At 54.7% G+C, this 42,469-nt stretch carries 34 protein-coding genes and 1 tRNA gene; 23 read left to right on the forward strand and 12 right to left on the reverse strand.

The features are described from left to right. Window positions 1–122: 122 nt before the first annotated feature. Window positions 123–380, reverse strand: a complete 258-nt coding sequence (remA, locus tag JUK32_RS23825; RefSeq protein ID WP_204141370.1) for an extracellular matrix/biofilm regulator RemA — start codon at window positions 378–380, stop codon at window positions 123–125. A gap of 492 nt (window positions 381–872) precedes the next feature. On the opposite strand from remA, the gene JUK32_RS23830 reads away from it, so the two are divergent. Next, a complete protein-coding gene (locus JUK32_RS23830) occupies window positions 873–2,642 on the forward strand; it encodes an NFACT RNA binding domain-containing protein (protein WP_204141400.1) in 1,770 nt (589 codons plus the stop codon). A gap of 366 nt (window positions 2,643–3,008) precedes the next feature. On the opposite strand, the gene JUK32_RS23835 is transcribed toward JUK32_RS23830, so the two are convergent. Together JUK32_RS23835 and JUK32_RS23840 are read right to left on the reverse strand one after the other, a co-directional pair. Beyond that, complete coding sequence (locus JUK32_RS23835; RefSeq protein ID WP_204141371.1) at window positions 3,009–3,917, reverse strand: phosphorylase; 909 nt, start codon at window positions 3,915–3,917, stop codon at window positions 3,009–3,011. A gap of 260 nt (window positions 3,918–4,177) precedes the next feature. Continuing rightward, window positions 4,178–4,798: a DNA-3-methyladenine glycosylase gene (locus JUK32_RS23840; RefSeq protein WP_204141372.1), complete on the reverse strand. Its 621-nt coding sequence runs from the start codon at window positions 4,796–4,798 to the stop codon at window positions 4,178–4,180. A 150-nt stretch (window positions 4,799–4,948) separates the two neighbouring features. Here JUK32_RS23840 and JUK32_RS23845 point away from each other — a divergent pair, with 150 nt between their 5' ends. The 13 genes from JUK32_RS23845 to JUK32_RS23905 all read left to right on the forward strand — a co-directional run bounded on the left by JUK32_RS23845 (window position 4,949) and on the right by JUK32_RS23905 (window position 24,249). Then, a complete protein-coding gene (locus JUK32_RS23845; protein WP_204141373.1) occupies window positions 4,949–5,809 on the forward strand; it encodes a fructosamine kinase family protein in 861 nt (286 codons plus the stop codon). Window positions 5,810–5,927: 118 nt separating this feature from the next. Next, window positions 5,928–6,143 (forward strand): hypothetical protein, encoded by a 216-nt coding sequence (locus JUK32_RS23850; RefSeq protein WP_204141374.1) that lies wholly within the window; start codon window positions 5,928–5,930, stop codon window positions 6,141–6,143. 94 nt (window positions 6,144–6,237) lie between these two features. Next, window positions 6,238–6,690 (forward strand): PPC domain-containing protein, encoded by a 453-nt coding sequence (locus JUK32_RS23855; RefSeq protein ID WP_239113013.1) that lies wholly within the window; start codon window positions 6,238–6,240, stop codon window positions 6,688–6,690. Between the two features lie 159 nt (window positions 6,691–6,849). Further along, a tRNA-Phe gene (locus tag JUK32_RS23860) sits at window positions 6,850–6,922 on the forward strand. A 432-nt stretch (window positions 6,923–7,354) separates the two neighbouring features. After that, window positions 7,355–8,644 (forward strand): hypothetical protein, encoded by a 1,290-nt coding sequence (locus JUK32_RS23865; RefSeq protein WP_204141375.1) that lies wholly within the window; start codon window positions 7,355–7,357, stop codon window positions 8,642–8,644. Window positions 8,645–8,724: 80 nt separating this feature from the next. Continuing rightward, window positions 8,725–8,892: a hypothetical protein gene (locus tag JUK32_RS23870; protein WP_204141376.1), complete on the forward strand. Its 168-nt coding sequence runs from the start codon at window positions 8,725–8,727 to the stop codon at window positions 8,890–8,892. Between the two features lie 9 nt (window positions 8,893–8,901). Then, window positions 8,902–9,123: a hypothetical protein gene (locus tag JUK32_RS23875; RefSeq protein WP_204141377.1), complete on the forward strand. Its 222-nt coding sequence runs from the start codon at window positions 8,902–8,904 to the stop codon at window positions 9,121–9,123. Next, window positions 9,107–9,541, forward strand: a complete 435-nt coding sequence (locus JUK32_RS23880) for a PIN domain-containing protein (RefSeq protein WP_204141378.1) — start codon at window positions 9,107–9,109, stop codon at window positions 9,539–9,541. The genes JUK32_RS23875 and JUK32_RS23880 overlap by 17 nt, the downstream gene beginning before the upstream one ends. A 45-nt stretch (window positions 9,542–9,586) precedes the next feature. Continuing rightward, the gene (locus JUK32_RS23885) at window positions 9,587–12,262 is read left to right on the forward strand and encodes a phospholipase D-like domain-containing anti-phage protein (RefSeq protein WP_204141379.1); all 2,676 of its coding nucleotides are present in this window, start codon (window positions 9,587–9,589) and stop codon (window positions 12,260–12,262) included. Between the two features lie 100 nt (window positions 12,263–12,362). After that, window positions 12,363–13,829, forward strand: coding sequence for an ATP-binding protein (locus JUK32_RS23890; protein WP_204141380.1), 1,467 nt, complete (start codon window positions 12,363–12,365; stop codon window positions 13,827–13,829). Further along, window positions 13,820–15,259 (forward strand): hypothetical protein, encoded by a 1,440-nt coding sequence (locus JUK32_RS23895; protein ID WP_204141381.1) that lies wholly within the window; start codon window positions 13,820–13,822, stop codon window positions 15,257–15,259. Before JUK32_RS23890 ends, JUK32_RS23895 begins: the two co-directional genes overlap by 10 nt. A gap of 390 nt (window positions 15,260–15,649) precedes the next feature. Then, entirely contained in the window at window positions 15,650–16,852 is a 1,203-nt protein-coding gene (locus tag JUK32_RS23900; protein WP_204141382.1) for a glycosyltransferase family 4 protein, read from the forward strand. 62 nt (window positions 16,853–16,914) lie between these two features. Further along, window positions 16,915–24,249, forward strand: coding sequence for a calcium-binding protein (locus JUK32_RS23905; RefSeq protein ID WP_204141383.1), 7,335 nt, complete (start codon window positions 16,915–16,917; stop codon window positions 24,247–24,249). 885 nt (window positions 24,250–25,134) lie between these two features. Here the strand turns inward: JUK32_RS23905 and JUK32_RS23910 are convergent. Then, window positions 25,135–29,364, reverse strand: a complete 4,230-nt coding sequence (locus tag JUK32_RS23910) for a DEAD/DEAH box helicase (RefSeq protein WP_204141384.1) — start codon at window positions 29,362–29,364, stop codon at window positions 25,135–25,137. Window positions 29,365–29,886: 522 nt separating this feature from the next. Then, complete coding sequence (gene cbiT, locus JUK32_RS23915) at window positions 29,887–30,486, reverse strand: precorrin-6Y C5,15-methyltransferase subunit CbiT (RefSeq protein WP_204141385.1); 600 nt, start codon at window positions 30,484–30,486, stop codon at window positions 29,887–29,889. A gap of 394 nt (window positions 30,487–30,880) precedes the next feature. Between cbiT and nrtS the strand changes: the two genes are divergently transcribed. Further along, on the forward strand, window positions 30,881–31,063 hold the full coding sequence (gene nrtS / locus JUK32_RS23920; protein ID WP_204141386.1) for a nitrate/nitrite transporter NrtS: 183 nt from the start codon (window positions 30,881–30,883) through the stop codon (window positions 31,061–31,063). Window positions 31,064–31,090: 27 nt separating this feature from the next. Here the strand turns inward: nrtS and JUK32_RS23925 are convergent, their stop codons facing one another. After that, the gene (locus JUK32_RS23925) at window positions 31,091–31,483 is read right to left on the reverse strand and encodes a DUF4377 domain-containing protein (RefSeq protein ID WP_204141387.1); all 393 of its coding nucleotides are present in this window, start codon (window positions 31,481–31,483) and stop codon (window positions 31,091–31,093) included. A 183-nt stretch (window positions 31,484–31,666) separates the two neighbouring features. On the opposite strand from JUK32_RS23925, the gene JUK32_RS28870 reads away from it, so the two are divergent. Further along, a complete protein-coding gene (locus JUK32_RS28870; protein ID WP_204141402.1) occupies window positions 31,667–31,822 on the forward strand; it encodes a DUF2256 domain-containing protein in 156 nt (51 codons plus the stop codon). Between the two features lie 9 nt (window positions 31,823–31,831). Here JUK32_RS28870 and JUK32_RS23935 read toward each other — a convergent pair whose 3' ends face one another. The 3 genes from JUK32_RS23935 to JUK32_RS23945 form a co-directional block, all read right to left on the reverse strand. Next, a complete protein-coding gene (locus JUK32_RS23935) occupies window positions 31,832–33,484 on the reverse strand; it encodes a glycoside hydrolase family 3 N-terminal domain-containing protein (protein ID WP_204141388.1) in 1,653 nt (550 codons plus the stop codon). After that, window positions 33,481–33,930, reverse strand: a complete 450-nt coding sequence (gene rbfA, locus JUK32_RS23940; protein WP_204141389.1) for a 30S ribosome-binding factor RbfA — start codon at window positions 33,928–33,930, stop codon at window positions 33,481–33,483. Before rbfA ends, JUK32_RS23935 begins: the two co-directional genes overlap by 4 nt. Window positions 33,931–34,034: 104 nt before the next feature. Continuing rightward, complete coding sequence (locus JUK32_RS23945; RefSeq protein ID WP_204141390.1) at window positions 34,035–34,238, reverse strand: DUF751 family protein; 204 nt, start codon at window positions 34,236–34,238, stop codon at window positions 34,035–34,037. A gap of 219 nt (window positions 34,239–34,457) precedes the next feature. On the opposite strand from JUK32_RS23945, the gene JUK32_RS23950 reads away from it, so the two are divergent. Both JUK32_RS23950 and JUK32_RS23955 read left to right on the forward strand, forming a co-directional pair. Then, window positions 34,458–35,309, forward strand: a complete 852-nt coding sequence (locus tag JUK32_RS23950; RefSeq protein ID WP_204141391.1) for a DNA adenine methylase — start codon at window positions 34,458–34,460, stop codon at window positions 35,307–35,309. A 127-nt stretch (window positions 35,310–35,436) separates the two neighbouring features. Continuing rightward, window positions 35,437–35,946: a hypothetical protein gene (locus tag JUK32_RS23955; RefSeq protein ID WP_204141392.1), complete on the forward strand. Its 510-nt coding sequence runs from the start codon at window positions 35,437–35,439 to the stop codon at window positions 35,944–35,946. Here the strand turns inward: JUK32_RS23955 and JUK32_RS23960 are convergent. Then, window positions 35,943–36,533, reverse strand: a complete 591-nt coding sequence (locus JUK32_RS23960; RefSeq protein WP_204141393.1) for a late competence development ComFB family protein — start codon at window positions 36,531–36,533, stop codon at window positions 35,943–35,945. The genes JUK32_RS23955 and JUK32_RS23960 overlap by 4 nt on opposite strands. A gap of 245 nt (window positions 36,534–36,778) precedes the next feature. Beyond that, the gene (locus tag JUK32_RS23965) at window positions 36,779–37,267 is read right to left on the reverse strand and encodes a carboxypeptidase-like regulatory domain-containing protein (protein ID WP_204141394.1); all 489 of its coding nucleotides are present in this window, start codon (window positions 37,265–37,267) and stop codon (window positions 36,779–36,781) included. A gap of 185 nt (window positions 37,268–37,452) precedes the next feature. On the opposite strand from JUK32_RS23965, the gene JUK32_RS23970 reads away from it, so the two are divergent. The 5 genes from JUK32_RS23970 (at window position 37,453) to JUK32_RS23990 (ending at window position 41,619) form a co-directional block, all read left to right on the forward strand. Next, a complete protein-coding gene (locus JUK32_RS23970; RefSeq protein ID WP_204141403.1) occupies window positions 37,453–38,619 on the forward strand; it encodes a cysteine desulfurase family protein in 1,167 nt (388 codons plus the stop codon). A 12-nt stretch (window positions 38,620–38,631) separates the two neighbouring features. After that, window positions 38,632–39,363, forward strand: coding sequence for a DUF1995 family protein (locus JUK32_RS23975; RefSeq protein WP_204141395.1), 732 nt, complete (start codon window positions 38,632–38,634; stop codon window positions 39,361–39,363). A 198-nt stretch (window positions 39,364–39,561) separates the two neighbouring features. Further along, the gene (gene crcB / locus JUK32_RS23980; protein ID WP_204141396.1) at window positions 39,562–39,990 is read left to right on the forward strand and encodes a fluoride efflux transporter CrcB; all 429 of its coding nucleotides are present in this window, start codon (window positions 39,562–39,564) and stop codon (window positions 39,988–39,990) included. A 207-nt stretch (window positions 39,991–40,197) separates the two neighbouring features. Then, window positions 40,198–40,977 carry a hypothetical protein gene (locus JUK32_RS23985; protein WP_204141397.1) on the forward strand — a complete coding sequence of 260 codons (780 nt, stop codon included), beginning with the start codon at window positions 40,198–40,200 and terminating at the stop codon, window positions 40,975–40,977. 150 nt (window positions 40,978–41,127) lie between these two features. Next, window positions 41,128–41,619 carry a hypothetical protein gene (locus tag JUK32_RS23990; RefSeq protein WP_204141398.1) on the forward strand — a complete coding sequence of 164 codons (492 nt, stop codon included), beginning with the start codon at window positions 41,128–41,130 and terminating at the stop codon, window positions 41,617–41,619. A gap of 115 nt (window positions 41,620–41,734) precedes the next feature. Here the strand turns inward: JUK32_RS23990 and JUK32_RS23995 are convergent, their stop codons facing one another. Beyond that, window positions 41,735–42,145, reverse strand: coding sequence for a GNAT family N-acetyltransferase (locus JUK32_RS23995; protein ID WP_204141399.1), 411 nt, complete (start codon window positions 42,143–42,145; stop codon window positions 41,735–41,737). Between the last annotated feature and the right edge of the window lie 324 nt (window positions 42,146–42,469).

Here is a 42,469-nt window from a genome sequence, read left to right on the forward strand (position 1 = left end):
GGGAACTGCAACTAAATAAAGTACCCGTTCAATCCGGTTTCGACTTCGCTCAACCTGCCAGTATCGAGAGTTGAGCGCAGTCGAAACTCGGTTCATGGGGATCTTTTTTTCGCGCAAGTCTCTTAGGTTGCCGGGTCTTTGGGGGCGAGAAATCGCTGGGCGACGGTTTCCGGTTGAATAGCCGACAGAATGACGTGGCCGGAGTCCATAATCAGGACGGCGCGGGTGCGGCGACCATAGGTGGCATCCACCAGCTGCCCGCGATCGCGGGCCTCCGCAATGACTCGCTTAATCGGTGCTGACTCCGGACTCACGATCGCCACCACCCGATTGGCCGAGGCAATATTGCCAAATCCAATATTGATCAGCTTGATATCCATACATCATCCTGGCGAGCACCGACAAGCCGAATCATTCACTGAGTATCAGTCAATTGCTAGCAGTCTCTCAAGAGTCGCCATTCGACTATCCAACCCTAATCGCGATAGATAATTTGGCCGTTCACCCCGTCAAAACTCTCAAGCACCAACGGCTGATAATCAATCAAATTTTGCTGAAGCTTTGTCGCCTCATCCTAACGACAAAGCCAGCAAGCAGCAAGCACAGAAGTGGTTGCGGCGGTGACGACAAATCGCCACCGGCAAATATCGCTGGCGATTTGTACCATAATTATTGGGGAGCGCTGACCGAGAGGAAGCGACAAAGGGCACCGCCACCACCCACGCACAAGCTTGCTTCAGCACTATGCCCGACTCATTGTGGTCTTATTAGCGTTGGGAGAAGGGGCCACCCCTCAGGATAAATCGACCGTGAGCCACCGCCTGGAGCGTGTCGAGCTCGCGGCATCGCGTCAGTCAGCAGGAGAGTCAGCCATGCAACCAGTGGATTTCACAACTTTGATGGCCGCCTGTGCTGAGCTGCGGGATGAGTGGCTGCCCGCGCGGTGTGAGCAGGTAATTCAGCGGGATGCGATGACGTTAGCGATCGCTCTCCGCACCCTCAAGCAACGGGGTTGGTTAACGATTTCTTGGCATCCGCAGGCGGCCCGACTCCATATCGACACACCGCCCCCCCGAGTCCCCGACACCTTCACCTTTAGCCAACAGATCAAGCATCAGTTGGGGGGCTATGCCCTGGTCAGCATTACCCCCGTCGCCCCGTGGGAACGGGCGCTGGATCTGGCGTTTGCCCAGCGACCGGGCGATCCAGTCGAGTGGCACTTGTACGTTGAAATCATGGGCAAGTATAGCAACGTGATTTTGGTGAATGCCCGCAATCAAATTGTCACGGCAGCGCACCAGGTGTCTGAGCAGCAGTCCAGCGTGCGACCCATTGCCACCGGAGCGCAATATACTCCCCCCCCGGCGATTCCCGGCCCTTTCCCCAGGTTGGATGAACCCCAATCGCGGTGGCAAGAACGGGTGGCCCTGCTGCCAACCACTCTAAAACAAGCCTTGTTCAAAGCCTACAGCGGCTTAAGTTCTTCCCTGGTGCGCGATTTAGCAGCCCAAGCCGACTTGTCACTAGAGCAGCCGGTAGAGGCGTTGACCCCGCTTGAGTGGGAACGGCTGTTTGCCCAGTGGCAAGGGTGGCTCCAGCGGTTAGAGGGCGGCAATTTTTCACCGCATGTATTAGACGCGGGCTACTCGGTGTTAACCACAGCGGGCACAGCCCAGGCGAATGTGCAGACGCTACTGCGGGACTATTACCACGATGAGTTGAACCGTCAGGAATTTAATCGGCTGAAGAATCAACTCACCCAGCGGCTCAAGAACCTGTTGAAGAAGCTGCGTCAAAAGGAGGCGACCTTTGCACAGCGGTTAGCCCAGGCGGATCAAGCGGATGACTATCGACAACAGGCGGATCTACTGATGGCTTACAACTACCAGTGGCAGCCGGGGATGCGATCGATGGCGTTGGCCGACTTTGAAACCGGGGAAACGGTGACGATCGCCCTCAACCCGGAGAAAAATGCCATCCAAAATGCCCAGACAATTTATAAAAAACATCAAAAATTGAAGCGATCGCGCCAGGCGATCACCCCACTATTGCAGGCAGTGCGGGCCGAAATTGCTTATCTCGATCAGGTAGACGCAGCGGTGCAACGCCTGGAGCAATACGAGGCCGCCCCTGATTTAAGCGCCCTGCAAGAAATTCGCGATGAACTCATTCAGCAAGCCTATCTAGAAGACCCGACCTATCGACCGGGTTCGCCAACGAGCAAGGACACGCTCAACGTTCGCAAGTTTCAGACCCCCGGCAACTTGGAGGTCTGGGTGGGTCGCAACAACCGCCAAAATGATTTGCTGATTTCGAAAGCGGCCACTGATTATGATCTCTGGTTTCATACCCAAGAAATTCCCGGTAGCCACGTGCTGCTGCGCTTGGATGCGGGACAAGTACCCACGGATGAGGATCTCCAGTTCACCGCTGACGTGGCGGCTTATTACAGTCGCGCCCAGCAGGCTGACCAAGTGCCCGTCGTCTTTACTCAGCCGAGGCATGTGTATAAACCCAAGGGCGCACTGCCGGGCATGGTGACCTACACCCATGAAACCGTGCTGTGGGGACAGCCGACCAAGCTCAACGCTCAACTTTTGGAAAATTCAGCCGCGTCAGAGCCAACTTTAGTCGCCACCTGACGCGATCGCTGTCAGGGTTTCATGAGCATATATCAGATAAAACTACCAAAAAGCCATGATTGTCCCAAAAGCCCCTAAGACAATCTTACAAAAACCCTGAAGTTTTATGACAAAAAAACTGTGTGGCTTGATACAATGCTTTTTGGTGAGAGAGATGAATCGGGAAACACCGCTTCATGGACGTTTGGAGAGACGTCGTTTCCTCCCACTTGAGAGAGCAACTATTTTTTTTAGGCCGACTTTTAACGAAGTCGGCTTTTTATTGGCGAACCTCGTTCATTGTCAGCCCCGGCGACTCAAAAAACCGTTCATACAGAACCGTCAAAAAAGTTTGTTCTTTGATTGGCGGCCCAGATGGGGGCACCGCTAAGACTCGGGTACAGGGATGCCCACCTTGGTTAACAGGTTGAGGGGGCCAATCTGGCGGAGCTTTTCGAGTTCTGCCGGGGTCTTGACGAGTAACCAGCCGGCGTAGCCTAGACTATTGACGCCAATATCAGCATAACCGGGTCGCGATCGCGCCACCACCATCATCCAGTCACGGGTCAGCAATAAATTGTAGGGCTGCTCAGGGTGGGGCGTGGTCAGCGTCAAGCCAAGGGCAGCGAGTAAATGGCGATAGGTCAAGCGCAACTGTGCTCCCAGACTGTGGTGATCTTGTCGCCAGTCGAGATGGAGAGGCTGCCAGCGGTGCTGGAAGGGAAGGGAACTTAGGAATGCTGGCGTGCTCGCGGTGGACGGGGGCGGAAGGATTTGGGCCATGGGCAACGTCGCGGTCCCGTCATCATCGGCAAAGGGCACCAGTTGTAGATGCTTATGGTGTTGGCTCGCCCCGGAAATCGGCCCACTGTTGTAGAATCCCAGGCCATCAATCGCTTGGATGCAGCGCGCCCAGGCCGCAAAATCCTCTAGCGTGAGCCATGATTCTTGGGCCACGTAGTCGCGAGTAATGACGAGCAGGTGATGCTCAACGACGTTGAATTTGTTAAGCAAACAGACATGGGTGGGCGATAAATCCGCCACAAATAAAGCGGGTTCATACGGCAGAAATGGATTAGCGGGTTGGCGGGACGGGCGATCGCGCTGGGCCTTTTCATGGTGGGCTTTGCGGGCCAGACTATCCACCAGTCGCACCACAAACGGAATGCCGCCATCTGCCAGGGTGTGGGTGTGGGTGGCGATCGGCATTAATGCCCCACTGGCCAAAGCCTGAGTGGTCGTCTGCTGCACTAGCGGCCACAACCCTGCGGGCACGGCGGCGGAAAACTGAGTCATGAATTCAGACTGTCGTGAGGATTATTGCTAACCTACCGGGCGAGTGCAGCGCCCGTAAAGTAAGTCGTTGGGGATCTGCAACTAAAAAAGTACCCGTTCAATCCGGTTTCGACTTTGCTCAACCTACCAGTATCGAGAGTTGAGCGGAGTCGAAACTCGGTTCATGGGGATCTTTTTTATGCGCAAGCCCTTTGGTTACTTGATGACCGCTGCGCTCACTCACAAGTTGGCGGCTATTATCTTATCCTGCAAGGCCAGGGCTACCCCTTTTTCGAGACGGCGGGACAATCGGCCAGATACCAGCGCCAGGGAAAGTCGATTCCCTGAGTCAAGCCGATGCGGGTAGTTTGCACCAGTTGAGGGTGACCTGTGGCGAACTGCTGCGTCCACTGGGGCGATCGCGGCTCCAGCCAGAGCGGCTCGCCCCCCGTCAGGTGAATACCGTTGAGGGTGCGATCGATTTGCAGCACGCGGCACAGCTTGCCCGGCCCAGCGGCCACACGAGCGGGCTTTTGGCGTTGCTTTTCATCGACCCACGGGGGCAAGCGATCGAGGTCGAGGGCGCGAATAAGGACGGCACTTGGCACCGTGTCGGCGTCGGTCACCACATTGATGCAGTGATATATGCCGTAGATGAGATAAACGTAGCAGCTCCCCGGTGGCCCAAACATCACTTCATTACGGGCGGTGCGGCGGCGATAGGCATGACAAGCTGGGTCATCCGGGGCGTATGCTTCGGTTTCCACAATCAGGCCGCGATATTGACTGCCATCGGCAAACTCGCGCACCAGAGTGCAGCCCACCAAATCTGGCGCAACCACTGGAGACGGTCGTCCCAACCACGCGGCAGATAAGGCAGATGTCGGCGAAGAAGGGGTCATAAAAAGGATGCAGGAAGATTTGCGGGTGACACATCGCCAGCAGTGGGCATGACTGGGGTTTGACTCAAGGCCCGTGTCGATGTTGCATGAGAGCAGGATACAAAACTTTTGGGGTTCGCCCCACGGTCACTCGATTTGCCGATTTTGCCTATGTGGAACACCATTGCCCAAGACATTACCCGTGCGACGGGGCAGCCATTTGATCTGCAAGATCGCCGGAGCATCGGCGGCGGTAGCATTAATCAGGCTTTCAGAATTTCGGATGGCGATCGCGACTATTTCCTGAAGCTCAACCAAGCGAGCCAGTACGCCATGTTTGAGGCCGAAGCGTTGGGCCTGCGGGAAATGGCCGAGACCCGTACCATTCGGGTGCCAAAGCCGATTTGCTGGGGCACGGCTAACGGTTCTTGCTACATCGTGATGGAGTATCTGCCCCTGGGCAACAGCAGTCGCGACTCGTGGTATCAAATGGGGCAAGATTTGGCCGCCATGCACCGAGTGACGAGCGATCTCGGCTTTGGCTGGCAGCGCGATAACACTATCGGTGATACGCCTCAAAAAAATCCCTGGACGGCAAACTGGGTCGAGTTTTACGTCGAGCATCGTCTGCGCTACCAGTTTCAACTGGCCAATCGGCGGGGCAACTTTCGACGACAAGCAGAGCTAATGGCGGCAGTTCCTTCATTGCTGGCGGGGCATACCCCAGAACCATCGCTCGTACATGGGGATTTGTGGTCGGGCAATGCATCGGTGACGGCGGATGGTACCCCCGTGATTTTAGATCCGGCGACCTATTATGGCGATCGCGAGGTGGATATCGCCATGTCGGAACTCTTTGGCCGCTTTCCCCAACCCTTTTACGAGGGTTACAACGACGCCTATCCGCTAGCGCCCGGGTACGAAACCCGCAAAATTCTCTATAACCTGTATCACATCATTAACCATTTCAACCTGTTTGGCGGCGGCTACGGCTCCCAAGCGCAGAGCATGGTTGATCGCCTGCTGCGCTGACCCTAGCAATCCCCACCGGCCTGGTGGGCAGGGAATCGAGCTAGTTGCCCCACCCCCGTTAACCGAAAACTCACAATTCTTGAGATGATAAGTGCAGTCGAGTTCTTGCAATGACCTCATGGAAACTCAAACCTGCCCGGTCTGTGGCGTCAAAATTCTAGTTGGTATAGTCGGGGGCGATCGTGTCCAGTTTTCGGCGGGGCCGCCAGGCAACCGAGCCCGACTGTGGGCGCGGGTTTGCAAATATGTCAATAAACCTGGCTGTATTAACCCCGACGGGGGCGCTCAAACGCCGACCAAAGACGATTACTACAAGCCTGATATACCCAGATAAAGTGTTGCAAATGTGATCAGCTGGTAGCTTTAGGGCTGCATTTTCATTCAGCTGAGCCATAATGTCACAGGAAATCTTCTTTTAATAGAAATCTATGAAGTTATCTCGTTCCGCTGGTTCATGGGCATGGATGCCACTCGCCGTAGCTTGCACCCTTGGCCTCACTGCCGTCAAAGTCCAGGCTCAAAGCTCGGTTTATAGTCCCATTCCCTTGCCTAGCAATCGAGAAATCACCGATACCCTGTCTGACAACGACATTCCCACGGGGGTCGGCGGTTTTGCCCGAGACTACACCGTTCAGTTCGAAGATGGTGACCAAGTCGCGATCGACCTGATTTCTGAAGAGTTTGATACCTTGATCACTCTGCTCGGCCCTGACGGCACCACCGTGGGTGAGAATGATGACGGCCCCGACGGCACCACCAATTCCCTACTGTTTGCCCGCATCACCGAATCCGGCACCTATACAGTACGGGTGCGCTCTTACGCGGGCCAAGGGTCGGGCGAATTTTTGCTCAAGGTGGCCCGCCTGCGTCCGGTGGATTAACTACAGCTGGGCAATGGGAAACCCAAGCAGGCGTGATATGCAGTGGGATGGGCGGGGCGATCGCCCTCACCCCAGCAAATTCGCCAATTTTCAGAAAAATGCTTGCTGTTGGTTCAACGGGTCTGTTATCTTAATCAAGCGCTTAGGTTTTGCGCTTAAGCCGGGATAGCTCAGCTGGTAGAGCAGAGGACTGAAAATCCTCGTGTCGGCGGTTCAAGCCCGCCTCCTGGCATCTTAAATTTTCGCTCAGATTACCTGGCCTCAAGGGTTTCGGGGCTACTCTGTGCAACTACGAGTTGTAGAAAGTCTGTACTAGATCTACTTAGTTTCTGGGTGTTTTTAGTAAGACTTTAGTAAGAGATACCGATGCCTAAGAAATCGATTGATTAGTACATCAAGGAAGCTAATGCACGCTTAAAGGGCAGCGAAAGGCGGCTTAGCCGAGGGAGGAGGGAGGCCGTCTTTGGAACAATCTGCTGAGCATTATTTCACAACAAGTCTATTAATCATCGGTCTTTGTTTTGAGGAACTGTCAAAGGTAAAGACTATTCATGAATCTGTAGCTTGTTTACTTTCTATCGGGAGATATATAGAGCGCAACTCAAAACTTTGTGGAGTTGATGCTTCTCGCGATGGCATCCGAAACACCTTTGCGAATCAAGCTTTGAATACCAACATTCAGTATGGAGTCCAGGGCGCTTCAGGATTTCATGATTATTGCTTAGAGTTGGGTAATTTTGACCTGCCTGCAGCGGTTGCTCTAGCTCAGGATGCGAGAACTTGTAACCACACACTCGATGCATGGATTACTGATCCTCCTTACGCTGATGCCATCAATTACCATGAGCTTTCTGAGTTTTTCCTGGCCTGGTACGACAAGCAACTGACTCGCCTGTTCCCTGACTGGTACTCCGACAGCAAACGCGCCCTCGCCATTACCGGACGAGACGAAAACTTCCGCATCAGTATGGCGGATTGCTACGCCAATCTTGCTAAGCACATGCCAGATAACGGCTATCAAGTCGTCATGTTCACCCACCAAGACGCCGCCGTTTGGGCTGACCTCGCCCTAATCCTTTGGGCCTCTGGCCTGCAAGTCAGCGCCGCCTGGTGCATCGCCACCGAAACCAGCTCCGCCCTCAAAGTCGGCAACTACGTTCAGGGCACTGTCTTACTCGTACTGCGTAAGCAAACCTCCGACCAAGTCGTCTTCCTCGACGAAATCACCCCCCTCGTCCAGATCGAAGTGCAAAAGCAGCTCGACTCCATGCTGCAACTCGATGACGACGAAGACCCCAACTTTGGCGACACCGACTACCAGCTCGCGGCCTATGCCGCCGCCCTGCGCGTGCTCACTCAATACAAACAAATCGAAGACATCGACGTTGCCCACGAGCTATCCCGCCCCCGCAAAAAAAGTGAAAAATCCCCCATCGAACGCCTCATCGACGAAGCCGTCAAAACCGCCTGCGACTACCTCGTTCCCAAAGGCTTCGACTCCTTCGTCTGGAAAATGCTCACCCCCGAAGAGCGCTTCTACCTCAAAGGGTTAGACATTGAGAGCCACGGCGAATATCGCGATGGCGCTTACCAAGAACTCGCTCGCGGCTTTGGCCTCAAAGACTACAAGCCCTTTCTCCACAGCAGCAAAGCCAACCAAACCCGCCTCAAAACCCCCACCGAATTCGCCACCAAAAACCTCGGTGACGCAGGCTTCGGCCTCTTCCTCGTCCGTCACGCCCTCTTCGCCATCCGCGAAGTCACCCGCACCGAAGACGCCCAACAAGGCAAAAGCTGGCTCCGCGCCGAAGTCCCCGACTACTGGAGTCACCGCAAAAACCTCATCGAAATCTGCAACTACCTCGCCAATCTCCGTTACGCGATCGATCACTGGGCCACCGACGCCCATTCCGCAGAACTCCTCGCCGGAGCCGTCGAAAACGACAGCGTGTAGGTAACGCCGATGAACACGGATGGACGCAGATGAGAGAGCAACTTTAAGCGAGCTAATTAAGATAAAAGGAGAATCGCCCGATGGATGAAACGCCACAAGCCAGACAGATACAAGCCCTAAAAGCACTCTTTAAAGAGACCCAAGCCCTGCCCCAGGCGCAAACCCTCGCCGAAGGTGACATCTCAAGCGAAATTGCTGCCTATCGCGCCACTCAAACCGATCCCACTCAAACCGATTCTTCCCGCTGAGGTCACACCATGTCAGTCATTTCCTTCAAAGCCCCCATCAAAAACGGCATCATCGAAATTCCCGACGAATATAAGCAAGCCCTGACGGATACCGATCAGGTCGAAGTCACCATCCTCACCCCCCGTAAAACCGCCAAAACCGGCTTCATCGCCGAGTTGATCGACAACCCCGTCGAAGTTGCAGACTTCACGCCCCTCACCCGAGAGGAAGCCCATGACCGTAGCCTCTGATCTCTACTTCCTAGATTCCAACATCTGGCTATACGCCCTCCTCAAAAAAGTCCAGCTCACCCCAGACGACCTCACTAAAGCCCAAGTTTCAAACCGCCTCATTGATTCTCCCAACGTCGCCGTCAGCACCCAGGTCATCAACGAGGTCAGCGTCAACCTGATCAAAAAAGCCCGCTTCACCGAATCCCAAATCCAAAGCCTGATTCAGAGCTTCTACGACGGTTGCCAGGTCATTGCTCCCAGCCAATCCCTGCTGATCCAGGCCAGCCAGGTGCGCGATCGCTACAGCCTCTCCTTCTGGGACGGCCTCATCATCGCCGCTGCTCTCACCGCCAACGTGGGCACCCTCTACTCAGAAGACATGCAAAACGGCCTGGTCGTCTTCGACCAACTCGCGATCGTCAACCCGTTCAGCTAATCAGTTGTCCTCCATCTGCGTCCATCCCCGTTCATCTGCGTCCTCATGTTGCGCTACTCCTCCCGCCGCGATCGCCTCGACCAAACCTTCCTCAACCAGCGATTGGTAAACGCCCAATCCTACGATCTCATCGCTGGCTACTTTCGTTCCTCCATTCTCGAAGTGGCAGGCGAAGCCCTAGACACCATCCAGGGCACCATCCGCGTCATCTGTAACTCTGACCTCAACCTTCAGGACGTGCAGACTGCTAAAGCCGCCAAAATTGCGCAACGTCGCGAATGGTGCGCTGCCGAACCCGAAAAGTATGGCGAAAAAGCCAAGCCTCGATTCCAGCGTCTTTACAATCTGCTCAGCTCCCAAAAGCTCCACATCCGCGTCCTACCCCGCGAAAAATTTGGTCTAGTTCACGGCAAAGCTGGCGTCATCACCCTGGCTGACGGTCGCCAAACCGCCTTCATGGGCAGCACCAACGAAACCCGCGAAGCCTGGAAACTCCACTACGAACTGGTCTGGGAAGACGATTCTCCTGAAGTCGTCCAATGGGTGCAAGAAGAGTTCGATGCCCTCTGGCATCACCACCTCGCCTACGACCTCGCCGATTTTGTCGTCGAAGACATTGGCCGCATTGCCCACCGCAAAGTCTACCCCAGCGTCGAGGTCTGGCGCGAAGAGGCCGATCCGGCTTCCCCAATCATTGAGACCCCTGTTTTCCGTAAAGAATTTGGCCTTTGGGCCCACCAAAAGTACTTCGTCAAACTCGCCTTTGATGCCCACAAAAGCCCCCACGGTGCCCGCTTCGTGCTGGCCGACATGGTGGGCTTAGGCAAAACCATGCAGCTAGCGCTCTCGGCGATGCTTATGGCTCTTTATGGCGACAAGCCTATCCTTGTGCTGGCTCCCAAACCCCTCCTGACTCAATGGCAAGGGGAACTCAATAGCCTACTTGAAATGCCCAGTGCTGTTTGGAACGGTCGCCAGTGGATAGACGAAAACGGCTTAGAATATCTGGCCTCTGGCCCGGCGGGCATTCGGAAATGTCCCCGGCGCGTGGGCATTGTTTCTCAGGGGCTGATTACCAGCAAATCCGAAGCCGCCAACCATCTCAAACAGCTCCAATACGAGTGCGTCATTGTCGATGAATCCCATCGCGCCCGACGCAGCAACCTTGGCCCCGATCGCGAAGCCGAAACCCCAGCTCCCAACAACCTGCTGGCCTTTCTCTACGAAATCGCTTATCGCACTAAGAGCATCTTGCTCGCTACGGCCACCCCAGTCCAGCTTTATCCCGTGGAAGCCTGGGATTTACTGGACGTACTAGCTCAGAACGATGAATCGGTTCTTGGTAATACCTGGAGCTACTGGCGCAAAGCCGATCGCGCTTTGTCCATGACCATGGGCGAATCCACCTTGCCCGATGAAGACGATGAGCGCTGGCGCTGGGTCCGGAATCCGCTACCGCCCGCCTCAGAGGGCATCGACTTCCGTAATATCCGCCGATCCCTAAACCTGAGCGACGACACTGCAATCGCCCCTGGTGATGCCTGGGAAAAGCTCAACGCTCCCGATAAAGCCCGCATCCGCAAACTGTCCCGTGACTTTACTCAGCACCACAACCCCTTCATTCGCCACATTGTCCGCCGCACCCGCGACTTCCTTGAAAACGAAATCGACCCTGAAACCAACGAGCCTTACCTCAAGCCAGTCAAGGTCGAGCTGCTGGGCGATCGCGACGAAGATGCTATTCGCCTGCCCCCTTACCTCAAGGATGCCTACGAATTGGCCGAAGAATTCTGCGAGTTAATTGGTCGGGGCATGCAAGGCTCAGGGTTCCTCAAGACCCTGCTACTCCGCCGCGTGGGCAGCACTATCCACGCCGGCGCTAAGACCGCCGAAAAAATGCTGGGTGCCTGGGAAGATATTGAAGAAGAAGAGGACGAGGAAGATCGACAGGAAAAGCCAAGATCCTTAACGCCTAAAGAACGAGATATCCTTCAACAGTTTCTGGATAAGCTGGAAGCCAACAAAGAGGACGACCCGAAGTACCAGGTTGTCCTCGATTTGCTGGTCAACCAAGGCTGGTTGGAGGAAGGCTGCATTATCTTCTCCCAGTACTTCGATTCCATTCATTGGCTTGGGGAGAGGCTCTCCAGAGACTTACCCGAAGGCGAACCCATTGGACTCTATGCCGGAGGGCAAAAGTCAGGGGTTATCGTCAACGGTATCTTCGAGCGCAAAGACCGTAACGACCTGAAAGACCGAGTGCGCTATGGCGATCTCCGTCTCTTACTCGGCACGGAGTCAGCCAGCGAGGGGCTCAACCTACAAACACTGGGCACCCTCATCAACCTCGACCTTCCCTGGAATCCCACTCGACTAGAGCAGCGCAAAGGCCGCATCCAGCGCATTGGTCAAATTCGAGATGTGGTCAAGGTCTACAACATGCGTTACCGAGGGTCCGTAGAAGATCGGGTTCACGAACTGCTCAGCGATCGCCTCCAAACCACCTACCAACTCTTCGGCCAAATTCCCGATGTCCTCGAAGATGTCTGGGTCGATGTCGCCCTCGGGGAAATCGAGAAAGCCCAGCAAACCATCAACGCCGTTCCCACCCAACATCCCTTCGAGCTGAAGTATAACCAGATTCAGGCTGTCTCTTGGGAGTCCTGTTCGCAAGTGCTGGATAGCCGCGATCGCCAGCAGCAACTCCGCAAAGGCTGGTAATCAGCAATGCGGACACATCAATGCTTTTCTACATCAACGTTACAGTCCTGTGCTGTACCTGGGAACCCTTAAGGCATAGCAGCTTTCAGGGTTGCACTCCATGCAGAATCAGCTCGAAATTTTGATTGCCGTTGCAAATGAAGCTTTTGCAGCAGCCTACAGCAGATCTCTCACCCCTTTAGAGAAACATCTCCTCAGAGGGGCTTTGACGGGGCATAGGTATAAGGAAATCTATCGAGATCTTCCAGAAGTTGAAAAAGATGCAACTGATCTAAAGCGAAATGCATTTCAGCGATCGCGGGCGTTTCAATTTTGGAAGCAACTGACGGTAGCCTTGCGAAACGATGATTTAGATTTACTAGCTCCAGATGAAACTATTGGCTTAAAGAATGCCCGCGAAATTCTAGAGCGATCGCGGACGGCTCCCAAATCCATAACAGTTGAAGTCTTAGGCGATCGCATTCTTTGGGTAGGCCGTCAGGCTTTGGTTCAACAAATTTTAGATGAATTACTTAGGGATGTTCGGATCGTTTCGTTGGTCGGCATTTCGGGGATCGGTAAAACCTCTCTGGCTGCTCGCTTAACCTATTGTCCTCAGTTGAAACAACAGTTTTCCTGGTTTCATATCATTCGCTTTGCCGAAGAAAGCCCTGCTGAAAAAAGCCCTGCTGATTTTGCCATGATCGCTCAGGCAATTCTTGGCGATGCAGCGACGAGTAATGAGCGGGATCTCAATGCAGCCATTCCTCACGTTATTCAAACGCTGCAAGACCAGGCACATTTGCTGGTTTTGGATATGGCAGAGGTCGCGATTCAGACCAATCCTCTAGGGCAGACTCAGTTTCGCGATCGCACCTTACAGCGATTTTTGGAAGCCTTTTTGGCGACGGACTCGATGGCGAGTGCGCTCATTTTCACCTCCCAACTCCAGCTCTCCCCGCTGCTCGAAGGTCGTTATCCCACTCGGACGGCAGAGCATCGTCTCACGGGGTTGCCATCGGCGGAAGTTACGCAGTTGTTCGCCGCTTGGCAGGTTCCCATTGGCCCTGATCAGCAACTGATCTTGCAGGAATACAGTGACGTGTATGAAGGTCATCCCCTGGCGCTCAAGGTGATTGCGGGCGAGGTGCGGTGCGAGCCATACAACGGGAACCTGATGGCCTATTGGCAAGATTATCGGGTGGAGTTGGAGCAGTTTCGGCAGTGGATGGTGGATGAGCAGACCTCGGCATCGCCCCGACTGGAGAGCTACAGTTGTGACCTGACAGCGTTAGTACGATCGCGCCTGGCCCGCACCTTAGATCGCTTAGAACAGACTGATTCTTTGGCGCATCGTTTATTGTGCATGGGGGCCATTTATCGACCGGCCATGGAGCGCGAGGCCTGGTTCATGTTGATGATGCCTGAGGTGCAGCGGGGTAATTTAATTGATGCTTTCCAATCGCTCCAGCGCCGCTTTCTCTTGGAACCAGAACGTCCCCACCCCAACCAAGTGCAGTATCGCCTCCATAATTTAGTGCGATGCACCGCTCTCGATCGCTTAGCTCGGTTAGAACCATGCGGCTAACTCAGCGATCGCCTCAGCTTACTCCCAGCCCGCCTCGATGGAGTCGGGACTTAGCGGAAATTTGGGGCATTCAAAATATCGTGATCGAGCAGTTGTCCCCGCAGGTTTTGGGGGAGCAGTTACAGCTGCGATCGCTGACTGCTGGGCTGACCTGGCGCAAGAAAGCTCATTTACGGGCAGCCAGCTATTGGTTTAGTCATGTCTCCCCGGAAGCGGATCATCGGGATCTGGCTCAGCGCTATCGAGAAGCGCATTATCACTTGGTTGAATTGCAGGAGTGGCCAATCGCGCAGCAAATTCTCTGGATGCCGCTCGGGCGTTATCCCCTCCATCGCCAACTCTGGTTTTGGGGACATCATCACGAAGCGTTAGAACTTCTGTCGCCGTTGCTCTCTCAAGTCGGCGAGTCATGGCAATGCTTTTTGCTCTATGAAATCGGTCAGGTACAAACCGTGTTGGGTAATCATGAGGCAGCACATCAGGCTTTTCAACAACAAATCGCCTTAGCGCAAACGCTGCAATTGCCCCGGGCATTGGTTAAAGGCTATGGCGGGTTAGGGCGTCTATATAGCTATTACCAAGCGCAGGTTCCCAAGGCACGGCACTATTATCAGCAACAGTTACAGCTGGCGCGGCATTGTCAGGATGACTTGGAAGAATCTCTAGCCTTGGATGGTCTGGGGCGAGTCGGTTTTTTGTGCGGTCAGTGGCGGCAGTCAACCCAGTTTTATCGACAAGCGTGGCAGCTAATCCAAACTTTGGATGAGCCAGAAATGCAGCAATCACTATTCCTGCGGTTAGAGGGCAGCTGCTTACGCTGGTCATCGGTGAAGAAGCATCGTCGTCCTTTTCAGCACCAGCTGGAAATAGCGCAATCAGCGGGGAACCCGCTACAAATTTGGGAAGCGGCCCACAACCTGGCATCAGCGGACGCTCAAACTCAGCAATATGAAGCAGCCTTGGCATCCTTTGAGGTTGCGATCGCAGCCGCTAAAGAGTCTCAGAATTCGCGTAACTACAGCATTAGCATGGCTGCTCAAGGGGCCTGCTACGCGAGGATGAACGCCTGGCCGCAAGCGATCGCCTGCACCAAATCCGCTATTCCGGGCATTCAGCAGGCTAAAGACCCAGTAGCAGAAGCAATCTGTTGGTTTAATCTCAGCTATTGCTTCAGCGAACTGCATCAGCCCTTTCAAGCTTTACGCTGTGCCACCCAAATTCGCCGCTTGGCCTACCAAACTGCAAGCGGCTACATCTGGGGCATGTTTTATTTAGCTATCGCCTATGCCCAATGGCAGCAGCGCCATTGGATTAAAAGCTTAGGGTTAGCCGGATTCGGAATTTTCTATTTGGGCTGGTGGCGCAGTGCCGATGGTCGCCTCGCTTTAGCCAAGTTGTTCTCAGTGTTACGGATGATCATGCGTCAGTGATTACACTCTAACTTTACAGCAACTTAACAGACAGCAAAGAAGTACGATTCACCTGAAACTACTGTGTATATTGAGCTAGAGTCTGTCTGACTTTTTTGCTGACTTTTTTGCTGACGAAAATTATAAGTATTCGATGAAGACGGTGCTAGTGTTATTTCGTACGTTACTTCGGGCGGTGAGTGCAGAGTCAGGATAAATCCCGATTCATCATCATGTCACCGCCGTAACGTAATGCAATCAGCTTTGGTTAGCTCTTTATCCCGACCAGCTATTTTTTCTGTTGCCATTCCCAAGAGGCTGATGCTCACTAGCAAAACAGAGCTTTGAGCCTCAAAAATACCGAACCTTTTTTACCGCATTTCAAAAATATTGAGTTTGGTCTTCAACGCTATGAAGATTCTGTTTCTGCATCCTAATTTTCCCGCCCAGTTTCGCCACTTGGCAACGGTACTGGCGAAAAACCCCAGCCATGAGGTGGTATTTGGCACGATGCGCCCAGAAGGGGCACTGCCTGGGGTCAAAAAGGCTTATTACCAGCCCACTCGCCAAGCTGGGACAGACACTCACCGCTACGTGCGCCCTCTGGAAAATGCCATTTTGCAGGGTCAAGCAGTTTACCGCATGGCTCAAGAGCTCAAAGCCGATGGATTTTATCCCCATGTGGTGTATGCCCATTCGGGCTGGGGACCGGGGTTGTTCGTCAAAGATATTTTTCCTAAAGCTAGGTATGTCGGTTACTTCGAGTGGTTTTATCACGCCCACGGCAGTGATGCCGATTTTGACCCGGCTGATCCGTTGGCGGCGGATGACGAGGCGCGAATTCGGGTGAAGAATGCCCCCATTTTGTTAGACCTGGCTGCTTGTGATGCGGGCATTACGCCGACGCACTGGCAGCATCAACAGTTTCCGCCAGAGTTGCAGTCAAAGCTGACGGTGATTCATGACGGCGTTGATACGGAATACTTTCAGCCCCAACCGGGAGCCAAACTGGTGCTGCCCACCCTGGGATTGGATCTGTCCCATGTTGATGAGGTAATCACTTATGTGGCAAGGGGCATGGAACCCTATCGCGGGTTTCCGCAGTTTATGGAAACGGTGATGCAGTTGCAGCAGCGGCGGCCAAATTGCCATGTCGTCATCGTTGGGGAAGACCGAGTGGCTTACGGCAAGTCACTGCCCAATGGCCGCACTTATAAACAAAAAGCCCTGGAGGAACTGGATTTAGACCTTTCCCGCATCCATTTCACTGGGCTGCTGCCCTATGCCCAATACCGCCAGGTATTGCAGGCATCGTCGGTGCATGTTTATCTCACCCGTCCGTTTGTATTGTCTTGGTCGCTGCTAGAGGCAATGGCAACGGGGTGTGCGGTTGTGGCCTCTAGCACCGCCCCTGTTGAGGAGGTCATCACCGATGGCACTCACGGGTTACTCGCAGATTTCTTTTCCCCGGAAGACATCGCTGCCCAGGTCGAGACGATTTTGGATTGTCCTGACCAGGCAGCATCCATGCGCGCTCAAGCCAGAGAAACCGTTCTGGCCCGATTTGATTTGGCTCAATGCCTAACTGCGCAACTTGCGCACCTCAGCGCTTAACGATTAGTTCGACAATTTTGCTTCTTTTTTCCATTTTCTAATTTCAATTAGGGAGATTTACCATGTCTGTACTCAACAACCAAGCTCAAAATCCTGTTTTCGACGAACTTCTAAATAACGAATCTTTTCATGATTTGTTAGAGGCTTTCAGGAGCTTTTTTGGCGATGTGGGGATTGCTGAGGCCATCTTGGCAGATGCTGCAAGTAGTTTGCAGGGTTTTGCGGCTGATCCAGAGTTTGGCAGCAAGATGGCGTCTGTATTTGGAGAGGGGAATGACTACAGCAAATGGCAAACAGCTTTTGCAACAGGAAATTTTGTAGACTTTCCAAAAGTTGAGATTTTAGATGGGGAAACTTTACAGGGAGCTAATGGGGCCTATGCTGCAGAAACCAACACAATCTATTTTTCGATTCAGTTTTTACAAGCCCATAGTAAATCCTTGGAAGAGAGCACTTCTATATTTCTGGAGGAACTTGGACATTTTATAGATGCTCGAATCAATGATGTTGACAGTTTAGGAGATGAAGGACGTCTTTTTGCCCATCTAGTCAATAAAATTGAATTGGGTGATCAAGATTTTCAATCAATAAAAGGCGAGAATGATTCTATTTTACTGCCAATTAATGGCTCCTATGTTGAGATAGAACAATCAGAAGAGGACAATCCTGACTATCAAGTAGTGTTCGATGAACTTATCGAAGATGCGGGTAAAAGTTTCATTGTATATATGAATGGTATTCGCACAGTTGAGTCTCAATACAGAGACAACATGATCGGATTCGATGAAATTTATAACTTTCGTGGAAATCTAAATCAAGCAGATTCATCTGTTTTTAGCTTCCTGGGCATATCAGAAGATGAAAAGCCTGTATCTTATGGCTCGATAAACTTAGATATAGAGTATCGAAATACAACAGATAGTACAGGGAATGGCTTTAAAGACTTGGGTGTTTTTGCTCTTAAATCCCTGTTTAACTACGCACTTGATAAATTCTCATTTGCTGGAATTTTAAACGCAGCCAATAAAAGTAAAATACTGAAGAATAAAATCAATGATCTTACAGAAAAGCTCAACAAACTAATTAATGATAATGCAGATCCAGGAGATATCAAGAAAATACAAGATCAGATCAGTTCGACTGTTGGGGTATTAGATTCTATCAAGGATTTGGCTGATTTCTTTGAAACTGTGCAAGTGAGCTGGGAGTTTGTTTCAAGTCTTGTTCAAACACCACCTGATGAATGGGCCACAGATGACGATTTTACAGCTAAAGCTTTTTTCTTTTTAAAGGAAGTTTCTAGTTTTATCCCAGGTTTTGGTGAAATATCATCCATTATTGATGCAGCTATTGAAGCTGCACCCGATGACTTAAAAGAAGCACTCGAACAATACTGGTACCAAGATCCTAAGTTTTCAGAAATCAATAGTTGGGTTCAACCAGCAGAGAAATGGCTTGCTGAAAACGACGCTAACTCCGTGATTCTTTTGGGACACTCACAGGGGAACTTCTTTCTTGAAGACGGATTGATTGAAATGGAGCAAGATCCATCTTCTGTAGGTGTATTGTCTTTAGCATCTCCAACAAGCTATTTGTTTGCTGGAGGAATTGATTCATATAAAACCAAAAATACTGTTGACAACAGCATTATTTTCGGGAACGACCCAGTCACTAAGCTTCAGTTTGGAGCGGCACCTAATGTTTGGGACAAAGTCTATAACATTTTTCAATTAGTGGCCAATATCCCTAGTATTGGAGACCATTCTATTGAGAACTATTTTGAGACACCAGAAGTCAAATCATTTTTGAAAACAACTTTTTATGATCTACATCCTCGTGGATTTTATTTTCCTGACTCTCCACTCGATAGCCCCAATGCTTCTCCAGCAGATCCTTCTTTGCTCGGTCAATTCAATTTGTTTGTCGGTGACGATGATGATGACTGGATCCTTGGAACTGGTGAAGAGGATAGACTTTATGGCGGCAAGAGGAATGATGTTATTCAGGGTGGAGACGGTGATGACCATTTGTATGGTGAGTCGGGATATGACCTTCTCGATGGTGGACCAGATGACGACATAGCGGATTATTCCTCTAGTAAGGCTGCGATTAGAGTCGATGCTGTCAACTATGCCGGTGTTGATGTCTACAAAATTCAAGATGGTTATGGTCACGTTGATACCGTCATGAATGTAGAAACCATCTTTGGTTCACCTGGCGCAGACCAGATGTATGGCGGAGATGGTGCAGACAATTTCATGGGTGAAGATGGCAACGATACCTTACACGGTGGCGGTGGGGATGATCTGCTCTCTGGGGGGAACAACGACGATACCCTCTACGGCGATGCCGACAATGACGAACTCTGGGGCGACGATGGTACCGATAAACTACACGGGGGTACTGGCGAAGATACGCTGCATGGTGGTGACGGTCAAGATTATCTCTTTGGTGATGCTGATAACGACATCTTGTGGGGTGACGAAGGAACTGACGAACTTCATGGTGGTACTGGCAACGACGAACTCCACGGTGGTTTAGACAACGACCAAATCTGGGGTGATGAAAATCAAGACACTCTCTGGGGTGACGAGGGAAATGACACCCTTCATGGTGGTTCAGACAATGACGAACTCCACGGCGGTTCAGACAACGATCTGCTCTATGGCGATGATGGCAATGACGAGCTCTGGGGCGATGCGGGTGTCGATACGTTAGAAGGTGGAATTAATCAAGACACTCTGCACGGTGGTGATAACACAGATTATCTCTACGGGCAGCAAGGTAATGATGAGCTTTGGGGTGATGGCGGCAACGACTACCTCTACGGTGGCATTGGCAACGACTGGATGAGTGGCGGGGCCGATAACGACACCTTTGGTGGAGGCATTGGCAACGATACCCTTTATGGCAACAGCGGTTTCGACTGGTTTGAAGGTTGGTCTGGAAATGACTTCATTGATGGTGGCAGTGACGCTGATACGGTTGATTACAGCTATTCTCCAGGCGCAGTCATCGTCAACATTGATGAGACCCAGAACTATGGCCACGATCGCCAAACCCGCTACGACGCCTCGGTGAGCGATATCAACCCATCGGAATATTACGCCGACCTGGAGCCAGACTTTGGCATAACGTCGGGCACCGCTGCGGATGGCTTTGGCACCTTCGATACGCTGGTCAATCTAGAAAATATCAAAGGCTCTAACTTTGATGACATCCTAATTGGCAATGCCAAAGTCAACTTCATCTGGGCAGAAGCAGGCAACGACTTAGTGATCAACACTGCTGGTGCTGACCATTTCTATGGTGGACTAGGCATCAATACGCTGAGCTTCCGACGTGACCCCAATGAAGATCAGCTTGGCATTCCTAACTTTGATCGCCCGATTGACGGTATTGAAGTTGATCTATCGCAAAACTGGGCGCGTGATGGTTGGGGATTTGTGGATCAAGTCTTTGACTTCCAGCATGTCGTTGGTTCTGCTAGCCAAGATGTCCTGATTGGTAATGACCAAGCCAACATCATAACGGGTGGCAGTGGAGCAGATGTCATTGATGGACGTGAACAGGATGACCACCTCTATGGCGAACTTGGTGATGACACCATCATCGGTGGCTATGGCCTTGACAGGCTGTTTGGTAACCAGGGTGAAGATGTCATCTGGGGCGACCTCGTGGGCATTGCCGATGTTGGCGATGGCGACATCATCCGTGGTGGCGATGGCGATGATGAAATCCACGCGGGTGGCGGCGACGACTGGGTCCAAGGTGACAGCGGCTACGGCAATGACCAGATTTGGGGCGACGATGGCAACGATCTGCTCGAAGGCGGAGCCGGTGAGGACAGCATTTGGGGTGGTAATGGCAACGACGAAATCTATGGCCAGGGTGAAAACGATGCCCTCTATGGCGAGGCCGGTGAAGATTTCATCGAAGGCAACATCGGCGACGACTTTATCGACGGCGGAGCCGATAGCGATCAGCTTTTCGGCCAGGAAGGCGACGATAAACTACATGGTGGCCTAGGGCAAGACACATTAGATGGCGGCACCGAAAACGATCAACTCTACGGTAATGAAGGTATCGACTACCTATATGGCCGCACTGGTAATGACACGCTAGATGGTGGCTCAGAGGGTGACTTTATCTATGGTGAAGAAGACGATGATGTCATCCTGGGAGCCACTGGTGAAGACTTCATTGACGCAGGCATCGGTAACGACTTTGCCGACGGGGGCGACGATGCTGACCTCATCTACGGTCGCGAAGGTGACGATACCCTCGACGGGGGTGCGGGCAATGATTTCATTTACGGTGAAGCGGACGACGACAGTCTGTTCGGTTCTGGTGGCGAAGATTTCATTGATGGAGGCATTGGTAACGACATAGCAGATGGGGGTGACGATGCTGATCTCATCTACGGTCGAGTCGGTGATGACACTCTCGATGGTGGTGCTGGTAACGATGAAATCTACGGCGAAATCGGCCACGACAACCTGTTCGGCTCCGCTGGCGAAGACTATCTTGACGCAGGTGCAGGCAATGACTTCGCCGATGGTGGCGATGATGCTGACCTAATCTACGGTCGGGATGGTGAAGATACACTCGACGGCGGGGCTGGGAATGACCTGGTTTATGGTGAAGCCGGTGACGATTCACTCTTTGGCTCAGCCGACGAAGATTACCTGGATGGTGATATCGGCAGTGACTATCTTGATGGTGGCGATGACAATGACCAACTGTTTGGCCGCACGGGCGACGATACCCTACTCGGTGGCCAGGGCGATGACCAGCTTGAGGCGGCTGAGGGCGATGACGAACTCTATGGTCAGGCCGGGAATGATGTCCTGAACAGTGGCATCGGTAATGACTATCTCGATGGTGGGGACGGCGACGACATCCTCAACGCAGCAGCGGGGGATGACTACCTCGAAGGCGGCGCGGGGGATGATGTCCTCGACGCTGGCACCGGCGACGATGAAGCCAGTGGCGGCAGTGGCAATGACCAGATCGACGGGGGCGATGGCGATGATGTGCTCGCGGGGGGTGCGGGTCAAGACCTGATTAATGCAGGCACCGGAGATGATGTGGTCTCAGGGGGCAGCGGCAACGATATCCTCAACGGCAATGATGGTGATGATGTGATCACTGGCGAGGCGGGGGATGACGTGCTGGATGGCGGCGCGGGCGACGATGTCCTCGATGCAGGCGACGGTGAGGATATTGTCCTCGGTGGCACGGGGGATGATGAGCTGTTCGGCGGTGATGGGGATGACTTCCTCGATGGGGGAGATGGTCACGACATTATTGACGGGGGTGATGGCGTTGATGAAGTGAGCTTTGAAGCGTCATCGGTCGGTGTGCGGATCAACCTAGACAATCATCGCTCGTTTGAGCATGAGCCCGACGCTGAGTGTGATGATTGCGAGGCCGCGATCGCCGATCCCGTCCCCCTGTTCTCCCTGGCTCCGGGAGAAGTCTACGACGAGTTAGGCAACAGCGACATCCTGCTTAACATTGAGCACCTCATCGGCTCCAATCATGACGACGTTATCATGGGTAGCCACGCGGACAACTGGATTCGCACCCTGGGCGGCGATGATGTAATTGCCGGACATGACGGGAACGACACGCTAGACGGGGGTGACGGTAACGATACTGTGAGCTACGGGTGGGATCCGGGTAAGGTTTGGGCCGATCTCGAACGGGGGAAAGCCTCTGGCGGATACCACGACTATGACCTGCTGGTTAGCATCGAAAATGCGATCGGGTCGGAGTATAACGATGTGCTGCAAGGGAGCGCTATTGCCAACATCTTGATCGGCAATGGTGGTAACGACTACCTCGAAGGTCGCGACGGTGACGACCAAATCTCGGGCGGTGCGGGCAACGACACCCTCGACGGAGGTCGCGATAACGACCAGCTCTCGGGGGGCGAGGGGCACGATATCGTCAACGGCGGCGAGGGGGCCGATACCCTCTGTGGCGGTGACGACAATGACCGGCTCTACGGGGGCAACGATGACGATACGTTGCAGGGCGACGATGGCGAGGACTCGCTATGGGGTGACGATGGCGACGATCTTGCTGACGGCGGCCTCGGCGACGACAGCCTCTATGGTGGCTATGGCAGCGATACCCTCCAGGGCGGTTACGGCCATGATTCTCTCCGAGGGGAAGCCGATGAAGACTTCCTCTATGGCGATGCGGGGAATGACTCGCTCTATGGTGGCACTGGCGACGACTGGCTCGATGGCGGCCGCCATGATGACTCCCTGCGGGGTGAAGATGGCGACGATCGCCTCTACGGCCAATCGGGCAACGACTTTCTCAGCGGCAGTTATGGCTACGACTACCTTGACGGCGGGGCGGGTAACGATTCCATAGAAGGAGATAGCGGCCAAGATACCCTGTTAGGCGGCGCTGGAGACGATACGCTGGATGGCGGTACTAGCAACGACATCCTTGACGGCGGTGCCGGTGATGACTCTTTGCGAGGCGGCAGCGGCAGCGACGAGTTAGACGGTGGCTCGGGGGATGACGTGCTAAAAGCTGGCTCCGGTAGCGATATCTTGTTGGGTGGCTCCGGCGATGATGTACTCGAAGGGGGCTCAGAAGCCGATTACCTAGAGGGCGGTTCGGGTAACGATCGCCTAACGGGCGGTACCGAAGAGGATACGCTCATCGGCGGCATGGGCCACGACAGCCTCTACGGTGAGGATGGCTATGACTGGCTGGAAGGCGGCATGGGCGACGATAGCCTGAATGGTGGCACCGGCAACGACAGCCTCTACGGTGAGGCGGGCGATGATATCCTCAAGGGCGATCGCGGTAACGACCTCCTCGACGGCAGTTCCGGTGACGACACTCTGTTCGGCGGGCTGAATGACGATGTCTTGTCAGGTGGTTCCGGGCGCGACGTGCTCCACGGGGACGATGGCGACGACGACTTACAGGGTGGCACCGGCGATGATGTGCTTCATGGTGGCCGCGATCGCGATACGCTCAGTGGCGGTAGCGGCAATGATGAACTGTTTGGCGGCGACCATGCTGACGTTCTCTTAGGCGATCGCGGTGACGATACCTTGCATGGCGGTCATGGTGATGACTTGCTCGACGGAGGATCTGGGCGAGACCTCCTTGCTGGTGGTACTGGTCGAGATACCTTTGTCTTGTCGGTCAACCAAGGTGCAGATATTATCCAAGACTTCAACTTCCGCGAAGATCGCTTTGGCTTAGCTGGAATCGACTTTGCTCAGCTGTTCTTCAGCCAAGGCATTGGAGATGCTATGAATAATGCCCTCGTTCAATTCCAGCCGACAGGCGAAGTCCTTGCCTCGTTGGTGAATGTCCAAACCGATGTCCTAACAAGCGACATCTTCTACAGCGTCTAGCGACATCGTGCAGTCGAGCTGGCTCGCGGAACCGTTTCTGCCGTCACTCGACTGCACACATAGATTTCTTAGCCATCAGCTCCGCATCCAGCTTTACCAGGCACCCAATAAATACATCATGGCAAGAGAAGTAGTTGTCTTTACCAGTTGCTCCTACTGAAAGGCCATGATTTCAAGTACTCGACAACCACTCGAAGTTTTTGCGATCGGCCCCTGCCACGACCTTCATACCTGTAATTTCAGAATACACACACGTCTAAGGCCGCCAGCAGTCTCGACAGCAGCCAGTAGGCTCGTTTGTTCGGTCTGTTGTCGGCTTGTTCTCTGCACGGGGAACAACTAGAAATCAGTAAGGTCAAGGGCAACAACCTATTACCTTTCCTCAGTTCCCTTGTTCTCAAAAAATAAGGATAATAGATTAAGGTAGGCTGGCTTTGCTCGGAGTCTGTCTTGTATCGGCCGATGGGTAAGTCACCCTAGCTGACCAAATTTATGATTCAGGTTTAGGCCATTACCCATACTCATCCACAACTCACCTCCTGATAGTCGTCAGCGAACCACCCCAAAAATAGGTTGTTTTTAGTAAGACTTTAGTAACGACTAATTTGCATACCTCCGAAACTGCTGCTCTCAAAGAATTTCTGAGATGTGACCCGCGGACTGAAAATCCTCGTGTCGGCGGTTCAAGCCCGCCTCCTGGCATTCAAAATAATTCGTACTATGACACGGTTGAAGGGGTGCTGGACATGCCCTGGCTGGAGCGATCGCTGGCGTTGCGCCATCGGTCTGCCGATTCAGTGACGCATAACCTCGTGACTAAAGTTTCCTTTGAAGGGAAAGGCACCCAGGTTCTTGTGAGAAGCGAGTCGCCCCCACCCATCCACATCAGCCCTGAATCAGGGCGAGTAGTTCGTTGGTGGAAACCTTGCTGCTGACATCGGTGCCGGAGAGTAGGCTGTCGGCGAGGTCGCGTTTGGTTTTGTGGAGGGCGACGATTTTGTCTTCGATGGTGCCCTGGGCGACGAGGCGGTAAATGGTGACGGGGCGCTGTTGGCCGATGCGGTGGGCGCGATCGCTGGCCTGGTCTTCCACCGCCGGGTTCCACCAGGGATCCATGTGGATGACGAAGTCGGCAGCGGTCAGGTTCAGCCCGGTGCCGCCCGCTTTGAGGCTGATGAGAAAGACATCGCCCTCGCCATTTTGAAAAGCATCGACCCGCTTTTTGCGTTGTTTGGCTGGAGTGCTGCCGTCGAGGTATTGATAGGCAATCTGTTGCCGCTCCAAATACTCCCGCAGGATACTCAGATGATCGACAAACTGGCTGAACACCAGGGCCTTATGGTCGTTGTCCAAAATTTCCGTCAGCACTTCGCCGAACTGATCGAGCTTGGCACTGGGCAGACCCAATTCGGGGCGCACCAGTTGCGGATTGCAGCAGGCGCGGCGCAGGCGCATGATTTCCGCGAGGACTTGCAGGTGCTTCTGACCCGCATTGGCGTCGCTGTCGGCGAGTTTTTCTACCGCTTCTCGGCGCAGGGCTTCGTAAAAGGCGAGTTCGGGCTCACTGAGTTCCACTTGCAAGGTGACTTCGGTGCGGGAGGGCAACTCTTTGAGCACCTGATCTTTGGTGCGCCGCAGGATGAAGGGCTGAATCAGTCGCCGCAGGGCTTCTTGGGCGGATTCGTCGCGATCGCGCTCAATCGGGTTGGCAAACCGCTGGTTAAAGCTGTCCAGGGAGCCCAACAGTCCGGGATTGATGAACCGAAACAGGTTCCACAGTTCCCCCAGATGGTTTTCAATTGGGGTGCCGGTGGTGAGGATTTTGAAATCGCCTTGCAGGGCCATCGCCGCCTGCGATCGCTTCGTGTCCTGATTTTTGATCGCCTGGGCTTCGTCCAGCACAATATTTTGCCACTGCACTTTCGCGAGCATGGCGGCCTCATTGTCCTGTTGCAGCAGACCGTAACTGCACACCATCAGGTCGCCGGGCTGGAGGGTGTCGAGCATTTGCTGGCGATCGCCGGGGCCAAACTGTTTCACCGTCAGGCTGGGGGCAAACCGTTCCGCCTCGCTGACCCAGTTCATACACACGGAAGTCGGGGCGATGACCAGGGTCGGCCCGGTGTCGCAGCGGGTGAGGATGAGGGCGATCGCCTGCAAAGTCTTGCCCAAGCCCATATCATCCGCCAGACAAGCCCCGACGCCCCAGTGGGCCAACCGCGACAGCCAGGTAAACCCTTCATGCTGATAATCTCGCAGGGTGGCTTGCAGGGTGTTGGGCACCTGGGGCTCAATGGACTGAGCCGTTTTGATGCGCTTCAGATGTTGCTGCCACGCTTTATCCACCTTCAGCTGGGCGACATCTTCCACCATGTCATCCAGGGCCAGGGCCGCCAGTCCGTGAATGCGCAGGTCTTTGCCTTTGCCGTCCGAGAGTCGCTGTAAGGTGTTCAGTCGCTTCCGAAATTCTGCCGTCAGCGATAGAAATTGCCCGTCCGACAGTTCAATAAAGTTGCCCGAGGACTGCGCCATCAGGGCCATGAGCTGTTGCAGATCCATCACCTGGGTGTCGCTGATCTGAATTTCGCCGCTGGCGGCAAACCAGTCCTGTTTTTGCCGAATGTTGAACTTGAAGTTTGACAGCCCCAACTGCGGCGAGACGCGGAATTTTTCGCCCTCGGGCCATTCAATGCGGACGCGATCGCCCATCTCCTGCAACTGCACCAGCAGATTCAGGCAGTCCTCGGGTTCCTCAATCACCCATTCGCCCTTGCTGGGTTTATAGGTTTGCAAGACCGGACAGGTGGTTTTGACTGCCTTTGCCCGCTGCTTTTCGGCTTTGAGATCCCGCTCGGTTTGCAGTCGCTGGCCGTCCACTTCTGCAATCACGGTTTTGCCACCTTCACCAGGCCGATAGTAGGAGCCCCCTTCGGGAAACGGATGGGTCAGGAGCGACACTTTCAGGCCGTCCCCAGCGGGCAATAGGTGGACGCGGGGAGTGGAATCGGCGGGCACTGAATCCGCCGCCATGCCACCGCCAATATCGGATTGAATGGTAATCAGCGTTGACATACCCGTAATGGTCTTGAGCACTTGGTCTTGGGCGTGGGCGGGCACCTCCAGGCAATTGTTGGGGGCGAGTAATTGAGCAATGCGACGATGGTCGGGATTGATGTCCAGCACCTTCAGCCGAGTTGGGGTTTCCTTGAAGGCCAGTACCGCATCATAGGAGTTGATTTGGGGCATGAGGGAAATTCGCAGGCGATCGCCGCTCAGCTGTTTCACCAGCAGTTCGGGCTCCCCTTTCACCACATCGATGCGAATGTCGGGCAGATCGGCCCAAAACACGAGGGGATGCCCCACCAAGGCCCGCAATGCCCCCTCACTAAAGCTGTAGGTCGGCGACCCGTAGTAGTAATACTGGGAATGCTCGACCTCTAAATTGGCGGCGATCTGGCGATCGTGGTCGGTCAGGTAATCAGGCATGTCGCGGGGCGACGTAAACCGCTTGAGGGAGATTTGCTTGCCCTTAGTCCAGTTGCCTTTGACACTCAGCTTTTGCTCCACGGGAATCAGATTCCAAAAGTTCATGCCGGTGAACTGGAGCCGCCAAGCGAGGCGAAAGACGGGCTTCGCTGTGGGACTGTCTGGGGTATTGGTCTGGGTGAGTTGACTTAGCGCCTTCAGCGATAACTCCCAGGGTTCTTGAATTTTGACGATATCGATCAGCGGTTGACTGCCGCACTCTTCCCGCAGAGCTTCGGCCAACTCGCCATAGATGTCGGACTGCTCCACGCCGGCCCCCAGTCGAGCCAGCAGCGCTGCAAATTCCATCGCAAACCAGCCGTAGTCGGCCCGTGAGGCGTCATGATATAGCCGCTCTAGAGAGGGGGGCAGCCACGCCCGAAAGTTGCCCGTATGTAACCAGTAAATACAGTGGGTTTCGAGCAGTGCCGGGATGCCGGGGATGTCAAGAAAGTAATCTTCGTTGCGCCGTAGCCGATCAGGCACGTGGCTGATCATGCCCCCTTGAATCTGGATGACCTTTTCCAGCAGGGACATGCTGTCGTGGAGCCAATGGCCCTTGTATTGCTGCAACAGCTGACAATAAGCGTAGGCTTGTTGGTAATCTTCGGGTTGACCGCGTTGGAGCAACGCGAGCAAGAACATGGCGGTTGCGGGGGAGTCAAACCAGGCCGCTTGCGCCCCTTTTGACTTCCCGACTTGTTTCAAACTGTGGTTGAAATAGGCGATCGCTTCTGCCGCATCGCCCGTTAGAAAGGCGATCGCCCCCTGCAAGGCCAGATACTTGCCGGAATTTTCCTCAGGGGCAGTCTCCGACAGCACGCCGCTGGCTTCCCGCAAATGGCCCCGCAACCAGAGCTGCTCGATATAGGTCAGGCGCGTTTCGGCATCGAGTTGGTCGTCCCGATACAGCGCTTCGATGATCTCAAATGACTCATCCGCTGGCGTCGCGGCCCGAGCGCTCGCGGCCAGGGTCAGCCGCAAGCCATATTGCCGAAACTCCAGCGATAAGGAGTCAAACCAGTCGGCATCAAAGGGGTTGTTGATGATGTGTTGCAGGATGTCGGGAAACGATCGCGTTCGTTGCCAATAGGCTTGATCCGCATCCGCCAACAGTTCATCAATTTCAGTCGGGTCTTGGCGATAAATGGCAATCCGGAGTTCCCGCAGCCAGGCGTCTTCATTCACGAAGGTGCGGGGGCCGTGGCTGTTGTATCGGCGCTTGAGGGGAAAGGCTGCGTGAATGCCCGCCACAATGCGCTCAAAGGTGCCCAGGGCGATCGCGTCGCGCACCACAATATCCACGAGCATCTCTGGACAGCACGGCCCCATGCCCCGTTCTTGCTCCAACACGCCAGCTTGAATCACTTTGGTGACTTGCGCACTGAATTGGGGCGGATTGAGCGGCTTGAGGCGATGATTTTCCGCCCAATTGGGCATCACAATGTTCCAAACTTTGCCCGCATTCGCGCGGCTGACCGGCTCATAAAAGATGGCAAACACCTGGGCGATCGTCCGCTGCACTTCAGTCAGTCGTCGATACGCTTTTTCAAAGGTTTGATGGGTTTGGGCAGGCGGTTTAGTAGCCATCACTGAAAATCAGGTCGAGGGTTTAGGGGCAGTCAATGTCATTGATTCGATGTGGCAAAATTCAAAGGGCAAAGTTCAAAATTTACAAGTGAGCCCCTTTGAGAACAAGGCTCTTGGCATTTTAAGGGGCGCGAACCTAACGACGGATTGCTGTACCTGGAGGGTAATTTGCTGAATCAGGAATTTTGGTTATCTTAGAGTGCTTTGCATGATTTGGCGATGTCTATCTATCGTTTGACCGAGGGAGCTCCTGTGTCTCCCTCGGTCAAGGCTAGTAAGTAGCTGGCCTAATGAAACAAACGATAACCTGGTGGCTGATTTCGACTCCGCTCAATCAGCAATATTGCTTGAGAAGTCAGAAGTTGAGGGTTGAGCGGAGTCGAAACCCGTCTGTGAAATAATTGTGCCTGCCCACTTACCTACTTAGCCAGTTTTCGGGCCTCAAAGTCCAGATGGTGAGCATCACCGTGGCGGCGCTCCCGCTCCCTTGACACCTGTGGCTTCGGGGCAGGCCTGTGACGCTCATTCTAGCTTTTCACCGCTGAGCAAAAAGATCGGATCGATCGCTTTAAACACCTGCTGCTGGCCGCGCGTTTCTAGCCGATTGATCGCCGGTTGCACAATCTCAACATTGCGGACACAGAGGTTGGCGAAGGCTTCAGAAATGCTGTAGAGGGTTTCCAGGGTGCCGGTGGTGACTACGAGCCGTCCCCCCGTGGGTAAATGCTGCCAAGCCGCTTCGACCACGGCGCGTATCGACTTGCCCCCTTCGATAATCACGCAGTCGGGCTGGGGGGGCAGCGCGTCCAAACAGTCGGGAGCTACCCCTTCCACCACCTCGACGTTGGCGAGTTGAAAGCGATCGCAGTTCTGTCGAATCAGATTGGCCACGTCCGGGTCGCGCTCCACCGCCACCACTTTGCCGTGGGGACAGAGCAGCGCTGCTTCCACCACCACCGTGCCCGTGCCCGCGCCCAAATCCCACAGTTGCGCTGCCGGTTTGAGGCGCAGCGCCCCCACAATCAGCAGCCGCACCTCCCGCTTGCTAATGGGAATGCCGGGCAGTTGCTCGAACAGATGATCCGGAATGCCAGGGGTAGCATAGGGCCAAAGGGGGGCCATAGGGCGATCGCTCAAACGGATAAGGGACTTGCGCGCAAAAAAGCTCCCCATGAACCGAGTTTCGACTCCGCTCAACTCTCGATCCTGGTAGGTTGAGCGAAGTCGACACCGGATTGCACGGGTACTTTATTGAGTTGCCGATCCCTAAACACCAATAACGCTGAGGCAGCGGGACCGCATCAGGCAGCGGCAATGCCAAACTGACACATTCCTAGCCTATCAAGCTCGGCGATCGGCTGCGTCCACCCTGCGGTGCTGCCCCCACGAGCCGACACCAAGACCGTGGCTGAATTGTAAGCAACGCTGTTTCTGCCCCTGGTCGCGCCCTCTTGCCGATGAAGCGATCCTTTATTCGCGGTATTTAGCTGCTTCTCACCGATCGGGCGATCGCCCCATGGCGTTGCGAGTCGCCCTCGTGGTGGGCACCATTTTGTTTGCCATCAATCACGGCGCGGCCTTGACCCAAGGCAAAATGACGAAAGTTCGCTGGTTTTCCGCCCTGCTCACCGATGGGGTACCTTATGCCGTCAACATTTATGGGCAATATGTGATGCCAGCAAGTGATTCGGGTCGATGAGTGATCACGGGCGATCGCGAATCTCGTTCAACCTTCAGGTGCAGACGTGACCGGCGTTTGTGAGATTACTTCCACCAGCATCCACTCGATTGAAGACCCATCAGCAGGCGGATTTTCGACCGGCGTCTTTTGCACCAGTAGCTCGTATGCATAGCCAGGGGCGTACTCAAAGCCCTCGATCCGGCTGTAAAACAGTTCGTAGTCGCCGTCCGGTTCGTACCGCACCTGGAGGCAAGTTTGGGGGCCGACACCGACGCAATCAACGGTCTCTGGCCCCACATACAGGGTCACAATTTCTACATCGGGTGTCATCTCGGCGGCGGGATCGGGAGCCGTACAAGCCGCGATCGCTAGCGTTCCACCCCCTAAAACGACTGATAAGGTCAACGTGGCAAAGCGGATTTTTAGTGAGTTAATCATCAGATCTGATTGATTAGAGCAACAGGACTCATTCATCCTGCCAAACCGGCAAGCTGGCGATCGCGCTTCGCGATGGAACTTAAAGAAAGGCGGCGGGTCGTGATGGCACTGCGAGACCTCACCATGGGGCGGCAAGGTGGCGCAGTTCACGTCATCATAATGGTTGAAGCATGCAGAGCGGTGATGGGGCGACAGCGATCAAAATCTGATTTACCTACCAAGGTTTGTCCAGTGTGTCAGCGGCCCTTTGCCTGGCGCAAAAAATGGGCGGACTGCTGGGACGACGTGAAATATTGCTCAGAACGGTGTCGGCGACGGCGATCGCAAGCCTCCAGCTAGACCACATTCTCAGTCGGTAAACGCGCGACTGTCAGCAGTGCTGACCTTGGTGGCGAAGAGTTTTGTCAGCAGCACCGTCTGTCCTTCGACCGCCTGACTGTAGGTAAAGCCGTAAGGGACGGTGGGGGCTAACTCACTCAGCAGCGCCGCTAGCACGTAGGGACTGCCGTAGATCACCAGTCCGATCAGACAGTTTTGGGCATTCAGCCGGGTAAAACACTGCGCCGCAAACTCGCTCAGCCCCGCCCGCCCGCGAAAGGGATTGCCCCGACTAAAAATTTGCAACAGCGTCGGTGGCGGTGAGTCGAGTTCCAGGGGCGACAAGGGGCACGATCGCCCATCGACTAACCGAGTTGCATAACCGTGGGCCTGGGGAAGGGCGATCGCGGCGGCTTGGGGACTGAGCCAATCGGTACTCAAGACATTATCGACCATCACCCAAGCTTGTGCCCCTGGTGGAGCCGTCGTCGGGAGCTGTCCACGCACCGTGGTGGATGCCGTCAACACGTTATGCAGGGTAGTCCTCGCCTCTGGGGTGGCCAACTGTGCTAACTGCACTGGCGGCGGCGGAATGTGTTCCCAAGCGTGGCAGGTTTCGGGCGGAATGGTCAGGCTGTGGCTGACTTTTTGCTTCGCCTGCCAAATCCGGGCCACGGCCGCTGAAATCACCCCAGGAGCCAGCCGCCCAATGCGAACCGCTTCGGCCACGGCCTCAATGGTGCCAGCAGGATCGGCGGGCATGAGCAGCACGTCGGCTCCGGCTTCGAGGGCCATCACCGCCGCTTCATAAGGGCCATAGCGATCCGAGATCGCCCCCATAATCAGCGCATCCGTGACAATCAGCCCCTGAAACCCCAAATCACGCCGCAGCAGCCCCGTCAGAATCGCCGGAGATAACGTCGCGGGCAGTTTGTCGTCGTAGGCAGGCAGCCGCAGATGGGCCGTCATCACCGCATCCACCGACTGAGCGATCGCCGCCCGAAAGGGCGCTAACTCCACTTGCTCTAGCCGCGTCACATCATGGGGAATTTCCGGCAAATGCAGGTGCGAATCGACTGCGGTGTCGCCATGCCCCGGAAAGTGCTTCGCCGTGGTCAATACCGGCCACTCCTGCGCCCCTTGGATAAAGGCCCCACTGAGCTGGCTCACCCGCTCCGGCGTCGCGCCAAACGCCCGCACATTAATCACGGGATTATCAGCATTATTGTTCACATCCACCACTGGGGCCAATAACCAGTTCAGGCCAATGGCGATCGCCTCCTGGGCGGTGATGCGGCCCATTTGCCCAGCATATTCGCAGGCGAGCGCCAGATCGTGATCGGCGATCGCCGACAGCGCCATCGGTGGCGGCAAGTGGGTGGCTCCGGCAAAGCGCTGCCCTACCCCTTCTTCAATGTCGGCGGCGAGCAGCAGGGGAATGTCTGCCCAGGTTTGCAGCTGTTGCGATCGCACCCCCACTTCGACGGCGCTGCCGCCCAGCAAAATCACGCCGCCGACGCCCAGCGTCTCCACGCAATGTCGCAGACTCGCCTGAGCCAGCTCCCACTGGGGATAGCGGCGCTGATGGTCAAACACCTGTCCCGACGCCCGCACCACCACAAGTTGAGCAATCTGGGCTTCTAGGGACAACGACTCGACATCAGGTAAGCCGAGGCGGGTCACACCGACTCCTCAGTCGCCGGCGGCACATCAGTGTCGTTCTCAACGTCAGCGGCCTCATCGTGCCCCTGGCTGCCCTCCGCCTCTTCCGGATCGCGCTCGGCACTGAGCTGATTGATCAGCGACAACACGCGGGTGCCCCGTTCGACGCCCAAATCTTCGCGAAACAAAACTTCCGGGGTGCGCCGCAGTCGAATGCGCTGACCCAGCTCGCGCCGCACAAATTTGGTCGCCGCTGCCAGTCCCTCCATGGTCTCCGCTCGCGCTTCCTCGGTGCCATAAATGCTGACAAACACTTTGGCATGTTGCAGATCGCCGGATACTTCCACGTCGGTGACGCTGACCATGCCCGCCCCCACGCGATCGTCCTTGATGTCAGACATCAACATTTGGCTGACCTCCCGCTTGATGAGGGAAGCCACGCGGGCGACTCGCCGATCGTTAGCCATGACAATATTTCTCCCAAATAATTCAGAACCTGACCGTCCACAATTGGCCAGTCGGTTTGGACGAGTCCACTGGTCTAGTTGCTGGGCCTAGCCACTCGAAACGATTAAGCCGCTGATAGCCCCAGCATCGCCTTCAGGGTAAAGGTCAGAAAGACAAAAATGGAAATAACTATCCCCACGAGGGCGATCGCCGTCGTCGGACGCTTGAGCAGCGGCATTAGGGGTTCAATCGCGTTAAAGAAGATCCCCAAACTAAAAGAAATCAAATATCTGGGGTAACGTGAAACATTTTTAAAAAACTCTTGCATAATTCAACCCAGCGCCACTGTGCGTTGAACCGCAGCGCGAACATTGCTGCGATATAACTTCGGTTTTATCCTATCGCAGTTCAGGAGTGAATCATTGATTTGGCCCATGACCGACAGCGTTTACAATAAGTGCATCTGTATTAGGAGAAGGCGGAGTCGCTGGCCGCTGGTAGAGACTGTTGACTGCCAGGGTTGGGCGATCGCTCCCGACATTGTTTCATGACGGCAGCCCTGCAAACTCGGTGTCAGCCTCGGCCCTTTCTCAAATGGGCGGGTGGCAAAGGGCGGCTATTAGAGCAGTACCGGCGCTACTTTCCGGCCCAGTTTCGCCGTTATCACGAGCCCTTTTTGGGCGGCGGGGCCATCTTTTTCCATCTTCAGCAGTTTTGCGATCAGGCGGTCTTGGCCGATTTGAATGAGGAGTTGGTGAATGTCTATCGCTGTGTGCAGGCGGATGTCGAAGCTTTAATCGACCTCTTGCAACGCCACCAAGCGGCGCACTGTCGAGAGTATTACTACGCCATGCGATCGCAAAATCAACTGCGATCGCCTCTCCCCCGCGCCGCCCGCTTAATCTATTTGAACAAAACCTGCTTTAACGGTCTCTATCGCGAAAATCGCCAAGGCCATTTCAATGTGCCGATGGGGCGCTACAAAAATCCTAAAATCTGCGATGCGGTCACGCTGCGTCAGGCCGCGATCGCCTTGCAAAATACGGAAATCGTTTGTGACAGATTCACACAGGTCTTAGACCAGGCCACCACCGCCCAAGATTTTGTCTATTTTGATCCGCCGTATCATCCCATCAGCGCCACTAGCAGCTTTACGGGATATAACCGCTACGGCTTTCGCGCCGAAGACCAGCAGCGGCTACAGCAGACCTTTGCGACCTTGGCCGAGCGCGGCATCCAGGTCATGCTGTCCAACTCCGATTGCGAGTTTATCCGCGATCTCTATGCCGGGTTTCACATTCAAGAAATTCAAGCCTCCCGCGCCATTAACTCCAACGCCCAGCGCCGGGGCAAGATTTCAGAGTTGGTCATTACGTCGTACCCGGCCCATCCGCAATGAAGGTGATTGGCTGAAACGGGTACCGCGTTTGAGCTGTGTCCCTGGTTGTCAGCGAGCAGCAGGGATCCCACCCCAGCGCCAGTCATCCTGGTTCCTGAGAGTTCCTGGGCTCGTAATCCTGAATCTGGTGTCCCTGATTATGGCGATCGCCCACCCCTGGCATTGGCAAATTCGCGCCCTTGGTCAAGGGCCAGACTATTACTTTTGGGCAACTTTCCGGCCGGATGAAGCAGACCCACTAGCCGCTTTGGTGGCCCAGCACCGCCCCCCGGATTTTCTGCATCACTTGGCGGCCCGCCCCCCGCATCAAACTACTCGCTATGCGCAATATGTTGATCGCCGCACCCATGAGAAATTACAAGCCCAAGCAAAGGGCGAAGATATCCGTGTTTGGTTAGCCGCCACCATTGAAGTGTGTGATCACTCTCTCTGCGTCAGCAACTTACTCGGTGGCGGCGACTACGGCGAGACGCCCTTACTGATTAAACTGGCTCAGACCAGCGAGCTCACCTGGCAGCATTGGCGGGTGAGCTACGGGGGCGACGGGTACACCGGGGGCGACGTGGCCCAAGGTGACGATGCTGATAGCTTGCTAACGTACCTGGATGCAGCAAACTCAGCAGATTCCAAGAGTTAGTGGCGATACATTTGGTTTTCCCACCCTGAGTCAGTCAGGGGCGCGGTTGGCGATCGCTCAGCATCTTCGGGCTGCGGGTGACGACGCGACCACTGGGTTGGTAGCTGCTGGTCGGTCGCTGACCACACTGGCGTTGCAGTCGCACAAAGATCGGCAAAGGCGGCAGTGTCTTGTTTGAGGGTTTGGAGTTGGATTAAGGCCGCTTCCCAATCCAAGTTGGTATCTTCAAAGACCCGGCCTAGCGCCTGTAAAACCGCTTCCGAGGCTTTGAGATGATTTACTTTCAGGTGACCACGATGCTCTAGCGGGTCAGGCCGCGTTACCAATAAAGCATCTTTGACAACCTGGCTGATTGTGGTTTGGAGTTCTTGCTGCGCGTAACGTACTTGACGCTGAAATCCTTGTTGACTGGAAGCGTATAGGGTTGGCAATCGGTTGAGGGCATACGGCATCATCTCTGACCACCGCCGAGATTTCCGAAACCAACTGGGCATGTTTTTGATTTGTCGCCACATTTCCTGAGAGACCAAGCCTTCCATCACATTGAAATAGCCTGAACCCGCATCGGAGTCGACAGCCTGAGCCATTTTATTCACCTGCGGTAGAACACCCGATAAGCCGGTTTGCCGCCGATCGCCGCTCCGACTGATCTTTAACGTGCTCTTAGCAGAGTGAAAACAATCACTCGCAATCAAGGATTCATGGAATCCTTACTGCTGAGGGGGGCAATTTAAAGCTTTATAAGGCGCTCGTACCCTAGCAGCCTTAATGTTAGGTCTTGACGCGGCGTTGGTAGATCTTTGGCGACACCGCCACTGAGGCTAAGCCCTTTTTATGGTTGCTGGCTGCTCCGTCGTTGCAGCACGATCACGCCGATCGCCAAGCTCGTGACGGAAAGTGCCGCGAGCCCCATGCGCAGGTGAGCCAATTCATGCATCTCGGTGTCGCCCACATCGCTAATGTTTTGATAGTCGATGCCCCGAGCATCAATGGGGACGATGCGGATATCCTGGTGGCCGTCTCGCTCAAATTCGATACGCCAGTCGCCCACCAGTGTCTCGTCGGGCTTGAAGGTGAATTGTCCGGCTTCGTCGGTCGTGGCTTCTTCCCATGGAGTTTCGCGATCGCCGGGCGCATAGACAATTACCTCGGCGTCGGCCATGGGTTCGCCCGTGCTAAAGCTGGCGGTGAACTCCAACTGCAACTCTTCGGCAAACAAATCGACGAAGTAATCGGTTTGGGCTGCATGGGCCAAGGCCGCCGGGGCACTACTCGCCAGTAGCGAGCCGCTGAGTAAAAGTCCCGGTATCAAGGTTTTCATGGGCGAATTCCTAAATGACGACGAAGCGACGCCCACAATTCTAGTGCACAACTGAATTTTTCAGCAGCCATCGCCTAGCGTCCCATGATGCGTCCCGACGACGCTAAGTTCCCGAAAGGCGAGCCCCCCCTGCTAGGATCGAGACTGTTAAGCCGGGATCGCCACCGAAGTTTCGCAGCAGCATGATGCAAATTTATCTGGATTACAGCGCCACTACCCCCACGCGGCCGGAAGCGATCGCGGCTATGCAGGCCGTGATGGCGGAGCAATGGGGTAATCCATCCAGTTTGCATGAATGGGGCAGTCGCTCGGCCACCGCATTGGAATTGGCGCGGGTGCAAGTGGCCAGTCTAATTAACGCGAGGCCAGAGCGGATTATTTTCACCGCTGGGGGCACCGAAGCCGACAACCTCGCCATCCTGGGCATTGCTCGTCGTTACGCCACACCGCAGCATTTGATCGTGTCGAGTGTCGAGCATTCCGCGATCGCGGAACCTGCCCGCTGCCTGGAAGCAATCGGTTGGCAAGTGACCTGGCTCCCCGTCGAGCGCACCGGGCGCGTAAACCCAATGGATTTGGCGCAGGCGATTCGCCCTGACACGGTGCTGATCTCCGTGATTTACGGTCAGAGCGAAATTGGGACGCTACAGCCAATTGAGGAACTGGGGGCGATCGCGCGGGCTAGGGGAGTGTTGTTTCACACTGACGCGGTGCAAGTAGCCGGACGCTTGCCGCTCGATGTGCAGTCCCTCCCGGTGGATTTACTCTCGCTGTCGAGTCATAAAATCTATGGCCCGCAAGGGGCCGGAGCACTTTACGTCCGGGCGGGCGTTGAGTTGCAGCCGTTGCTCGGCGGCGGCGGTCAGGAAGCCGGACTCCGCTCGGGCACTCAAGCGGTTCCAAACCTTGCCGGCTTTGGCGTGGCGGCTGAGTTGGCGGCAGCCGAAATGCCCTCCGAAACGGTGCGACTGATTCAACTGCGCGATCGCCTCTTTCATCAACTCGCCGATGTGCCAGGGCTGGAAATCACGGGCGACCCCCGCGATCGCCTGCCGCACCATGCCAGCTTTTGTCTCACTGCGGCAGACGGCGACACGGTCAGTGGCAAAACGCTAGTCCGCCAAATGGATCTGGCGGGCATTGGGATTAGTGCCGGGTCGGCTTGTCACAGTGGTAAGCTGAATCCCAGCCCAATTTTGCAGGCCATGGGCTACAGCGATCGCGCTGCCCTCTGCGGCATCCGCCTCACCTTGGGTCGGCACACGACCCTGGCTGATATTGACTGGACGGCGATCGCCCTGCGCCAAGTGTTAGACCGCACCCTGCCTCGTTTGACCCCTGCCAACGTGTGATCACCCACCGCCATGACTGGAGTTCCCCGCAGTATCGAAGCCGCTGTTGACCAAGCCCGAGAGGCCACCCGCGCCGCCATTCAGGCCGGTTTGCCTCGCATTGTGGTCAATCTCAACATTCCCGAACTCAAGGTCATGCCCATTGCCCAGCAGTTTTACCCCTTGTTGGCAGAGCTTGAGTTGCCGTTCAAAATGTACTTTCCCGATGCGGGCGCGGCGGCCCTGGCACGCCGCGACTGGGACAATCCTGACTTCAGCATTCGGGGCATCAACGAAGTCAAAGGGCGGCTGGAACCGGACGACGAAGCCTGCCTCATCATCGAACCCTCCGCCGTTGAGGTGAATAATGTCGAAGCCCTCTGCAACGAAGCTACGGGTAAGTATGTCGTCATGGTCAATCCCAAGCTAGAAGATATTGCCGTGGTGGGAATTGGCTATGCCGCGCGTCAATTGCGCGATCGCTTCCTCAGCACCTTAGAAACCGCCTATTATTTGCAGCCGTTAACCGGGGCAACGCTGCTGCGCCTGTATCCCGGCCCCTGGCAGGTGTGGGGCGAAACTGCGGATGATGACTACGAGCTGTTGGGCGAGTTTCCCACCAAGCCCTCTGAGGAAGCGATCGCCAATCTCTTTGCCGATGACAGCGAGTCAGACGACGGCAATTCCACAACTGCCCCGCCGCGCCCCAAAAAAGGTGGCATCTTTGCCGAACTCAATCAATTTATCCGAGCGCTCACTCAATAAATCTAAAGATGACGTCTCGCCATACTGACGATCCTAGCCCTGGCCGAATGTGACTCCCGGCATTCATCATGCCGCTACTTGGAATGACCCAGACATGGTGATACGGCTCAAAGTTTGTCTTGGCGATCGCCCTCTTCTACTGTCAACGTTACGCACTGTCAACGCTACGTGATTCATGAGGTTTGAGGCGTTTGCATCATGTTTGACCAGGCCCATGTACGAGCGGCGATCGCCGTTAGTTTAGGGGCGATCGCGGGCGCACTTTGCCGACATTACATGGGCCAGTTACTCACTCACAGCTTTGGGAGCGCCTTTCCGTGGGGAACTTTGGGCGTCAATCTCAGTGGTTGCTTCTTGATGGGTGGGGTCGTGGTCTGGTTGGCACAACGGGGGCCTGACAAACCGGAGGTTGTGCTCATGCTCACCACGGGTTTTCTGGGCTCATACACGACCTTTTCTACCTACGCATTAGACCTGGCAAATTTAGCTGATCGCCCCAGTTGGCTCCCCGATCTCAGCTACGGGCTGGGCAGTCCGTTGTTGGGCTTAGGGTGTTTAGTCTTGGGCCTGTTCATCGCCAGAACGGTCTGGCCCCGGCCCCCCAGCGATCGCTCCTCTCCTGATTAGTCCCGTCTGGGCGCGGGGGTGCCTGGCGCACAAAACAGCTTGGGAAGACCCGCCGCTTACGCTGCTAGCCTTTCCATTGCAGCAGCTGTGAACAGGGAAGCGTGGGGCGATCGCAATACGGCCACACAAATGTCTCACTTTTCAAAAGATTCGTTATCCTTAACGCACTTGTGGGAGCTTGCTTTGGTGGCAAGAAAGACTATGAACATGACTGCAATCCGTCAACGACCGCAATGGCTACTCATTGGCATTATCGTGAGCGCTGCCCTCGTCGGGGGGGGGTTACGAGTTTTATGGCCGCAAACTGTCCCTTCATCGGCGACCACAACGACACCCACCATCACCGCCACTGAGGCGGAAGAAACCCCCCAAATTTTTGAGTCGCCGATGATTTCGCTATCGGCTGAACTGCGAAAAGCCGCCACCCCCAGCGAGCTTGTCCGCTCCACCGCCAGTGACGACCGCTTATCCGTCGTCATGACGGGCCGCGCCGATCCCTTTGCGCCCATCACGCAGTCAATTGGGGCCAACACCTCTCCCAATCGTGAAGCAACGGAAACGGTTGCCCCGCAAATCACCGTCAGTGCTGAGCGGGCACCGGTGTCGCCCAACTTGCCCACCACTTCTATTTCGCAAGTCCCGGATTTGCCACCCGTACCAACGGCAAACTTTACTCCGCCGCCCTTACCCGCCATCCCAATGGCCGCAAACCCTTTACCCATCCCCAACTTGCCCAGCAGCATTCCAGGAGCTAATGCCAGACCGCAAAGTCCGATTGAGGCGGTCGAGTTAACGGGAGTCGTGCAAGTCGGCGATCGCGTGGGGGTCATCGTCCGCGAAGGCAACGGCCAATCAAGTCGCCATGTCTTTGCCGGTGATTTGCTTGCAGGTGGTCAGATCCGCCTCAAGTCAGTGGATTTATCTTCTCAGCAACCGTTGGTGATTTTGGAATACCAAGGCGAAGAATATACCCGCGTTGTGGGATGACGATCGCGGTGATGATCTGAGCTTCATGCATAACCAGCGCAGATCACGATTGTGGCGGGGTTGGGTGGCTCAGCATTCCTCAGTGAACTGTGGCAGCATAAATACATTCCCTAAAATTGAGCTGCTCAAGAGCAGTCCCATCCACCGGTCATGGCTTCATCCACCGAACGGCCCTTAAGCCTCGATAGCGCTTTTCCTTGTCCGATTTGTCGGCAAGGCACGATTGAAGCGATCGTGCTGACCGAGGCGTTTGCTTGTGAGTTCTGTCGCCATATTTTGTCCGCCAATCTGGCGCAACAACAAGTTCAAGTCGTGGATAGCAGTCAGCCTTTGACTTGGGGCTGGAATGGTCAGCGCTGGCGATTGGTGCGCGGTGACCATGCCCAAGAACTCTCAATGCTGGTGTATTTGACGGCTGTCGTGCTGATGATCATACCTGCGGGTTTAGTCTGGCTGTCAGGAGTTCTGTTCCCGCCTTTAACGCCTACTACGGGGTTATCTTTTTCCAGCATTTGGGCAATTATCACCTTTACCGCTCATCTCAGCGTTGTGCTGTGGCTCATCGGTGAGTATTACCAGATCCCCCTTTACGTCGCCGCTAAGGTCCGAATTGCGCGATCGCGTTACTCATCCCGTCAATAAATTGCCGCTACTGGCCCCCCTTGCTAGATGTCGAGCAGCGGCATTGCAAATCCAGGGCCGGCGATCCATCTGCCCAGCGCGACCAACGAAAATGCCTCTTCATCAAGACGTGCTCTTACCCAAAAAATATTTGCTTGCGCATGGTGACATGCCAAATGCCGACCTCTAAATAGGCCTCGCCTTCGCACTTAAAGCCAAGCTTTTCGTAAAATGCGATCGCATGACGCTGAGCGGACAGCACAACTTCACGATGGTGATGGCGTTGGGCTAGCACCAGCAACTGTTCCATAATCTGTTGCCCCACGCCTTGTCGCCGCAGTGGCCGGGCAACCGCAACTCGGCCAATTCGGCCTTGCGGCGTCAGCCTACCAGTTCCCACCGGATGCCCCTCATAGGTGGCCAGCACATGCTGCGAAATACCGTCTAAGTGATCAATTTCCAAATCAGCAGGGACATTCTGTTCATGCACAAAGACTGCTGTCCTCACCTGATGAATCAGCGCTTTGCCACGATCATAATCAATCACCTTTGTAATAATTTCAGGCTGAGTTACGAAAGCAGGTAGGGTCGTTACCATATCAAAATATTTTTCGGATAGATGCTAAAGCAGGCAGAGTAATTGATGCCTCAGAAGTGGCAACTCATGTCATACAGCCTCCATGTTTGACAATGGGCACGATGAGTGGCGTCTGGTTTGTATTTTTTCATCAGACGTTCCCGAATGCTGTCAGCGATACTACATCACGGTGCTCCCAGAATAAACTCTGAAATTACCTAGTACTCGACGGCATAAATAACCATAGCCATTATGAGGTCAAAGGCTTGCCCGAATAGTTCCATTTAAAGGGCT

The sequence above is a fragment of the Halomicronema sp. CCY15110 genome, from assembly GCF_016888165.1.
GTDB lineage: Bacteria > Cyanobacteriota > Cyanobacteriia > Phormidesmidales > Phormidesmidaceae > Halomicronema.

Excerpts from the sequence above, each read along its gene's own strand:
- remA (WP_204141370.1), bottom strand. The coding sequence starts at position 380 with ATGGATATCAAGCTGATCAATATTGGATTTGGCAATATTGCCTCGGCC.
- JUK32_RS23830 (WP_204141400.1), top strand. The coding sequence starts at position 873 with ATGCAACCAGTGGATTTCACAACTTTGATGGCCGCCTGTGCTGAGCTG.
- JUK32_RS23835 (WP_204141371.1), bottom strand. The coding sequence starts at position 3,917 with ATGACTCAGTTTTCCGCCGCCGTGCCCGCAGGGTTGTGGCCGCTAGTG.
- JUK32_RS23840 (WP_204141372.1), bottom strand. The coding sequence starts at position 4,798 with ATGACCCCTTCTTCGCCGACATCTGCCTTATCTGCCGCGTGGTTGGGA.
- JUK32_RS23845 (WP_204141373.1), top strand. The coding sequence starts at position 4,949 with ATGTGGAACACCATTGCCCAAGACATTACCCGTGCGACGGGGCAGCCA.
- JUK32_RS23850 (WP_204141374.1), top strand. The coding sequence starts at position 5,928 with ATGGAAACTCAAACCTGCCCGGTCTGTGGCGTCAAAATTCTAGTTGGT.
- JUK32_RS23855 (WP_239113013.1), top strand. The coding sequence starts at position 6,238 with ATGAAGTTATCTCGTTCCGCTGGTTCATGGGCATGGATGCCACTCGCC.
- JUK32_RS23870 (WP_204141376.1), top strand. The coding sequence starts at position 8,725 with ATGGATGAAACGCCACAAGCCAGACAGATACAAGCCCTAAAAGCACTC.
- JUK32_RS23875 (WP_204141377.1), top strand. The coding sequence starts at position 8,902 with ATGTCAGTCATTTCCTTCAAAGCCCCCATCAAAAACGGCATCATCGAA.
- JUK32_RS23880 (WP_204141378.1), top strand. The coding sequence starts at position 9,107 with ATGACCGTAGCCTCTGATCTCTACTTCCTAGATTCCAACATCTGGCTA.
- JUK32_RS23885 (WP_204141379.1), top strand. The coding sequence starts at position 9,587 with ATGTTGCGCTACTCCTCCCGCCGCGATCGCCTCGACCAAACCTTCCTC.
- JUK32_RS23890 (WP_204141380.1), top strand. The coding sequence starts at position 12,363 with ATGCAGAATCAGCTCGAAATTTTGATTGCCGTTGCAAATGAAGCTTTT.
- JUK32_RS23895 (WP_204141381.1), top strand. The coding sequence starts at position 13,820 with ATGCGGCTAACTCAGCGATCGCCTCAGCTTACTCCCAGCCCGCCTCGA.
- JUK32_RS23900 (WP_204141382.1), top strand. The coding sequence starts at position 15,650 with ATGAAGATTCTGTTTCTGCATCCTAATTTTCCCGCCCAGTTTCGCCAC.
- JUK32_RS23905 (WP_204141383.1), top strand. The coding sequence starts at position 16,915 with ATGTCTGTACTCAACAACCAAGCTCAAAATCCTGTTTTCGACGAACTT.
- JUK32_RS23910 (WP_204141384.1), bottom strand. The coding sequence starts at position 29,364 with ATGGCTACTAAACCGCCTGCCCAAACCCATCAAACCTTTGAAAAAGCG.
- cbiT (WP_204141385.1), bottom strand. The coding sequence starts at position 30,486 with ATGGCCCCCCTTTGGCCCTATGCTACCCCTGGCATTCCGGATCATCTG.
- nrtS (WP_204141386.1), top strand. The coding sequence starts at position 30,881 with ATGGCGTTGCGAGTCGCCCTCGTGGTGGGCACCATTTTGTTTGCCATC.
- JUK32_RS23925 (WP_204141387.1), bottom strand. The coding sequence starts at position 31,483 with ATGATTAACTCACTAAAAATCCGCTTTGCCACGTTGACCTTATCAGTC.
- JUK32_RS28870 (WP_204141402.1), top strand. The coding sequence starts at position 31,667 with ATGGGGCGACAGCGATCAAAATCTGATTTACCTACCAAGGTTTGTCCA.
- rbfA (WP_204141389.1), bottom strand. The coding sequence starts at position 33,930 with ATGGCTAACGATCGGCGAGTCGCCCGCGTGGCTTCCCTCATCAAGCGG.
- JUK32_RS23945 (WP_204141390.1), bottom strand. The coding sequence starts at position 34,238 with ATGCAAGAGTTTTTTAAAAATGTTTCACGTTACCCCAGATATTTGATT.
- JUK32_RS23950 (WP_204141391.1), top strand. The coding sequence starts at position 34,458 with ATGACGGCAGCCCTGCAAACTCGGTGTCAGCCTCGGCCCTTTCTCAAA.
- JUK32_RS23960 (WP_204141393.1), bottom strand. The coding sequence starts at position 36,533 with ATGGCTCAGGCTGTCGACTCCGATGCGGGTTCAGGCTATTTCAATGTG.
- JUK32_RS23965 (WP_204141394.1), bottom strand. The coding sequence starts at position 37,267 with ATGAAAACCTTGATACCGGGACTTTTACTCAGCGGCTCGCTACTGGCG.
- JUK32_RS23970 (WP_204141403.1), top strand. The coding sequence starts at position 37,453 with ATGCAAATTTATCTGGATTACAGCGCCACTACCCCCACGCGGCCGGAA.
- JUK32_RS23975 (WP_204141395.1), top strand. The coding sequence starts at position 38,632 with ATGACTGGAGTTCCCCGCAGTATCGAAGCCGCTGTTGACCAAGCCCGA.
- crcB (WP_204141396.1), top strand. The coding sequence starts at position 39,562 with ATGTTTGACCAGGCCCATGTACGAGCGGCGATCGCCGTTAGTTTAGGG.
- JUK32_RS23985 (WP_204141397.1), top strand. The coding sequence starts at position 40,198 with ATGACTGCAATCCGTCAACGACCGCAATGGCTACTCATTGGCATTATC.
- JUK32_RS23990 (WP_204141398.1), top strand. The coding sequence starts at position 41,128 with ATGGCTTCATCCACCGAACGGCCCTTAAGCCTCGATAGCGCTTTTCCT.